The 48,441-nt window shown below is 68.8% G+C and carries 55 protein-coding genes; 23 read left to right on the top strand and 32 right to left on the bottom strand.

All coding sequences use genetic code 11. The features are described from left to right. Together VM681_11005 and VM681_11000 are read left to right on the top strand one after the other, a co-directional pair. Positions 1-501: hypothetical protein (locus VM681_11005; protein ID HVL88514.1), on the top strand; the 501-nt coding region annotated here is incomplete at its 5' end. A gap of 446 nt (positions 502-947) precedes the next feature. Then, positions 948-1,250 (top strand): hypothetical protein, encoded by a 303-nt coding sequence (locus VM681_11000; GenBank protein ID HVL88513.1) that lies wholly within the window; start codon positions 948-950, stop codon positions 1,248-1,250. Positions 1,251-1,255: 5 nt separating this feature from the next. Here the strand turns inward: VM681_11000 and VM681_10995 are convergent, their stop codons facing one another. From VM681_10995 to VM681_10985, 3 genes are all read right to left on the bottom strand, one after another. Further along, positions 1,256-1,423: a hypothetical protein gene (locus VM681_10995; protein HVL88512.1), complete on the bottom strand. Its 168-nt coding sequence runs from the start codon at positions 1,421-1,423 to the stop codon at positions 1,256-1,258. A 130-nt stretch (positions 1,424-1,553) separates the two neighbouring features. Beyond that, positions 1,554-2,387 carry a DNA adenine methylase gene (locus VM681_10990; GenBank protein ID HVL88511.1) on the bottom strand — a complete coding sequence of 278 codons (834 nt, stop codon included), beginning with the start codon at positions 2,385-2,387 and terminating at the stop codon, positions 1,554-1,556. A 201-nt stretch (positions 2,388-2,588) separates the two neighbouring features. Next, positions 2,589-2,870, bottom strand: coding sequence for a hypothetical protein (locus VM681_10985; GenBank protein HVL88510.1), 282 nt, complete (start codon positions 2,868-2,870; stop codon positions 2,589-2,591). A 172-nt stretch (positions 2,871-3,042) separates the two neighbouring features. Between VM681_10985 and VM681_10980 the strand changes: the two genes are divergently transcribed. After that, positions 3,043-3,636 (top strand): hypothetical protein, encoded by a 594-nt coding sequence (locus VM681_10980; protein HVL88509.1) that lies wholly within the window; start codon positions 3,043-3,045, stop codon positions 3,634-3,636. 9 nt (positions 3,637-3,645) lie between these two features. Here the strand turns inward: VM681_10980 and VM681_10975 are convergent, their stop codons facing one another. Continuing rightward, a complete protein-coding gene (locus VM681_10975) occupies positions 3,646-4,224 on the bottom strand; it encodes a hypothetical protein (protein ID HVL88508.1) in 579 nt (192 codons plus the stop codon). Positions 4,225-4,363: 139 nt separating this feature from the next. On the opposite strand from VM681_10975, the gene psmB reads away from it, so the two are divergent. Together psmB and VM681_10965 are read left to right on the top strand one after the other, a co-directional pair. Beyond that, on the top strand, positions 4,364-5,041 hold the full coding sequence (gene psmB, locus VM681_10970; protein HVL88507.1) for an archaeal proteasome endopeptidase complex subunit beta: 678 nt from the start codon (positions 4,364-4,366) through the stop codon (positions 5,039-5,041). Positions 5,042-5,142: 101 nt separating this feature from the next. Further along, complete coding sequence (locus VM681_10965; GenBank protein ID HVL88506.1) at positions 5,143-7,062, top strand: beta-CASP ribonuclease aCPSF1; 1,920 nt, start codon at positions 5,143-5,145, stop codon at positions 7,060-7,062. 27 nt (positions 7,063-7,089) lie between these two features. On the opposite strand, the gene VM681_10960 is transcribed toward VM681_10965, so the two are convergent. Then, positions 7,090-7,596 carry a hypothetical protein gene (locus VM681_10960; GenBank protein ID HVL88505.1) on the bottom strand — a complete coding sequence of 169 codons (507 nt, stop codon included), beginning with the start codon at positions 7,594-7,596 and terminating at the stop codon, positions 7,090-7,092. A gap of 116 nt (positions 7,597-7,712) precedes the next feature. On the opposite strand from VM681_10960, the gene VM681_10955 reads away from it, so the two are divergent. Further along, complete coding sequence (locus tag VM681_10955; GenBank protein ID HVL88504.1) at positions 7,713-7,964, top strand: hypothetical protein; 252 nt, start codon at positions 7,713-7,715, stop codon at positions 7,962-7,964. Between the two features lie 80 nt (positions 7,965-8,044). Further along, the gene (locus VM681_10950) at positions 8,045-8,440 is read left to right on the top strand and encodes a hypothetical protein (protein HVL88503.1); all 396 of its coding nucleotides are present in this window, start codon (positions 8,045-8,047) and stop codon (positions 8,438-8,440) included. Between the two features lie 6 nt (positions 8,441-8,446). Here the strand turns inward: VM681_10950 and VM681_10945 are convergent, their stop codons facing one another. Genes VM681_10945 through lipA form a run of 5 tightly spaced genes read right to left on the bottom strand, consistent with a single transcriptional unit; the run spans position 8,447 to position 13,189 of the window. Continuing rightward, positions 8,447-9,868: a dihydrolipoamide acetyltransferase family protein gene (locus tag VM681_10945; protein HVL88502.1), complete on the bottom strand. Its 1,422-nt coding sequence runs from the start codon at positions 9,866-9,868 to the stop codon at positions 8,447-8,449. A gap of 1 nt (position 9,869) precedes the next feature. Further along, the gene (locus tag VM681_10940) at positions 9,870-10,172 is read right to left on the bottom strand and encodes a hypothetical protein (protein ID HVL88501.1); all 303 of its coding nucleotides are present in this window, start codon (positions 10,170-10,172) and stop codon (positions 9,870-9,872) included. 4 nt (positions 10,173-10,176) lie between these two features. Beyond that, entirely contained in the window at positions 10,177-11,154 is a 978-nt protein-coding gene (locus VM681_10935; GenBank protein ID HVL88500.1) for an alpha-ketoacid dehydrogenase subunit beta, read from the bottom strand. Positions 11,155-11,156: 2 nt separating this feature from the next. Beyond that, on the bottom strand, positions 11,157-12,236 hold the full coding sequence (pdhA, locus tag VM681_10930) for a pyruvate dehydrogenase (acetyl-transferring) E1 component subunit alpha (protein HVL88499.1): 1,080 nt from the start codon (positions 12,234-12,236) through the stop codon (positions 11,157-11,159). After that, positions 12,233-13,189 (bottom strand): lipoyl synthase, encoded by a 957-nt coding sequence (lipA, locus tag VM681_10925; protein ID HVL88498.1) that lies wholly within the window; start codon positions 13,187-13,189, stop codon positions 12,233-12,235. The genes pdhA and lipA overlap by 4 nt, the downstream gene beginning before the upstream one ends. 99 nt (positions 13,190-13,288) lie before the next feature. Between lipA and VM681_10920 the strand changes: the two genes are divergently transcribed. The 3 genes from VM681_10920 to VM681_10910 all read left to right on the top strand — a co-directional run bounded on the left by VM681_10920 (position 13,289) and on the right by VM681_10910 (position 14,321). Continuing rightward, a complete protein-coding gene (locus VM681_10920; GenBank protein HVL88497.1) occupies positions 13,289-13,666 on the top strand; it encodes a hypothetical protein in 378 nt (125 codons plus the stop codon). Between the two features lie 51 nt (positions 13,667-13,717). Further along, the gene (locus VM681_10915; GenBank protein HVL88496.1) at positions 13,718-13,942 is read left to right on the top strand and encodes a hypothetical protein; all 225 of its coding nucleotides are present in this window, start codon (positions 13,718-13,720) and stop codon (positions 13,940-13,942) included. A 76-nt stretch (positions 13,943-14,018) separates the two neighbouring features. Next, positions 14,019-14,321 (top strand): hypothetical protein, encoded by a 303-nt coding sequence (locus VM681_10910; GenBank protein HVL88495.1) that lies wholly within the window; start codon positions 14,019-14,021, stop codon positions 14,319-14,321. Between the two features lie 7 nt (positions 14,322-14,328). Here VM681_10910 and VM681_10905 read toward each other — a convergent pair whose 3' ends face one another. The 3 genes from VM681_10905 to VM681_10895 all read right to left on the bottom strand — a co-directional run bounded on the left by VM681_10905 (position 14,329) and on the right by VM681_10895 (position 16,935). Continuing rightward, the gene (locus VM681_10905) at positions 14,329-15,528 is read right to left on the bottom strand and encodes a hypothetical protein (protein ID HVL88494.1); all 1,200 of its coding nucleotides are present in this window, start codon (positions 15,526-15,528) and stop codon (positions 14,329-14,331) included. Positions 15,529-15,600: 72 nt separating this feature from the next. Continuing rightward, complete coding sequence (locus tag VM681_10900; protein ID HVL88493.1) at positions 15,601-16,167, bottom strand: hypothetical protein; 567 nt, start codon at positions 16,165-16,167, stop codon at positions 15,601-15,603. Between the two features lie 261 nt (positions 16,168-16,428). Continuing rightward, on the bottom strand, positions 16,429-16,935 hold the full coding sequence (locus VM681_10895) for a PUA domain-containing protein (protein HVL88492.1): 507 nt from the start codon (positions 16,933-16,935) through the stop codon (positions 16,429-16,431). A gap of 62 nt (positions 16,936-16,997) precedes the next feature. Between VM681_10895 and VM681_10890 the strand changes: the two genes are divergently transcribed. Together VM681_10890 and VM681_10885 are read left to right on the top strand one after the other, a co-directional pair. Continuing rightward, the gene (locus tag VM681_10890) at positions 16,998-17,720 is read left to right on the top strand and encodes an A24 family peptidase C-terminal domain-containing protein (protein ID HVL88491.1); all 723 of its coding nucleotides are present in this window, start codon (positions 16,998-17,000) and stop codon (positions 17,718-17,720) included. An 81-nt stretch (positions 17,721-17,801) separates the two neighbouring features. Further along, positions 17,802-18,125 (top strand): DNA-directed RNA polymerase subunit K, encoded by a 324-nt coding sequence (locus tag VM681_10885; protein HVL88490.1) that lies wholly within the window; start codon positions 17,802-17,804, stop codon positions 18,123-18,125. Between the two features lie 6 nt (positions 18,126-18,131). On the opposite strand, the gene VM681_10880 is transcribed toward VM681_10885, so the two are convergent. Next, on the bottom strand, positions 18,132-20,000 hold the full coding sequence (locus VM681_10880; protein ID HVL88489.1) for a S16 family serine protease: 1,869 nt from the start codon (positions 19,998-20,000) through the stop codon (positions 18,132-18,134). Positions 20,001-20,229: 229 nt separating this feature from the next. Here VM681_10880 and VM681_10875 point away from each other — a divergent pair, with 229 nt between their 5' ends. The 5 genes from VM681_10875 (at position 20,230) to VM681_10855 (ending at position 24,482) form a co-directional block, all read left to right on the top strand. Beyond that, complete coding sequence (locus VM681_10875; GenBank protein ID HVL88488.1) at positions 20,230-21,717, top strand: MBL fold metallo-hydrolase; 1,488 nt, start codon at positions 20,230-20,232, stop codon at positions 21,715-21,717. Between the two features lie 70 nt (positions 21,718-21,787). Then, positions 21,788-23,254, top strand: a complete 1,467-nt coding sequence (gene ligD, locus VM681_10870) for a non-homologous end-joining DNA ligase (protein ID HVL88487.1) — start codon at positions 21,788-21,790, stop codon at positions 23,252-23,254. A 75-nt stretch (positions 23,255-23,329) separates the two neighbouring features. After that, positions 23,330-23,809 (top strand): SRPBCC family protein, encoded by a 480-nt coding sequence (locus tag VM681_10865; GenBank protein HVL88486.1) that lies wholly within the window; start codon positions 23,330-23,332, stop codon positions 23,807-23,809. Between the two features lie 53 nt (positions 23,810-23,862). After that, the gene (locus tag VM681_10860; protein ID HVL88485.1) at positions 23,863-24,147 is read left to right on the top strand and encodes a hypothetical protein; all 285 of its coding nucleotides are present in this window, start codon (positions 23,863-23,865) and stop codon (positions 24,145-24,147) included. A gap of 101 nt (positions 24,148-24,248) precedes the next feature. After that, complete coding sequence (locus VM681_10855; protein HVL88484.1) at positions 24,249-24,482, top strand: hypothetical protein; 234 nt, start codon at positions 24,249-24,251, stop codon at positions 24,480-24,482. A 6-nt stretch (positions 24,483-24,488) separates the two neighbouring features. Here VM681_10855 and VM681_10850 read toward each other — a convergent pair whose 3' ends face one another. Together VM681_10850 and VM681_10845 are read right to left on the bottom strand one after the other, a co-directional pair. Next, positions 24,489-24,656: a hypothetical protein gene (locus VM681_10850; GenBank protein HVL88483.1), complete on the bottom strand. Its 168-nt coding sequence runs from the start codon at positions 24,654-24,656 to the stop codon at positions 24,489-24,491. 24 nt (positions 24,657-24,680) lie between these two features. Continuing rightward, positions 24,681-25,400 carry an HRDC domain-containing protein gene (locus tag VM681_10845; protein ID HVL88482.1) on the bottom strand — a complete coding sequence of 240 codons (720 nt, stop codon included), beginning with the start codon at positions 25,398-25,400 and terminating at the stop codon, positions 24,681-24,683. A gap of 62 nt (positions 25,401-25,462) precedes the next feature. Here VM681_10845 and VM681_10840 point away from each other — a divergent pair, with 62 nt between their 5' ends. After that, positions 25,463-25,990: a gamma carbonic anhydrase family protein gene (locus tag VM681_10840; GenBank protein HVL88481.1), complete on the top strand. Its 528-nt coding sequence runs from the start codon at positions 25,463-25,465 to the stop codon at positions 25,988-25,990. Positions 25,991-26,346: 356 nt separating this feature from the next. On the opposite strand, the gene VM681_10835 is transcribed toward VM681_10840, so the two are convergent. The 3 genes from VM681_10835 to VM681_10825 are packed head-to-tail and all read right to left on the bottom strand — an operon-like array spanning position 26,347 to position 27,997. Next, positions 26,347-26,568: a hypothetical protein gene (locus VM681_10835; protein HVL88480.1), complete on the bottom strand. Its 222-nt coding sequence runs from the start codon at positions 26,566-26,568 to the stop codon at positions 26,347-26,349. Continuing rightward, complete coding sequence (locus tag VM681_10830) at positions 26,565-27,818, bottom strand: hypothetical protein (protein ID HVL88479.1); 1,254 nt, start codon at positions 27,816-27,818, stop codon at positions 26,565-26,567. The genes VM681_10835 and VM681_10830 overlap by 4 nt, the downstream gene beginning before the upstream one ends. After that, positions 27,815-27,997 (bottom strand): hypothetical protein, encoded by a 183-nt coding sequence (locus VM681_10825; GenBank protein ID HVL88478.1) that lies wholly within the window; start codon positions 27,995-27,997, stop codon positions 27,815-27,817. The genes VM681_10830 and VM681_10825 overlap by 4 nt, the downstream gene beginning before the upstream one ends. A 156-nt stretch (positions 27,998-28,153) precedes the next feature. Between VM681_10825 and VM681_10820 the strand changes: the two genes are divergently transcribed. The 4 genes from VM681_10820 (at position 28,154) to dnaJ (ending at position 33,885) form a co-directional block, all read left to right on the top strand. Then, on the top strand, positions 28,154-30,274 hold the full coding sequence (locus tag VM681_10820; GenBank protein HVL88477.1) for a M14 family zinc carboxypeptidase: 2,121 nt from the start codon (positions 28,154-28,156) through the stop codon (positions 30,272-30,274). Positions 30,275-30,342: 68 nt separating this feature from the next. Then, the gene (locus VM681_10815; GenBank protein ID HVL88476.1) at positions 30,343-30,888 is read left to right on the top strand and encodes a nucleotide exchange factor GrpE; all 546 of its coding nucleotides are present in this window, start codon (positions 30,343-30,345) and stop codon (positions 30,886-30,888) included. Then, entirely contained in the window at positions 30,878-32,764 is a 1,887-nt protein-coding gene (dnaK, locus tag VM681_10810; GenBank protein HVL88475.1) for a molecular chaperone DnaK, read from the top strand. Before VM681_10815 ends, dnaK begins: the two co-directional genes overlap by 11 nt. A gap of 14 nt (positions 32,765-32,778) precedes the next feature. After that, a complete protein-coding gene (dnaJ, locus tag VM681_10805; protein HVL88474.1) occupies positions 32,779-33,885 on the top strand; it encodes a molecular chaperone DnaJ in 1,107 nt (368 codons plus the stop codon). Between the two features lie 3 nt (positions 33,886-33,888). On the opposite strand, the gene VM681_10800 is transcribed toward dnaJ, so the two are convergent. The 12 genes from VM681_10800 to VM681_10745 all read right to left on the bottom strand — a co-directional run bounded on the left by VM681_10800 (position 33,889) and on the right by VM681_10745 (position 46,099). Beyond that, positions 33,889-34,914 (bottom strand): metallophosphoesterase, encoded by a 1,026-nt coding sequence (locus VM681_10800; GenBank protein ID HVL88473.1) that lies wholly within the window; start codon positions 34,912-34,914, stop codon positions 33,889-33,891. A gap of 36 nt (positions 34,915-34,950) precedes the next feature. After that, positions 34,951-36,252, bottom strand: coding sequence for a hypothetical protein (locus VM681_10795; protein HVL88472.1), 1,302 nt, complete (start codon positions 36,250-36,252; stop codon positions 34,951-34,953). Next, positions 36,249-37,550, bottom strand: a complete 1,302-nt coding sequence (locus tag VM681_10790) for a hypothetical protein (GenBank protein HVL88471.1) — start codon at positions 37,548-37,550, stop codon at positions 36,249-36,251. Before VM681_10790 ends, VM681_10795 begins: the two co-directional genes overlap by 4 nt. Before the next feature lie 146 nt (positions 37,551-37,696). Next, entirely contained in the window at positions 37,697-38,980 is a 1,284-nt protein-coding gene (locus tag VM681_10785) for a hypothetical protein (GenBank protein HVL88470.1), read from the bottom strand. 75 nt (positions 38,981-39,055) lie between these two features. Continuing rightward, positions 39,056-40,393 (bottom strand): 3-isopropylmalate dehydratase large subunit, encoded by a 1,338-nt coding sequence (locus VM681_10780; GenBank protein HVL88469.1) that lies wholly within the window; start codon positions 40,391-40,393, stop codon positions 39,056-39,058. 49 nt (positions 40,394-40,442) lie between these two features. Beyond that, positions 40,443-40,607, bottom strand: coding sequence for a hypothetical protein (locus VM681_10775; GenBank protein HVL88468.1), 165 nt, complete (start codon positions 40,605-40,607; stop codon positions 40,443-40,445). Positions 40,608-40,653: 46 nt separating this feature from the next. Further along, on the bottom strand, positions 40,654-41,229 hold the full coding sequence (locus VM681_10770) for a hypothetical protein (protein HVL88467.1): 576 nt from the start codon (positions 41,227-41,229) through the stop codon (positions 40,654-40,656). After that, positions 41,226-41,852, bottom strand: a complete 627-nt coding sequence (locus tag VM681_10765) for a thiamine diphosphokinase (GenBank protein HVL88466.1) — start codon at positions 41,850-41,852, stop codon at positions 41,226-41,228. The genes VM681_10770 and VM681_10765 overlap by 4 nt, the downstream gene beginning before the upstream one ends. Beyond that, positions 41,849-42,514 (bottom strand): ABC transporter ATP-binding protein, encoded by a 666-nt coding sequence (locus VM681_10760; protein ID HVL88465.1) that lies wholly within the window; start codon positions 42,512-42,514, stop codon positions 41,849-41,851. Before VM681_10760 ends, VM681_10765 begins: the two co-directional genes overlap by 4 nt. Further along, entirely contained in the window at positions 42,511-44,142 is a 1,632-nt protein-coding gene (locus tag VM681_10755) for an ABC transporter permease subunit (protein ID HVL88464.1), read from the bottom strand. The genes VM681_10760 and VM681_10755 overlap by 4 nt, the downstream gene beginning before the upstream one ends. Beyond that, entirely contained in the window at positions 44,139-45,290 is a 1,152-nt protein-coding gene (locus VM681_10750) for a thiamine ABC transporter substrate-binding protein (GenBank protein ID HVL88463.1), read from the bottom strand. The genes VM681_10755 and VM681_10750 overlap by 4 nt, the downstream gene beginning before the upstream one ends. After that, complete coding sequence (locus tag VM681_10745; protein HVL88462.1) at positions 45,287-46,099, bottom strand: thiamine-phosphate synthase family protein; 813 nt, start codon at positions 46,097-46,099, stop codon at positions 45,287-45,289. The genes VM681_10750 and VM681_10745 overlap by 4 nt, the downstream gene beginning before the upstream one ends. Before the next feature lie 95 nt (positions 46,100-46,194). On the opposite strand from VM681_10745, the gene VM681_10740 reads away from it, so the two are divergent. Then, positions 46,195-47,199 (top strand): hypothetical protein, encoded by a 1,005-nt coding sequence (locus VM681_10740; GenBank protein ID HVL88461.1) that lies wholly within the window; start codon positions 46,195-46,197, stop codon positions 47,197-47,199. Positions 47,200-47,272: 73 nt separating this feature from the next. Here the strand turns inward: VM681_10740 and VM681_10735 are convergent. Further along, on the bottom strand, positions 47,273-48,441 hold a 1,169-nt coding region (locus VM681_10735; protein ID HVL88460.1), incomplete at its 5' end, for a hypothetical protein.

Raw genomic sequence — 48,441 nt, 5'->3', positions numbered from 1 at the left:
GAAAAGCACTCGTTCTTCCTCAAGCTCATCGCGAAGTTTCCCAGCGTGCGGATCGTTCCGCAAGGTTTGACGCTCGACGAGATGCTGGAAGCCTTCGACCACTTGGCGCACGCGATCTACGACCGCGGCGATACGGTCTTGCTGATCGAGGAGGCGCACGTCGTTGCTCCGCAAGGTAAGACGCCGCGTTACGCGCAGATCCTTGTGACCGACGCGCGAACGCAGGCCAACGACCTGCTCATGGTCAGCCAGCGAGTGCAACTGCTCGACACGACGATGGCTTCGCAAGCCAACGTTCGAATCACGCTGAAGATGACCGACCCCAACGATCTCAAGCGCGTCAGCACGTTCTTCCGAAACCCGCTTCCCGGAAGGTTTCCAAGCGTGGGCGCCTACATTTCGCGAATGCTTCCGTTCCAAGCCCTGTACGTGAACGAGAAGAACGGACTGGAGCTCGTCCTGCATACGAGCAAGATCGGAAACTTCGCGCACTTCGGATAGGAGATGAAACCATGTTCGGAATCACCGGAAAGGAAACCAAGCTCAGCATTCGGAACGGAATCCTTCGCTTGCTGCGCATCGGAAGCAAGCACCCCTGCCTTTATTGCGGCGAGCCGTACGCAAGCCGAACGGGGCGATGGTTCCACGAGAGCGCCTGCAAATGGAATCCCGATCCCGCCTGCCGATGGTGCTTCCGGCGCTACCTTCCCCGCAACTTGGAACTTCATCAGCGTCGTTGTCGCCTGCGCGGAGTCGTCGTCGTGGAGCTTGGGACGCCCGCGCCGGAGTATCGCCTCCAGCGCTTGGTCCGTTCCTTGCCGCGACAGGCGGCTGCGATCCGGCAGCAGAAGCCTCGTCGCTCGCGAGTTTCGCGGGCGTAAGGGGATGCGCTGGGGGAGTCTCCTCCTCCAGCAAGTCTCAAGAGCCATGCGAAGCCTCCCGAGCGCATGAAGTCCTCGTACCCGGAAGAAAAATACGACGTCGCAGTCCGCGCGCTTGCTATCGGCACGGATTCAATCCAGCACCGTTTGCGGGAAGCCTACATTAGCATCATGCGGCTTCAGAAAATGGACCTCAAGGAAGAGAAACTCTGGCAAGAGCACGAATCGATCATTAACAGCTTGACCGGGACCAAGCAAGGTCCCGGCGACGATCCGTTGGATAGAACGCTTCGCCAAATGTCGGACAGCGATGCAAGCCGCATCGCCGACCGGATCGTGAGTTTCTCTTACGAGGTTCGACGCCGGTAGGCGGACTACAGCCTCCGTCGGCCATCAATGAACGGGCGCGCGACGTTCGGGTCGTCCAAGAGCACGAGAATCCGAACGGGACGTCCCCGGTATTTCTTGAGGTAGAGGCGTCCTTGCGAGCTCACGCGCGTCGTGATGACGGCAAGGATTCGTTCCGTTTCTTCGTAGACCATTTAGAGCGCCTCCAGGCGTTGCCGAAGTTCCGCTGCAAGGTTCCGTAGCGTGTCTTTTTGGGATTCCGTGAGGCATTCGAGGTTGTCGGGACTTTCGCCAAGTTGGATCAGTCGCAAGACCTGCTGGGTGCTAAGGTTCAGTTTGTAGATCATCGAGGTTCACCACCGTTTCCGCGAATCCCGGGCGAACCAGCGGGCAGACTTTCGCGGTGTCGTAGTTCGAGATGAGCAGCACGTCCGCGTAGCGTGGCTGCGCTTCGCGGTTGAAGCTGCGGTATTGGGTCGGAATCCGTTCCGTTGGGTATTCCGACCAGAGTTCCCGGAGGCGGGGCCAGTCCGGGTACGTCATCAGGAAGCGGCCCTTGATTCCGGCAACGACGCGCTTCAGGCGGTCGTGTTCGGGGTCGGACCATCCGTAGACGCCGCTTGTAAACTTGATCGGGGCATAGGGTGGGTCGAGGAAGAAGAACGTCTGCGGGCTATCGTACCGCCGGATCAATTCCTCGAAGTCCAATCGCTCGATCCAGACTCGCTGCAACCGCTGGCTTGCTTCCCGAAGGCGGTCCATGTCGACGCGGCTTGGCGGGCGCGTCTTGGTGGGTCGGTATTCCCGCAGGTTGCAGTTGAACGACTGGCTGACGAGAAGGTAGAACCGTAGGGCGCGTTCGACGGGATCGAGCGGTTCCCGGGGTTCATCCCGCGCCCGAAGGAAGTCGTCGCGGCTTGGCATCAGGAACTTGGCTTTCCGAAGGAACTCGTCTTGCTGATTCCGAAGAACGCGGAAGAAGTTGACGAGATCGGCGTGGATGTCGTTGTAGATCTCCGACTTGGACCGTTCCTTTCGGAACAGGACCCATGCCGCGCCGCCGAAAACTTCGACGTAGCATTCGTGCTTCGGAATGCGCCGAACGATCGTTTCGGCAAGGAGGCTCTTGCCGCCGAACCACTTGATCGGCGACCTCATGCCCCTTGCCTCCGCTGGCCCGCGCAAAAGAAGAAAAAAGAGGGGTGGCCCGCCGCTTGGCGGGCCTTGAGGAACCGGCTTCCCGGTAGGGCCCAAACGCTAGGGTCTACCTCCCCGTTTTCCCGGCGGGTTGACTTCAAATCCCGACAGGAGCACTACGTCCCGGCGCCCGCGCGCCGGCACCGTTTTTCATCGTGACCCTCAGGCGTCGAAGGCGATCCGCTCGTCGCCGCCGGCAAGCGCGCTCGTCAGCCCCGCGGCGACCATCTGCTCGGGCGTCAACGCGCCGGGCTGGCCGGCCAGGCGCTCGAAATACTCCTTGAGGGCCGTCTCGACCGTGGCCGAAATACCCTGCCCCCGAAGGATCTTCTGGGCGTGGAGGCGGATGCACGTCGGGTGCGAGAGCTTGACCTTGACCTCGCGGGGCGACTGGCGGACGCGGCGGGGCTGCAGTTCCATGCGCATCGGGTTCGGCGGTTCCATTGGCTTCCCTCGCCCGTGAGTGGACGCCCGCTTCCATAGCGCTTGGCAACGGGAAGGCCCGCCGGGCAAGCGCCCGCTTGCGACCGGGCGCCGCCGACGGCCGCCGTCTTCCACCGCGCCTTGTTCCCCAAACCGCAAGCCCACCCCAACGCCAAGGCGCGATGGTACCCCTATGATCGACATTCCCACGCGCGAGCGCGTGCTCGCCCTGCTCGACGAGTGGCCCCAGGGACCGGCCGACGCGGCGCGCGAGCTCCTCGACCGCTACGGCGAGCCGGAGGAGGCCGGCCCAAGCTTCCTCCTCTGGCGCTCGGTTGGACCCTGGAAACGGATCGTCGCGTACCGGGACATCGTGCACCACGATTTCCCCCTCCCGCACGGCGACTTCCTCGAATGCTTCGTGGACTATCGCACGCCCGTCGAGCGGTTCTCGGACCTCGCGCGCTTCCACGGAAGCGTCATCCCCGAGCGCACGAAGGGCGAGGTCTCCGCCCGCTGCGACAGCGAGGAGGCCGCAAGGCTCGCCTTGAACCTCGCCCACGAGATCGTCACGGGCAACCGCGGCGTGGACGACGCGCGCCGAGAGTACGCGGCCGCGCTTGTCGGCTGGAAGGCCGGACGATCGCACCCGTACCTCGAAACGCTGACCTTCGTGCAGCCGGGAACGCCCGCCGATCCCGACGAGGTCGTGACGGCGCAAGCGGTCTTCGACGTGCTGCGGGAGAAGGTCTCCGAGTTCCGCGCCGTGCCCGAGCGATTTGGCTAGCCCCGGATTTTATGACCCTAAAAGCCGCGCCGGATTTTCCGGCGCGGCCGGCACAAGCCCGATCGCGTGGCTTCGAGGGGTCTCGATGTACAACGACAGCACGACGAGGCCGATCGCCCACGTGGCAAAGCCCAGGACGAGCGGACCCGGGGCGCCGTCGAGCAGGCTCCACAGCACGTACGCGGCGAGAAACGCCCCGGCGAGGCTTCCGTATCGCAGCGCAAGGACGGCACGCCCGACGGGGAAGCGCCCCCGAGCGGCGCCCAGCCAGAGCACGGCGGCGGGCACGAAGGCAAAGAGCGTGAGCATGGAGCGGAGCGCGTTCTCGGCGTTGCCCTGCGCGCCCCACGCGGCGGTGGACACAAGCCGCGAGACGGCGACGATGGCGATTCCCGCGCCGGCCCGCAGGAGCGTGTCGGGACGCTCGGGCTGCCAGAGGGCCAACGCAAGCAGCGCAAACCCGAGCGCGCCAAGCGAGCTTGCGACTCCGTTCCCCACCGAGCCGACGGACCAGACGTAGCTCGACAGGATCGCAAGGCCAAGCGCACAGGTGCCAGCGCCCAAGGCCGCAAAGCGGATGGGTTCCACGCTCGGCCGCAACACGCTACTCGTTCAAGAGGCTGCCGTGGACCCGTACGGGACAGGACGGGGCGCTACCGAACGCTTATATAGCGGCGCCCCGAATGACCGTTTCAGTAGTTTTCTCGACTTTTCGAGGGAACCGTTCATGGACAAACTCCTCTCCAACGAAGCAAACCTCATGAAGACGGGCACGAGCACGCTCGGCTTTGTCTGCAAGAACGGGGTCGTCATGGGCACCGAGATGCGGGCCACCATGGGCCACATGATCGGACACAAGACGACCCAGAAGCTCTTCCGCATCAACGACCGGATCGGGTTTACCGTGGCCGGCCTCGTGGGCGACGCGCAGGTGCTCGCCCGCTGGCTTGCCGCCGAGGTCGAGCTCTACGAGGTCAAGCGCAACGCGCCCATCTCGATCAAGGCCGCCTCGACGCTTCTTGCCAACATCCTGAACGGCCGCAAGTTCGCCCCCTTCTACGTGCAGCTCCTCGTGGGCGGCGTGGACAAGGAGGGCGGCTGGGTCTACTCGCTCGACGCCGCCGGCGGGAGCATCCCCGACAAGTTCGTCGCCACGGGCTCCGGCTCGCCGTTCATGTACGGCGTGCTCGAGGACCACTGGAAGGACGACATGACGACGGACGAGGGCCTCGACCTTGGCATCCGCGCGCTCATGGCCGCCATGAAGCGCGATTCGGCCAGCGGCGACGGCATCGCCATCTGCGCCATCGACCCCAAGACCGGCTTCAAGCGCCTGGACAAGGCCGAGATCGACCGGCGCAAGAAGCGCATGGGCATCGTCACGCCGCAGCCCGGCGGCAACTAGGCGCGCAACGCGCCGTTCCTCGCCCCCGCGGGGGCCTCTCTCGCTCACGCGTTCCGTAACGACGACGCGGACAGCGGAGAGACTCGGAAAGGCGATTCCCCATGGGCGTTGAAGAGCTGTTGCGGGAGATCGGCGAAACCGTGCGCCAGGAGGTTCCTCCCGGCGTCGAGATCACCGACATCGAATTCGAAGCGGCCACCCTCGTGCTCTACACGAAGCACCCGGAGAAGTTCGCCGAGCAGGAAGACCTCGTCCGCCGCCTGGCCAAGCGCCTTCGCAAGCGCGTCGTCGTGCGGCCCGACCCCTCCGTCCTCGCCGACGTCGCGGAGGCCGAGGCGAAGATCCGCGAGCTCGTCCCGGCCGAGGCCGAGATCACCGAGATCTACTTCGAGCCCGACGTGGGCGAGGTCATGATCGAGGCGCGAAAGCCCGGTCTTGTGATCGGCCGCCACGGCGAGACCCTGAACAACGTCAAGAAGGAGATCGGCTGGGCCCTCAAGGTCGCGCGCACGCCGCCCATCCCGAGCAAGACTGTGAAGGAGATCCGCGAGTACCTGCGCGCGGAGGCCGACGAGCGCAAGGCGATTCTCAACAAGACCGGCCGCCGCATCTACCGCGGAACGGGCAACCAGGAACCCTGGGTCCGCTGGACGAGCCTCGGCGGCTACCGCGAGGTGGGCCGCAGCTGCCACCTCCTCCAGACGCAGGACAGCAAGGTCATGATCGATTGCGGCGTCAACATCAGCGCCGACGGAGACGCGTCCGGCTCGCCGTATTTGCACTTGCCGGAGATCTACCCGTACGACTCGCTCGACGCCGTCGTGCTCTCGCACGCCCACCTCGACCACTGCGGCTTCATCCCGCTTCTCTACAAGTACGGCTACACGGGGCCCGTGTACTGCACGGCGCCGACGCGCGACATCACGGCGCTCCTGTGCCTGGACTATCTCAAGGTGGCCGCGGCCGAAGGGCGCAAGCCGCCCTTCGACAGCGACCACATCCGCGAGTTCGTCAAGCACTGCGTGACGCTCAACTGGGGCGACACGACGGACATCTCGCCGGACATCAAGCTCACGCTGCAGAACAGCGGGCACATCCTCGGCTCGTCCATCGCCCACTTCCACGTGGGCGACGGCATGCACAACATCGCCATCACAAGCGACATGAAGTACGAGCGGACGTGGCTGTTCAACCCGGCCGTCAACCGTTTCCCGCGCCTGGAGACCCTCATCATCGAGTCGACCTACGGCGGGCGCGACGACTTCCAGCCCACGCGCATCAACGCGCTCGACCAGATGAAGGAGATCCTGGAGCGCACGCTGGGGCGCGGCGGCAAGGTCGTCTGCCCCGTCTTTGCCGTGGGCCGCTCGCAGGAGATCATGATCGTCATGGAGGAGCTCATGCGCCGGGGCCAGGTGCCGCGCGTGCCGGTCTATCTCGACGGGATGATCTGGGAAGCCACGGCCATCCACACGGCCTACCCCGAGTTCCTCAACAACCAGCTGCGCACGACCATCTTCCACGAGGGCGAGAACCCGCTCCTCTCGCCCATCTTCCAGCGCATCGACAGCCAGGAGAAGCGCCGCAACGTCCTCGACTCGCACGACCCCTGCGTCGTGCTGGCGACAAGCGGCATGCTGTCGGGCGGCCCCGTCATGGAGTACTTCAAAGCCTGGGCGCCCGACGAGCGCAACACGCTCGTCTTCGTGGGCTTCCAGGCCGAGGGCACGCTCGGGCGGCGCATCCAGAAGGGCTGGAACGAGATCACCGTGAGCGAGAAAGGCGGCCAAAGCCGGATCGTCAAGATGAACATGCAGGTCGAGACCTGCGACGGGTTCTCGGGCCACTCGGACCGCCGCCAGCTCATGAACTACATCAACAACCTGCAGCCCAAGCCCGACCGCGTCATCGTCATGCACGGCGAGGAGACAAAGTGCCTCGATCTCGCCTCGTCCATCCACAAGAAGTACCGCATGCAGACGCACGCGCCGTACAATCTGGAGACGATTCGGCTGCGGTAGGGCCGCCCGAGGGCCCGCAGGGACGGGCTAGCGCTTGCGCGCGATCGCGGCGACGATCGCAAGGCCGACGATCGCAAACGCGGTCTCGATTCCGGGTGTCTCGCTGTTGTGCAGCCGCGACCGCTCCTCGCCTTCGAGAGAGTCACCCGAATGGTCGGAGCCGTCGCCGCTTGCCCGAGCCGACTGCGACACGAACACCGAAGCGCCAGCGTATCCATTGTAGTCGTAGATCGAAACGCGTCCGTTGCGCACGTAGTCGCCTGTGTAGGCGTCGAACGTGAACGTCAGCGTCTGTGCCTCCGTGTCGGAGGTCGCGACCTCGCTCACGGGCACGTGCAGCCATTCCTCGGTTGTGGTGACGCCGTAGCTGCACCCGCCGGGTCCAAAGATCAGGACCGACCGGCTTCCGGCGTCCGGGCCAAGGGTGAAGGAATTGGGATTGGCGGAGGGGCCGGAGCATTCGGACCCTTGTCCTTGGGCGGCCGGGAGCAGCGCCACCGCGACGAGCGCGAGCGCAAGGACACGTCCGAACATCGAGCCGCGAGCGCAAGGCCGGCTCTTAGTGATTTCGTCCCCGTGCTCTCGAACCCGTCCGAATCCGTACAGGAACTTAGGATAAGAATCATTTTCATCTACGGTAACGGATGCTTGTGGCCGTCACCCGCCTGGAGGATTCCGAGGGCCGCCTCGCCGCCGTCCTCGTCGTCGTCCGGGATCGCCCCGGCATCGACCCGCCGACGCTTGCATGCGCGCTGGGATGGAGCGTCCAGCTCGCATGGCAAGCCGTCTATCATCTGCACGAACGGGGGATCGTCGAGATCCGCCTCGACGGCCTTGCCATGCGGCTCTACGCTGCGACGCCGGACGGGCCAAGCGGCTCCGACAGGGGCCCATCGTCATGATCGCGTAGGAGGCGCAGCCGATCTCGCGAAGGTTCCGGACGGGGGAAACCTTCATCGCCGGCCGGGCGCTTGGATAGACCATGCGACTCGTCGTGCTTGCGGCCGTCGGCACCCTCGCGTTGGCCGGATGCGCGGCTCCGCCGGGGGAGCCCGTGACGCTTGCCGAAGCCCGTACGCAGCTTTTCCTCGCGGGCTTCTCCTACGAGGACCAAGGCTGCCAGGACGAGGTTCCTTTCCGCATCACGGTGGAGAACGTTGGCTCCGCGCCTGCCGGCGACGTTTGGCTAAGCGCGCAGGGCGGCGCCTCGCCGCTCGACCTGCCCGTCGGGTCCATTCCCGTTGGCGGCAGCGCGCCCATCACGGCCGCGCTTCGTCTCGCCGACACGTGCGACGAGGTCGACACGCACGTGGTCGTCCTCTCCGCGTCGGCCCGCAACGCGCCGTCCTACGTGCTGCGCGTGCAGGTGCTGACGTAGGACTCGTCAAAGCCCTTCCAACAGCAGCAGATTCGGATGCTCCAAGTACCGGATCAGGGTGTGCGCAAACTCCGCGCCAATGGCTCCGTCCACGATCCGGTGGTCGAAGCTGAAGGAGAGGTTCATCATGTCCCGCACGACGATCGAGTGGCCGTCCTTTGCGACGACGGGGCGCTTCTCGATCTTGTGGACGCCCATGATGGCGACCTCCGGGTAGTTGATGACGGGGATCGCAAAGAGGCCGCCCATCTTGCCCAAGCTCGTCACGGTGAAGGTGCCGCCCTGGAGGTCCTCGAGCTTGCTCTTGCCGCTCTTGGCCGCCTCGGCCAGGCGCTCGACCTCGCGCGCGATGTCGAGGATGTGGAGGCGGTCGACGTTCTTCACGACGGGCACGATGAGGCCGTCGGGCGTCGCGGCGGCCACGCCGAGGTTGTAGTACTTCTTGAGGACGATCTCGCCCGTGGATTCGTCGAGGCTTGCGTTCACGAGCGGGTGCTTCTTCAGCGCGTGCGCCGCCGCCTTGAGGACGAACGGGAGGAACGTGAGCTTCACGCCCTTGTGCTCGGCGATCTCCTTGGCGTGATCCCGGAGCTTCACGAGGTCCGTCACGTCGACCTCCTCGACGTACGCGTAGTGCGCCGCGTGGCGCTTGCTCTCCGTCATCCGCTCGCTGATGCGCTTGCGCAAGCCCTTGAGCGGGATGCGCTCCTCCTGCCCGGGGCCCTTGGGGATCGAAGTGGGCGCGATCGTCACGGCGGGCGCGACGGCTCCCGCGCCCGGCGCGGTCGTCCGCGGCGCGGCGCGTGCGGCAGCCTCAACGTCGGCGCGCTCAACGCGCCCCGCCGGGCCGGTTCCGCGGACGGTCGCAAGGTCCACGCCAAGCTCGCGCGCCAATCGCCGCGTGGCGGGGGCGGCGAGCACGGGGCCGGCCGCGACGGAAACGGGCGTGGGCGCGGCGCCGCCGGCCTGCGTCTTGTTCCGCTGCGCGTGCGCAAGCCCGGCCTTGGGCTGGTAGGCGGCGGCGACGCCTTCGGGAAGCTCGAAGAGCGTTTTCTCCTTCTTCTCCTCCGCCTTGGGCGGGGCCGCCGTTGGCGCAGGCTCTGTGGCGCGTTGAGGCTGCGCGGTGGGCGCGCCGGCGGCCGACTCCCTGGCGGAACCTCCGGTTCCGCCGGGCCTCGCGGAGCCTTGCTCCGCTTCGGTGTCAATGACGACGATGACCTCGCCCACCTTCACCTGCTGGCCCTCCTTGGCGGCGAGCTTGGCGATGCGACCGGCGCGTGGACTTGTGATCTCGACGGTGGCCTTGTCGGTCATGACGTCGACGAGCGGCTGGTCGGCCTTCACGACGTCGCCTTCCTTGACCTTCCACGCGACGATCTCGCCCTCGTGGATGCCTTCGCCCACGTCGGGCAGCTTGAACTCGAACACGCTAGGCGCCTCCTTTGCGCTTTTCCATGGCGTCCTGGAGCCGCTTCAAGGCCTCGTGCCAGCGCGCTTCCAGCTCCTTGGTGCGGCGATCGAGCTCGGCCGCCGCTTCCTGGAGCGCCGCGGCGGCCTGCTTCTCCGCGTCGGCGCGTCGCGTGGAAGCTTCCTGCTTGGCGAGCTCCTGGATGTCCCGCAGGCGGCGCTCGATCTCGCGTTGGCTCTCCTGGGCGAACTGCACGGCGCGGCGGCGGATGTCCTCGAGCGCGCGTTCGGCTTCCTCGATCGCCTTTCGAACGTCGTTGGCCATGCGTTCACGTCCAGCTCATGACCTTCTCGATGGCGTGCAGCGTACGCGGCACGTCGGGAAGGTAGTAGTTCTCGAGCGTGTAGGGGAACGGCGTGTCGAACCCGGCGACGCGCGCGATGGGCGCGCGCAGGTGCTCGATGGCCTTCTCGGCGACGATCGCCGCGATCTCGCCGCCAAAGCCGCCCGTCTTCGGCGCCTCGTACACGGTGACGAGCCGCCCGGTCTTGCGCACCGAGTCGAGAAGGGTCTCCTCGTCCAGGGGCACAAGCGTGCGCATGTCGACGACCTCGCACGAGATCCCGCGCTCCTGCGCTTTCTCGGCGGCCTGCAGGCACACGTGGAGCATGGCGCCCCAGCCCACGAGCGTGACGTCGGCTCCCTCGCGCGCGACCTCGGCCTTTCCGATGGGCACGGTGTACGCTTCCTCGGGAACCTCGCCCTTGACCGCGCGGTAGATGCGCTTGGGCTCGAAGAACATGACGGGGTCGGGGTCGCGGATGGAGGCGATGAGGAGGCCCTTCGTGTCGTACGGGTTGCTCGGCACGACGACCTTGAGTCCCGGCGTGTGCGCGAAGTACGCCTCGCCCGACTGCGAATGGTAATGGCCACCCTTGATGCCGCCGCCGTACGGGGTGCGGATCGTGACGGGGCAGGGGTATTGGCCGCCGCTGCGGTAGCGGAACTTGGCAAGCTCGTTCACGATCTGGTCGAAGGCGGGGAAGATGAAGTCCTGGAACTGGATCTCCGGCACGGGCCTGAGCCCGTAGAGGGCCATGCCGATGGCCGCGCCCACGATGCCCGCCTCGGCAAGCGGCGTGTCGATCACGCGGTCCTCGCCAAACTCCTTCTGGAGCCCGTCCGTGGCGCGGAAGACGCCCCCGTTCACGCCCACGTCCTCGCCGAGCACGATGACGTTCTCGTCGAGCCGCATCTCCGTTCGAAGCGCCGACGTGACGGCCTGCACGATGGTCAATTCCGGCATTCCTAGGCCCCCTCCGGGTGCGCGTCCTGAAGCTCCTTGATCTGCTCGCCGTACTGCGGGATCCACTCCGCGTACGTGTCGTTGAAGATCTCCTCGAAGCGAGGCTTGCCCACCTTCTCGGCGTGCTGGAAAGCCTCCTCGAGGGCGTGTTTGGTCGCCTCGACGAACTCGCGTTCGCGCGCGTCGTCCCACAGGCCCTTTCGGCGAAGGTACGTTCCAAAGCGGACGATGGGATCTTTCTTCGCCCACCGGTCGAGCTCCTCCTTGGGGACGTAGCGGGCGGCGTCGTCGCTTGAGGAATGGCTGCTCATGCGGTAGGTGACGCATTCGATGAGCGTGGGTCCTTCGCCGCGCCGCGCGCGGTCGACGGCCTCCTTGGCCGCGCTGTAGACGGCGAGGATGTCGTTTCCGTCCACGCGGACGCCCGGCATGCCGTAGGCGAGAGCCTTCACGGCGATGGACTCGCTTGCCGTCTGCTTCTTGAGCGGCACCGAGATCGCCCACTGGTTGTTGTTGCACACGAAGACCGCGGGCGTCTTCCACACGGCCGCGAAGTTGAGGCCCACGTGGAAATCGCCCTCCGACGTCGAGCCGTCGCCGAAGGAGACCATGGCGACCTCCTTCTTGCCCAGGTACTTCATCGCGTACGCGGCGCCCGTGGCCTGCGGAATCTGCGTGGAAAGGGGGCTCGAGACGGAATTGTAGTTCTGCGCCCGGAAGGCGAAGTGGTTGGGCATTTGGCGGCCCTTGATGAGGTCCTCCGCGTTCCCGAACAGCTGGTTGAAGATGTCGCGAAAGGAGGCCCCCCGCAGGAGCGCGACGCCCACGTCGCGGTAGTGCGGAAAGTACCAGTCCGCGGGCTGGAGCGCGGCAGCGGCGCCCACGTGCACGGCCTCCTGGCCCTGCGCGCTGATGTAGAAACCGATGCGGCCTTGGCGCTGCAAAAGCATGCCGCGCTCGTCGAGGAGCCGCACTTGCACCATCGCCTTGTACATGGCGCGAAGCTCGTCGGCGCCCACCTTGGGCTCGCTTGCGGCCTCGTATTCTCCGTTCTCGCGCACGACTTGGCGCAATTGCATCATGCCTTGGCACCGGTCCGTTGCGAAAGGTAGCTCTTGAGGAAGTACTCGCCCGCGCGGTAGGAGCTCCGGACGAGGGGCCCGCTTGCGACGTACGCGAACCCGAGCGAGAGCCCGATCTCCTCGTACCGGCGGAACCGCTCGGGCGGAACGTAGCCGTCGACGGGCAAGTGCCACGCCGACGGGCGCAGGTATTGCCCGATCGTGAGCACGTCGACGCCCGCCTCGCGAAGGTCCCGCATGGCCGCGACGACTTCGTCGTCCGTCTCGCCCAGGCCCACCATGAGGCTCGACTTTGTCACCTGGCCGGGCCGGATCTCCTTCCCCATGCGCAGGACGGAAAGGCTCTGTCGATAGCCCGCGCGCGCGTCACGAACCGTGGGCGTCAGGCGCGCGACGGTCTCCACGTTGTGCGCAAGGACGTGGGGGCCCGCCTCGACGACCGTTTGCAGAAGGTCGCGGCGGCCCTGGAAATCCGGGATGAGCACTTCGACGAGGAGGCGAGGATCGCTCGCCCGAAGGCGGGCGATCGTCTCGGCCACGTGCGCGGCGCCCTGGTCGGGCAGGTCGTCGCGGTCCACGCTCGTGAGCACAACGTAGTCGAGGCCAAGGGCGGCGATCGAGGCCGCGACCTTGGACGGCTCGTCCGGGTCGAGCGGCGCCCCCACCTTGGCCGTCTTCACGGCGCAGAAGCGGCAGCCGCGCGTGCACGTGTCCCCCATGAGCATGAAGGTGGCCGTGCCCCCGCCCCAGCATTCGCCCACGTTCGGGCACTGGGCCTCCTCGCATACCGTGTGAAGGCCGTTCTCCCGCAGCAGCGACTTGATGCGAAGGTAGCTCTCGCCGCCGGGGGGCCGGACCCGAAGCCACGGGGGCTTGGGAGGGTGGTTGGAGCCGGCTAGCCGCGCGTTCGTGGCGATGAGGAATTCCCCCGGGGGCCTATTTAAGTCGGGCAATGGGGCGGCCGATGTTATAGGTTGCGGTGGACCGGAAGTCGGGAACTCGCTAGGAAGGAGTTGAAGGCCGCGCAAACCTCGTCGCGGCCCGGTGCAAACGTGCGACACGTCCTCGTGGGCCTTTCGAGCCTTGCCGCGATCGTCCTCCTCGCCTCGTCGGGCCACGCCGCGAACCTCTCGGCGCAGTCCCCTGTCCTCGACCCGCAACCGTGCCACTTCAGCGACCACTACGCGCTGTGCTTGCGCACGGACCACGACGGCCGCGGCGTCCAATGCGCCCAAGCCGTCGGTCAAGGCGCGGTCGTGGTATGCTCGGCCGGCAACGTCTTCGTCGCCGCGGGCGCCGGCCAGTACCCGGTCGGAACCCTCCTCGTCTGCCAGCAGTCGGTCGGCGGCGGCCCCACGGGCGCCGTGTGCCACCCCGGCCGGTGGCTGCGCGACCCGCCCGTTGGAATCGACCTTCGCCCCGTAGCCTAGACCGCTCCGGCGCCGGAACCTTTTCCTTCCCACGAGGCCTCACGGGGCCTCGTGGACCTTTTCATCTTCCGCTGCAAGGCCTGCGGCAAGGAAGCCCCCGAATACGAGTGGGGAAAGGCGCAAGGGGCGCAAGGCATGGGCCGCGGCGGCATCGTCGCCTTCCCCAAGCCCGTCTGCCCGCAGTGCCGCTCCACGAACGTCGACCTCAACTTCGACCTCCGCGACGCCCGCGCGGACGAAGAGGAGCGCGCGACGGGGTGGAGGAAGGCGACCTGAAGGAATCGCCCGCTTGAAATCCCGTAGGAAACCCGCTAAGTGCACGCGCGCCCGTGTCGCAAACGGTGGAAGAGAAATGCTTCGTGCGTGCGTGTGGTTGGGCTTTGTCGCGACGATCGGGCTTGTCGGAAACGCGAGCGCGCTCTACGGGTACGTCGACGTCGAAGAGCGTTCGCCCGCGGCCGATCACTTCGTCTGCTACGAGCAGGCGGGCACCGGCGGCGCCAAGGTCGACTGCTCCGTGGGCGCGGCCGGAAAGGGCTACAAGGTGGACGCGTTTGCAGGAAGCTCGGAATCGAAGCCGCCCGTCATGCGGTGCGGACAGGTCCGCGGCGGCGCCGTGATCGGCGGCGTGTTCTGCGCGCCGCCGCGGGTGTAAACCCGACTCAGCGAGACGGCAAGCACAGGGCGACGGCCGGAAGACAGATCGCGCTTTGGACGGCGGGCGCCGGCGCAGGAGCCGCGGTCGGCTCCCAAAGCGAGTAGTCGAACGGCGGCCAGCCGAAGAGCGCCGACGGGTCGATGTCGGCATGCCCCCACGTCGCAAACGCGAAGTCGATGAACGTCGCGCCGTGCGTGAGGCCGCTTGCCGTGCGTTCGAGGTGGAAAGACAGCGAGGATGCCTCCACCTCGCGCTCCTCCCAAAGGATGGCCGGCATGACCGAGTAACCGGCCACTTCGCCCGGCACCCAGTATAGCGATGGGGCGAACCCCTTTCGTTCCGCCCCATGGGGCGAAAACTCGTACGCGGCGTTCCACTCGGAGACGGCGGCAGGATCGATGACGATCCCGATCACGCTTGCCAGGCCGTCTTTCGCCGGCGCCGTCCCCGAGATGCGAAGCGTCGAACGAGGAACGAGCGGGTCCACGGAGGGAACGGTCTCCCTCGTTTCGGCCTCGATCGCGCCCGCGAGGTACTCGACAGCGTTTGATCCGTAGCTTCGGAAAAACGTCCCGGCGACGGCGTGGCTTCCTCGCGCGTCCGGCGCGACGGTCAGGCGCGGCCGCTCGGACACGCCTTCGACCGCCCCGTCGGGGATCCTGCCCTCACGGTCGATCTTCACGAGCCCCACGTCAAGCGTGGCCGGGACCGGCGCACCGAACATGAAAACGAATTCATAGGCCGGCGGCGACGAGGGGCAATCGCCGCTGCACCCGATCCAGATGTAAGTCAACATCGGATTGAATGGGTTGCTCGGCGACAGATCGATCGCGAAGAACGCGGCGTCCGGAGTGAAGCGGCTGTCCGGATTGTGCGTGGCGATAAGAAGTGCCCCTGAGGAGCCGGGCGGACCCGCCGCGCGAAGCCCGAAGCTTGCGATCGCACTGTTGTCGTGACCGGCACCACGCCAATCGACGTAGCTCCAGCGCTCCGGCGTCATCGCCAACCGAACCGCTTCCCACTCGTTCGGGCCGGGCGAGAGCTCGATGCGATGCTCGATTAGTTGCGATCGCAAGAGGCCCAGTTCGGAAAGAAGGGGAATCGCGGCGGCCGATTGGACCGCGTCTCCCTCGGGCTCCATGCTCGTGCAGCCGGCCAGCAAGGCGGCTGCCAGCACGGACGCGATTCTTGCCGGTTGCGTCATGGCCTCCCGCCGGGAAGCCGTTCTGCAAAGCCTTAACCTTTGGCCCAAAGGGGCCGAAAAGACGGCTCGGTTTCACCGCGCCAGCACGCCAAGGTCCACGAGCATGTCTCCGTTCCAGCCAAAGTCGCTTGCGCGCAGCTTGCGCGTGTCCATCCACGAAAGCTCGTGCCACCATCGCGGCGGCTTGGCGGGCGCATTTGCGTCGACGAGGTACACAAATGCGAGGTCCCAGTGCCTTTCGCCGGGGTACCACGTGCTTTGCGCCGACGCGCTCACGATCTCAAGCGCGGTCGCCTCGTACGAGCGCGCGCCCACCTGCGCACGCAGGACGCGCGCGAGCGCGTCGTCCGGATGCTCGTGTTCGCGAAGGTACGTGCACGGGACTTGCAGCGTCTCCGCGTACTCCTCGCGGTCCTCCTTCGCGTACGCTCGCACGTTGGGCAGCCACTCGCGCTCCCACCGCGGATGCGCAAGGTCGGGAAGCCCGGCGAGGAGGCGCGGTCCGCGGCGGGCCACCGCGAAGACCGAGATGCAGAAGCCTGCCGGCGGCGCGGAGAAGTACCGATCGGCGGGCCCGTACCGGGCGAATCGGGGGAAGTCCTTCGGGTACGCGGGCCGGGCCGCGCGTGCGCGAGGCATGCGGGAGGACCGCGGGGTGCAAGCTTGATTCCATCGGTCCGCGATCGCGCGGTTCGATGATGAGCGCCGATGTATACGTATGTATACAGACGTATACGTCTTCAGAGCTCGCCGTCTCGCATGTACGTGTAGAGGATCGGCGCGGCCACGCCAAGGGCGGCCATGACGAATCCTACGAACATGACGATGGGGGCCGTGTTGAAGCTGTCGAACATGTGACCGCGCGCGGAATCGCGAACGTGTACTTGAGATTTTCTTTCCCTAGCCTTCCCAGGACCAGATGCGGTCGCCCACCCAGTGGAACGTCCGCACGCGCTTGCCCGGTTGCTTCACGAGCTCGGGCCCCGGGAAAAGGGCTTCGCCCACGGCGAGCGGACGCCGGTTGCGCTCGTCGCGAATCCACACGAGGTCCCCCTTCCGGATCGCCAGGTCGGCTTCCACGATGCCGGGCCCCATGACGTCGGCCCCGTTTGTCACGAACTTCACGGCGCCCATGTCGACGGTGACGTAGGATCGCGTGGGCGTCTGGCGAAGCAGGAGGCGCAGGCTTGGCGCGATCGTCTCCGCCGCGCCCTCGGCTGCGGGCAGTACGAGGGCCACGATGTGCTGGCCCACCAGGAGGACGTCGTACTCGCTCGTCTCGGCGCGGTCGACGTGCTCGGTGGGCGACAGAAGCTGCGCCCCGAAACGGGTCTGGAGCGCCACCGCGAGCGTCTCGACGTCCTTGTCGCGCAGGCGGCGGCGGTTGCGCGGCTTGATCTCGGCCACGCGGGAGCAAGCGATGCGCTCTCGCAAAAAGCTTAGCACGGTTGAGGCATGCGGTTCTCGCCATGCTCGCGACCGACGCCGTCCGACTCTTTGCCGGCACGGCGATCCTGGCCTTTGCGACGTGGACGGATCTGCGTTGGCGCCGAGCGCCAAACGTGCTTTGGATCGTCATGGCAAGCGTGGGCGCGGTGCTGCTGACCGTGGATCTCGTGAGCGATCCCTCGCTCGTGTCGGCCGCTCCGTACCTCGCGTTTGCGCCGTTGTTTGCCGGCTTCATCCTCGTGTTGTACCGCCTGCATCTCATCGCCGGCGGCGCCGACGCGAAGGCGCTTGTCGCCGCGGCCGTGCTCGTTCCGTTTCCGCTTCACCTCTCGGGCTCGCTTCCGTTGCTGGAGAGCCCCACGCCCGCGTCCTTTGCGACGCTGGGGAACGCGTTGCTGGCCTTCCTTGCGCTTCCTCTCGTGTTCTTCGTTCGGAACCTCGCGCGGGGCGATCTTCGGTTCCCGCACGCGTTCCTTGGGTACCGGATGGAGGTGGACGCGGCCAAGCGCGCGCACGTGTGGCCCATGGAGGCCGTCGTCGACGGCAAGCTCGCGGCGGTGCGCATGCCCAGCCGGTTCGAGTGGGAGGACGAGGACTACGAGGCGCTGCGGCAGGCGGGCGTCGAACGGCCGTGGGTGACCCCGAAGGTGCCCTTCATGGTGCCGCTTCTGGCCGGCTTCGTGCTCGCGTTCTTCGTGGGCGACGTGCTCTTCTCGCTCCTGTTCCGCGCCTTGCGCGGATGAACGCAAGAGGCCGCTTCCCGACCGCAAAACTATATATCGGGGATCATGACTAGCCCCCCTCCGCGGGGTTGGATTCCTATCATGGCCGAAGCGATCCGGACGGGTTTTGACGCCTCGCAGTTCAATCGGTTCGAGCGCGCGCGCATCATCGGCGCGCGGTCGCTGCAGATCGCGCTTGGCGCGCCCGTGCTCCTGGACATGCCGCTTGTGGATCCGGTCCGCGTCGCCGACGCCGAGTTCGCGCGCGGCGTGATCCCCATCACGGTCGTCCGCGAGACGGCCACGCTCAAGGCGCCGCGCCGCCGCATCAAGGTCGCCCGCATCGGCGAGATCGGCGAGCCCGGCGAGATCACGCTTGGCGGCGCGCCTCCACCCGAGGGCGTCGACGACGAGGAAGAGACGTAGCGCGGGCTACCGTTTTCGCAGCACCACGAAGGGCAGCGCAAGCATCGTCGCCACGGCCGCGCCCATCGCAAACGCGCTCACGAGCTGCCGCACCGCCGCGCCGTCGGGGCCCGGCGGCACCGCGTGGCCCACGAAGTGCAGCTCCCGGGGGCCGCCCGCGTCGCGGACGACCGCGTGGTGCATCGCCGACGCCCGCGCGGTCGCGTAGAGGCCAAGCGCCGCCTGACGGCCCTCGTGCGTGGGCGGCTGGTCCCCCGCGAACTCGAAGAGCGAGAGCGCGAGCACCGGTTCGACGCCGCGCTCGCGCGCCTGCAGGATCGCAACGGCCGCGCGTTCGCGCGCGCGGGCGAGCTTGGCCTCCGGGACGTCCTCGAGGCCGGCGCGCTCGAGCGCAAGCCCCGCCTGCACGGCCGCATTCGAGGCCACGAAGATCGCCCCGGCCACGGCGCCCTCCTTGAGGTCGGCGCGCGCGCGGGCCAGAAGCTCGGCGGGCTCCGAGAGCGCGTCTCCGGGCCCGGGCTCGACGCGCAGGATCACGCGAGCGTACGCGAGCGTCTCGGTTGCCGTCGACAGGAGCTCCTCGGCGGCGCGGGAAAGCTCGTCGCGGGAGAGCGGCTGGCCGCCGCGAAGGTGCTGCGCAAGCTCGAGCCACCACAGCGCCGTGGACGTCCGCTCGACGGCCTGGGCCAGGAGGCGAAGCGCGTTGCCATGCTGGCCTTGCTCGCGGGCCGCCTGCGCGCGGCCGACAAGCGACCGCGCCTCGCTCGCGCGCTCCTGCGCGGCGCCCACGCCTCCCAGCTCCGAGAGCGTCGTGGGCTCGACGGCCCGCGCGCGATGGAAGGCCTCCTCGGCCTCGCGGCGGGCTGCCGTTTCGATGCGCGCAAGCGCTTCTTCGGGCGACGGATTGGAGGCGACCGCAACGAGGTGCTCGGCAAGTCGCGCCTCGATGGCGGCCTGGAAGGCGAGGCTTGCCGCCGTGTAGTAGCGATGGCCGCCGCTTGCGTTGCCCGCGCGGTCGAGGAGCCGCTCGGAGCGTCCGATCGCGTCCTGCGCCGCGGCGCGCTCGGGGGAGCCAAGCGAGGCGGCGGTGAGGTTCGCGCGGGCGCGCTCCAGGATGCCGCCGGCGCGCTCCAGGCGTCCTGCGGCCTCGGGCGCGAGCACCGAGACGAAGTCGCCAAAGCTCACGTTCTCGATGCGCCCGGGCCGCGAGAGCTCGTAGCCGGTGAAGTGGCGGAACGCGGTTTCCACCTCGCCCACGGGAATGCACGGGATGCCGATCTCCTGGCAGAAGTCGGCGGTGGCAAGGGTCCGGACCTCCTCGCCTGCGCTTCCCATGCGCAAGACCGTCACCGTGTCCTGGGCCTCCGGGTACAGGAACAGGCGCCCCCCGGCGTCGCGCGCGGCCTGGATCTTGGGCGCAAGCCCGCCGATGGGGCCCACGTCGCCCACGGGGCTTACGGTCCCCGTCATGAAGACGTCGTTGCGGACGGGCACGGACGCGAGCGAGGCCATGGCGGCGACGGCCAGGATCGCGCCGGCGGAGGGCCCGCCGACCATCGGGCTTGGGCTTCGAATGACGAGGAAGAAGTCCTTGTCGGCGACCGGGATGCCGGTGGCCGCGCCGGCCACGCGCACGGCCAGGCGGGCGGAGCCTTGCATGTCGATCTCGGCGAGGGGGTGGGTGGAGAGGAAGATCTCGCCGCTTCCGCGCCCGGTCGTCCGCGAGACGTCGACCGTCGCCACGCTTCCCACGAGGCCCTGCGGCGTCTCGGCGACGGCCACCGCGGCGACGCTCGTCGGAGGCGCAAGCTCGAGCGTGGCGGCGTGCGCCGGAAGCGCAAGCAGGAGCGGCAGCAGCAAGACGACCGGGCGCACGGTCGGCAATCCGGGCGATCCTTCTTGCGCCTTTCGGCGGGGGGCGCGAGTTCGTTCGATAAGGCATCGAACCATTCGAAGAAGCTTTCGTCGTGGCGCCCGCCCGTACCCTTATGGTGCAACCCATGCATGCGACCGGACGGGTGGAGGAGACCGCCACGTTGCGGCTTTGGCGATCCATGGAGCTTGTGGCCCGCACGGCGCCCGAGCTCAACGGAGGATTCGCGCTGTGAGCGCGCGGCTCACCTTCTACGGCGGCGTGGACGAGATCGGCGGGAACAAGATCCTGCTGGAGACCGGCCGCACCCGCGTGTTCCTCGACTTTGGGATGAGCTTTGGCGCTCGAAAGGACTTCTTCAGCGACTTTCTCCAGCCGCGGAAAGTGAACGGCCTTGGCGACCACTTCCGCTTGAACCTCCTGCCAAAGAATCTCCGGGGGGCCTACCGCGCCGATTACCTCCGGCACATGGGGGTTCAGGACGGCGAGCGGGCCTTGGATGGCGTGCTTGTCAGCCATGCCCACGTGGATCACATCGGCGATCTCCCCTTCCTGCGAGGCGACGTTCCCATCCTCGCGTCCAAGGGCAGCTTTGCCGTCATGGCCGCCCTGGAGGCGATCGGCGGAAACGAATACCTGCACTGGAAGGAGACGTTCCGCCTGGGGGCCAAACGCGACGGTGGCACAAAGAAGCTCAACGCCCAGGACATCGCTGCGCAGCCGCGCCCGACGATCGAATACGGCGCCAACGAGGCGCAGGTGGGCGACGTCAAGGCGCGGGGCGTCATCGAAGACCATTCGCTGCCCGGCGCGCGGGGCATCCTCGTCGAAGCCGCGAGCGCCCGGCTCGCCTATACGGGCGACTTCCGGTTCCACGGGCGGCACGGCGAGCGGTCGCGCGCGTTCGTCGAGCAGGCGAAGGCCTTTGAGCCCGACGTGCTCCTCATCGAAGGGACCCGGGCCGACGCGGAAGGCATCGATTCGGAGGCCGACGTGGCAGCGGCCCTTCGCGCCGAGATCGAGGCGACGCCGTCTCTTGTCGTGGCCGGATGGCCCGTGCGGGACACGGACCGCATGCTCAGCTTCTACGACGCCGCGCGCGCGGCCAATCGCAAGCTTTGCATCAGCACCAAGCAGGCCTACGTGTTGGAGAAGCTTCGAGCGGCAGGAGAGACGGAGCTGCCGTCGCTCCACGACGCCGGACTGCGCATCTACGTGCCGCGGCGCGGGTGGGGTCTCCTGGGGCGCGCGGGTGTCGATCGCGATCTTGGCCTTTCCGAGTACCGGGAATGGGAGCGTCCGTACGTCGAGCACTCGAATGCCATCTTCGCCCACGAGATCCACGACGAGCCCGATGCGTTCGTGGTGCGCGTGGACTTCTTCGAGCTCACGCAGCTCGTGGACCTCGACCCTCCGCCCGGCTCCCGCTACGTCCATTCCCTCACCGAGCCGTTTGACGACGAGGGCCGGTTGGACCACGCGCGCGTGGAGAACTGGCTTCGGCACTTTGGCCTCTTCCCGTACGTCCATGCGCACGCCTCCGGGCACGCGGCCGGACCCGAGCTTTGGGAGGCCATCCGCGAAATCGCCCCGCGGACGGTCGTGCCCGTCCACACGGAGCGCCACGATCTGTTCGAGAAGAACCTGGAACCCCTGGGCATCCGCGTGGCGCGGCCGCAAAACGCCATGCTTCCGGGCTCGCGGCCGCTGGAATTCTAGCCGCCCGCCCGTCGCGGTCCCGGCCCCTGTCCCACGACCCTCAACGTCCGCTGCGATCGAGGCGCTTGCCATGGCGGCGCCCGCTCGCGAACGCCAAGCCGACGATCCTCTGGGGCCGTACCGGGCGATGCGCGAGTTCCGCAAGACGCCCGAGCCCGCCGGCGCCCGGGCGAAGGGCAGGCGCGCGGACGGTCGGCCGGCGTTTGTGATCCAGGAGCATCACGCGCGAAGCCTCCACTGGGACCTCCGGCTCGAGCGCGATGGCGTCCTCGTGTCGTGGGCCGTGCCCAAGGGGATTCCCCTCGACAAGGAGCGGAACAACCTCGCCGTGCAGACCGAAGATCACCCGATGCAGTACCGCACGTTCGAGGGGACGATCCCCGAAGGCCAGTACGGCGCGGGGCCCGTCACCATCTGGGACGAGGGCACGTACGAGCCGGTCGCCTGGGAGAAGGACAAGGTGAAGTTCGTCCTGCACGGCCGACGCGTCTCCGGACGATACGTGCTCTTCCGGACGCGCGGCAAGAACTGGATGATCCACCGCATGGACCCGCCGGCAAAGCCGCGGGCCGATCCCATGCCCGAGCGCGTCGTTCCCATGATGGCCAAGCTCTCCGGCCTGCCCAAGGACGACCCCGCGTGGGGATACGAGATCAAATGGGACGGCGTGCGGGCCGTCGCGTTCGTGCAGGGCGGTCGCGTGCGACTCCAAAGCCGGAACCTGCTCGACGTGACCGCGCAGTATCCGGAGATCGCCGGTCTCGGGCCGGCGCTTGGCTCGCGGGAAGCCGTCCTGGACGGCGAGATCGTGGCCTTCGACGAAAAAGGGACTCCAAGCTTCCAGCGCCTGCAGCCTCGCATGGGCCTCCAGAGCGAGGCCGCCGTGCGGCGCATGCAGCGGGCGGTGCCCGTAACGTACGTCCTGTTCGACGTCCTCTACCTCGAAGGAGAAAGCCTCCTCGCGCGTCCGTACGACAAGCGGCGCCGCATCCTCGAAGCGCTGGGCCTCGAAGGCCCGCACTGGCAGACGCCCTCCTACCATCGCGGCGACGGCGCCGCGTTGCTAGCGGCCACGCGCGCGAAGGGACTCGAAGGCATCATGGCCAAACGACTGGACTCGCCCTACGAGCCGGGGCTTCGCAGCGGCGCCTGGCGCAAGATCAAGAACGCGATGCGCCAGGAGGTCGTGATCGGCGGCTTCACCCGCGGCGAAGGCGCCCGCCTTGGCCGAATCGGGGCGCTGCTCGTGGGCGTTTACGAGGAAGGTCCCGGCGGCGAGCCGAGGCTCCGGTACGCCGGAAAGGTCGGCACCGGCTTCACGGACGCCGAGCTCGATCGCCTGGACGGAAAGCTCGCCCCGCTTGTCCGCAGCACGAGCCCGTTCGTGGGCGGGCCCCCACGCGGGGCGTTCGTCGATCCGCGCCTGGTCGCCGAGGTCGCTTTCACGGAGTGGACGCGCGAGGGAACGCTCCGCCAGCCGTCCTACAAGGGCCTGCGTTTCGACAAGGATCCGACGCAGGTGGTGCGGGAGGGATGAGCCTCGGAAGCGGCCGCGCCGGAACCGTCCCTGAATCCCTTTCCCGTCGGGGGCCGTACCCCTGCCGGTGATCGCTTGCCGACGCAAACCGCCTCCACGATCGTGAACGCCTCTGTCGCGAGGGCTTGGGACATGTGGGCGCATTTCGAGGACTTCCCCCGGTTCCTGCGCCACGTGAAGGAGGTCCAGGAGCTCGGCGACGGGCGCAGCCGCTGGGTCGTGGACATGATGGGCCGCCAGGAATGGACGGCCGTCAACGAGGACTGGATCGAGCAGCGGCAGATCGGTTGGCGGACGACCGAGGGCGACGTGACGCACAGCGGCCGCGTGACCTTCGAGGCGCTTGGCCCCGGCCGGACGCGCATCCAGGTCCGAATCGACTACGACCCGCCCGGCGGCCTGCTGGGCGACCTCGGGGACTTCCTTGGCGCGGGCAAGGCGTTCGAGCGGGCTCTCCAGCAGGACCTCGACGACTTCGCGCGGATGGTCAACGAAGCGCGCCCGGAGGAGCTCGAGCACGCCGGGGAACGATACTTGTTCCACGCGCGCGGGTAGCACCGGCGAGCGTACCCAAACCCTGATTGGCCGCCGCCGGACGATCCCCGGTCATGTACGGCACCCGAATGGCGACGTGGGTACTGGGGCTTGTGCTCGTGATCTTGGCGATCGCCCTGCTGTTCTTTACGACGGGGCTCGACCGCTTCGTTCCGGTCTCGGTGGCGGCCGCCGCGCTGCTTCTCATCGTGGGCGTGGCGGTCATGGCCATGGCCGATCGAGTCGGCGCCTATCCGACCGACCGCACGTACGTCGACGAACGCTACGTCGAGCGGCCGACGTACATCGAGCGCCCGCCGCGGCGCTTCGAGGAGCGCCGCGTCCGCGAGGAGCCCTGAAGTCCTGCCGGACGGGCGTCTGTGGCCGCGGCCGGACGCCCGCCGCTCCACCGATTTCTGACCCCTAACGTTCTTCCGTCCGGGCGGCCCGAGCGCTACCCATGGACGGAGCAAGGCTGGTTGTTTACCTCGTGGGCTTGGGCTTGGTCATCCTGGCCGCATGGATGCTGTTCTTCATGACGGGCCTCGAACGGTGGATTCCGTACACGATCGCCATCGTGGCGCTCGTGCTCATCATCGGAGTGGCGATCATGAGCGCCGCCGGGCGCATCCCGCCCGACGACACGAGGGTCGTCGAGGAGCGGCGGTACGGGCCGCGCGAGCCGCGGCCCTAGGCGCCGTCAGCCGTGGTAACGTCGCGGGTTCCCAAGAAACGCATCCCGGCACGCCGCGCTGTCAAAGAAGTGGGCGTGCCCGGGGTGCTCCTCGACGAAGGCGCCAAGCGCGCGCGCCTCCTCGGGCGTGCCGAGGTCGCTTCGGCAAACGGGGCACCGCACGGGTTCCGGCACGGGCCCCCAAAGCGCCCTTCGGGCTCATGAGGACTTGGCCTCCCGAAGAAGCGCCGGGACGAGGTAGCAGGCCGCAAGCGAGCACACCGGGAAGGCTTGCCGCAGGTCCTCGGGGGTTGCGCCCGGATGGGCCTCCAGGTGCGCGGAAATCCACTCGATCTCCGCGGGCGCGCACAATCGCTGTGCCACGTCCGGGACGCCCCGCTCGACGAGGCGGGCGATGCGCGCGAGCAGGGATTCGATCGGGAGGCCGTGCGTCCGGGCGAGATCGTGGAGCGGCTTTTCCATTTCCCGCAGATCCACCACGAGCGCCTCCTCCTCGGTCGTGAGCCCTTCGGGCATGGGGCCTCGCGCAAGCGCGGGCCGCGTATCGGCCTTGCCGGCGTGCAGCTCGGCGAAGTACCGCGCGAGGACGAAGCCGTAGTCCCGGTCCTTGGCCGGTCCGATGCCGGGGACCGTGCGCAACGCCTCCCTGCGCTCCGGCTGGGCGCCGGCCAGGCATGCAAGCGTCCGGTTGGGGATCACCATGAACGGGTCGGTTCGCTGGATGCGGGCCTGGCGCGAGCGCCAGGTGCGGAGCGTCTCGGCGACGACCTTGGCGTTGTCGGGCGCCTGCGGGTGGATCTCGAGGAGCACGACCTCCCCGTTGCAGGCAGGGCAGGCCTTGGGCTGCGGCGAGACCGAAAGGCAGGCGACGCACCACGGTTGGGCTTCGGCGGGGCGCTCGGGCGCGGCGGCGGTCATGCCCGAAAGCCAGCCGCGCGTGGAGGATAAAGGCTTTCCCGAGGTCGCGGCATGGCGGCAGCATGATCTGGTTGGCACCGTCGGCCGTCGTCACGGGCGACGTCACCATCGGCGACGAAACCTCCGTCTGGCACCACGCGACCCTGCGGGGCGACACGGAGGCCATCGTGATCGGTCGTCAGACGAACATCCAGGACAACGTCGTCGTCCACGTGGACGAGGGCGCGCCCTGCCGCATCGGCAACCGCGTAGTGGTGGGCCACGGAGCCATCGTGCACGGGTGCACGGTGGACGACGAGGTGACCATCGGCATGGGCGCGATCATCACAACGGGCGCGCACATCGGCGAGCAGTCGTTCATCGGCGCCGGCGCGGTCGTCTCGGAGGGGACGAAGATCCCGCCGCGCAGCATCGCCTTGGGCGTGCCGGCGAAGGTGCACCATCTCCTGCAGCCGCACCACCTCGAGCGCATCCGCCACGGCTGGCGGAATTACCTCGAGCTCGCGGAAGCGCAGTTGCCGAAGTTTCCTCCCCTGCAGGGGGATGCGGCAAAGCGCGTGCGCACGAGCGCGCAGCGGGCGCCCCGTTGAGTCAGCGACCGCTGGCGGCGGCGGCTTCCCGCTCGAGCTCCCGCACGATGGGAACAAGCGATGGATCGATGTCGTCGGCGCGCCGAAGCGTTTCGAGCTTGGAGACGCCGTGAGGCTGCGAAGCTCGCGCGAAACCGCCTTGGCCACCGAGTCCGGGTCGTCTCCCTGCACGAGGACGAGGAACTCGCAGTTGCGGAACTTCGGCTGGAGCTTGCGGCGGGCGACGACGGACGGAAGCTTGGGAAGCGACTCCCACACGTCGTCCTCCCGTCCCGGGAGCGCGTCGACGAGAACGGGCACGCGCAAGGGCATGGGGCGGCCGACCGGCGGGGGGAGAGAAAAAGGTTCCGATGCGTTCAGGTCCCAACCGCGGCGCCTGCGCTTGCGGCATCGGTGAACAGGACGAGCGAGACGCTGCCGGAAGCGAGCACGTGGAAGCCGTTCACATAGAGCATGACGCTTGCCATGCGGTTCAAGCGCCGCTGCGGGGCCGTGAAGTAGAGGATGGCGGCCGAGGCCACAAACAAGGCGGCGCCCAAGAGTCCCGGGATCGCCCACGGGTTCCACAAGAGGCTCACGCCACCGCCTTCTCATGCGTTGCGCCCGATCGGGCTTCCTCCACCTCGTGGCGGAGCGTGAGCGCCCGGTGCGCGTCGATGCCAAGCTCGCGCGCGAGCATCGCAAGGGAAAGCTCCTCCTCGCGCGTGATCCCGCCTCGCAGCGCAAGGCGCACCGCGCGACGGTAGGCCTCCTCGCGCGAGGGCCGCGGATCGGCGGCTCCGATCGGCACGGCCGCCTGCGCGACCCGATCCGCAAATTGCATGAGCGGCGCGATCGCGAAGACGAGGAGCCCCGCCGCCAGGATGCCGAAGTATTCGTTGCCCTCCTCGCGAAAGAGAACCTGCGCGGCCTCGCTCACGAGGAAAAAGACGGTGATGAAGATGGCCGCCGCTGTGGTCTTGCCAAGCCCCCAACGAAGCGTGACGTCGATGCCAAGGAGCTGATGGCGCAGGATGGCGTAGGCCAGAAGCGCCACCGTTGCCATTCGCGCGACGCCGGCCGCGCCCACGAGATTGAAGGAGGCCGAGACAAGTCCGAGAAGCGCCACGACGAGAAGAAACCAAGCGACGTTTCGGGCCGCCGCCGGCCGGGCGGCAACGGCTGCATTCCAAAGCCACATGCCCGCAAGCAGCAAGAGGATGCCAAATCCCGCAGCTGCGAGCATCGGGTCCGTGGGCGCAGTCTCGACCGTCGTGATCTGCCGCAGGGAGGAACCAAGCGCAAAGGCCGGCAGGATACCGATCCCGGCGCTTGCCAGGGCGAACTGACTTGCGATTCGCGGATCCGACGCGTACCGCGGGAAGCGGAGCCCGAGGAACAGCAGGAACGCAAGCCCGGCGCCGTGGCTGATCCCAAGCGCGACGATGCCCAGGACAAACGGAAGACCGTGCAGGGCGGGGTCCAGCGAAGGAAGCGCAACAAGGGGCACGCGCACGGCCGCGGCGGCGCCCACGGCGGCGGCTGGGACAGCAAGTTTCCACTCGCCGACGGCCAACGGCACGGGGAACAAGCGGCCCAGGAACGCAAGCGCAACCGCTGCCGCGGTGAACAGCAGCGCGGCGAGCATGGCTGCATGGGCCATCACCGGATCGTCGGGCGTGAACAGGTTGACCGGCACGAACCCGCCGCCAAAGGCCATGGCAAAGGCCGCGAAGGCCACGTTCTCCCGACGGCGCGGCCGGACCCGGAGGACCGCAAGGCCCAGCCCGACCATGAGAAGGGCCCCCGCGACGCTTGCAAGCGCGCCCGCGCCAAGGTTGAGGCTCACGGCGTCGCCTCCGGCGCCCCAGGCTCGTCACGCTTCACCTCGCGGCGCATCTCCATGTTCCGGCGGGCGCCGGTGCCAAGCCGCTTGGCACGCCCCGTGAGCGCAAGATGCGAGGCCGCGAGGAGGCCGCTTGCCACGTTGAGCGTCTCGGGCGACAAGACGTCGAAGACGGGCAGCACGCCGCGCCACGCGCGCACGTCGGCTTAAACCTGCTCCGAGGCATGCACGGACGGGCCCGGTGCGTCTTGGGGGCGGCCGCGCAAGCGTTGGGCGAGGCGCTCTTGACCAACAGGCCCACCACAAACCTGAAATAGCATCGTCCAGAGTCGGCGGACTTGAGGCTTCTCATGAGGCGCGTCCTTGCCCTCGCCGTATCGGCCGCGATCGCCCTGTCGATGGTGCCGCTCTCCCAGGCGGGGCCGCTTCCAAGCGCAAGCGCAAGCTCGCGCGTCTTCCCGGAGCCGCTTGAGACGACCGACTTCGTGGGCATCCGCGAGTTCTACGCCGGAATCGACAAGCTTGCCAAGGCCCACCCCGACGTTCTGGTCGTCAGGGAGGTCGGCAGCAGCTTTGGCATCCCGACGGCCACGGGTGGTCGCGCGCAATATCCCATCGTCGCGGTCGAGGTTACAAACGACAAGAGCGCGACGCCGCGCGACGAGAAGCCCGTCCTCATCTTCCAGCTCTCGATCCACGGCAACGAGAAGGGCGGACGCGAGGGCGGCATGCGCGTGATCGAGGATCTCGCGGCCGGCCACTACTACGACGAGGCCTTCCGCGCGGCGATCCTCGATCAGTTCCTGCTCGTCTTCACGTTCCCGAACGTGGACGGGTGGGCGCACGAGGAGCTCGAGCACCGCCTGGGCGACCCCGTCAACACGGGCTACACGCGCGGCAACGGCAACGGCCGCGACTTGAACCGCGACTTCCCCTCGATGGGGTGGTACCAATCGGGAGGCGGCCGCGGCCCGGCCCTCTCCGAGCCGGAGATCGCAGGCCTTGCGCCCTACTACCTCCAGTTCAAGGGCCGCGCGATGTACGCGACGGACATCCACGGCATGCTGCACCCGGCCGACAGCGGGATCCTGTTCGCCGGGTACGGAAAGCCCATCCAATGCCTGCCGCGCACGTCGCCGTTCTTGGGCGGCACGTGCCTTCGCGAGGGCCACTTCGTCCTCTCGCTTATCCCCTCGGCGCAGGAGACGCCCACGGGCCACCTCCGCAACGTCCGCCTTGCCGAGAACGTGAAGGAACGGCTAAACGCGATGGCAAGCGAGCGCTACCCGTGGTTCTCGTCGCTTCCCAACGTGGGCCTGGCCGGCGGCAACTTCAACGAGTACGGCACGACCTGGGACACGATCGGCTACACGGACTCGGGAACGACGGGCGAGTTCTTCGCGCAGTTCGTCGAGGCCGAGGGCTTCGACTTCGAGCTTGCGTACAACCACATCACGTTCGACGACAACTACGTCGCCATCCTGAACGACATGCACGTACACACGGTGCGCGAGATCGTGCGCTCCTACGTGGAGACGGCGCAGCAGAAAATCTTCGCGCTCGTGCAGGCAAACGGGCACAAGCTCGCCTACCTCGTCGACCCGCTTGCCACGGACGTGGGCGCGGCCCCCGAGGGGCTCGCGGACTCGGCCGCCGTCTTCGAACGCAAGGTCCGCGCGGATCTCAACGAGTTCTGGGCCGACATGGCAAACGTGGTCGACGGCCCGGTCGCGGGTCTCTCGGCAACCGACGTCGCCGCCGGCCGCCTATCGGACTTCGACCGCTTTGCCGTCGGCGGCCGCGCCGCAGAATCGCTCCTTTCCAACGCCGCCGCCGTCTCTGCGATGAAGGCGTGGGTCGAGGCCGGCGGGCGCCTTGTCGTGACGGACGGCGCGCTCGCGCTTGCGCACGCGTTGGGTGCCGTCGCCGCCGACGAGGTCAAGGAAACCACAGGCTACCTCGGCTATGCGAACATCGTTGGCGACCACGCTCTTGCAAAGGGCGTGCGCGGGCTGGCCCGCGAGCTCTACAGCGGCATCACAATCGGCTACGACCTTCGCGGCTCGGCGCCCATCTGGACGATCGCCGCCACGGCCGTCGAATCGGCCGGCGGCGCCGTGGCCGGAACCTCGGGCTCCACAAGCGCCGCGAGCCTCGGAACGCTTCCTCTTGGCAAGGGCGAGATCGTCTTCCTCGGCGCCCTCTTGGCTCCGCCTACGACAGAGCACGATCCACCCTACGGCCTTGCAAGCTACGCCGTAACCGCCACGGGCTACCAGGTGCTCTACAACGCGCTTGGCTTCACGCTTGTCGAAAGCCAGGAGCCGCGCGGGCTCCTCGACGGCGTGCTCAACCCGACCGGAGGCGAGGAGCCGGCCAGCGTGCCGGGGTTGGAGCCGGTAATCCTGCTTGCCGCAGTTGGCGCCTTGGCGGTTGCGGCGCGCCGGCGTCGCACCTAGGGCTTCCGAGCGGGCCCGACAAAAGGTTCATATGGAACCGCTTTTTTTGTCGGCCTTCGGGGAGCCCTTTGTCGAGCGAGACGCCGCCGGTTGCGACGGAGCGATCGTCCGCCCCTTCGGAGGAGGCCGACCGTCTCCAAGCCGAGCTTGCCAAAGCGCAGCAGCTCGCGCAGGACCGGCTCTCGCAGCTTCGGTATCTCCAGGCCGACCTTGAGAACCTTCGCAAGAGCTTCGCCCGCGAGCGCGCCGAGGTCGAGCGTCGCGCGGTCGAGTCGTTTGCGCGCGACCTCCTTCCCGTCCTCGACGACTTCGACCGCGCGCTCGCGACGCTCCCCGACGGTGACGAGCGTCGCGGGCTTTCCCTCCTGCACGGCAACCTCCTCTCCGTTCTGCAGGCGCGGGGGCTTCGGGCGCTCGATCCCGTCGGCAAGCCCTTCGACCCGTTCCTGCACGAGGCCGTGGCGCGCGAGAGCTCCGACAAGCCCGAAGGCACGGTCCTCTCCGAGATCGTGAAGGGCTACGCGGTGGGCGACCGCGTGATCCGTCCTTCGCAGGTCCGGATCGCCGCTTCTCCCCCGACTGCCACTCCAGAAGGTGATTCCCATGACGCGTGAGAAGATCCTCGGCATCGACCTTGGAACGTCCAACAGCCAAGCCGCCGTCATGATGGGCGGCAAGCCCACCATCGTCCCGTCGGCCGAAGGCGCCACGGTGGCCGGCAAGATGTTCCCCTCCGTCGTGGCCTTCACCCGGGACGGGCAGCTGCTCGTCGGCGAGCCGGCCCGCCGCCAGACCGTCTCGAACCCCGAGGGCACGGTGCTTGCCGCCAAGCGCAAGATGGGAACGAGCCACGCCTTCCGCCTGCACGGCAAGGAGTACACGCCCCAGCAGATCTCAGCCTTTCTCCTGCAAAAGATCAAGCGCGACGCCGAGGCGTTCCTCGGCGAGCCCGTGACAAAGGCCGTCATCACGGTTCCCGCATACTTCAACGACAACCAGCGCACGGCGACCAAGGACGCCGGACGCATCGCGGGCCTCGAGGTCGTGCGCCTCGTGAACGAACCCACGGCCGCCGCAATGGCCTACGGCCTCGACAAGGAGGGCGACCACAAGATTCTCGTGTTCGACCTTGGCGGCGGCACGCTCGACGTGACGATCATGGAAATGGGCGAGGGCACGTTCAACGTGCTGTCCACCTCCGGCGACACGCAGCTTGGCGGCACGGACATGGACGCTGCCCTTGTCGACTGGATCGTCTCCGAGTTCCGCCGCGAGCAGGGGGTGGACCTTCGCAAGGACGCCATGGCCATGCAGCGGGTGCGCGAGGCCGCCGAGAAGGCCAAGATCGAGCTCTCCACGGTGCTCGAGACCGACATCAACCTCCCCTACGTGACGGCGGACGCCTCCGGGCCCAAGCACCTGCAGCTCCGCCTCACGCGCGCGAAGCTCGAGCAGATCGTGGCGCCCATCGTCGCGCGCTGCATCCACCCCGTCGAGCAGGCGCTCGCCGACGCCAAGCTAACGAGGGGCGACATCGACCGCATCGTGCTCGTGGGCGGCCCCACGCGCATGCCCGTCGTGCACAAGTTCCTCGAAGAGCGCGTCGGCACGAAGGTCGCGCGCGGGGTGGACCCGATGGAATGCGTGGCGCTGGGCGCTGCGATCCAAGGCGGCATCCTGGCCGGAGACGTAAAGGATCTCGTGCTGCTCGACGTGACGCCGCTTACACTGGGCATCGAAACCCTCGGCAAGGTCCTCACACCCCTCATCGAGAGGAACACCACCATCCCCACGAAGAAGAGCCAGATCTTCTCCACCGCCTCCGACCTCCAGACGGCCGTGACCGTGCACGTGCTCCAGGGCGAGCGGCCCATGGCCAAGGACAACGTGAGCCTGGGCCAGTTCAACCTCGTCGGCATCCCGCCGGCGCCGCGCGGCGTCCCGCAGATCGAGGTCACCTTCGACATCGACGCCTCGGGTATCCTCCACGTCTCCGCAAAGGACCTCGGCACGGGCAAGGAGCAGAAGATGACCGTGACGGCCTCGACCAAGCTCGCTGACGCCGACGTCCAGCGCATGGTGCGCGAGGCAAAGGAGCACGAGGAGGAGGACAAGCGCCGGCGGCAGGAGATCGAGCTTCGCAACGAGGCGGACGCGCTCGTCTACGCCGCCGAGAAGGCGATCGCCGAGCACGCAAGCAAGGTACCCAAGGAGGTGCTCACCGCCGTCGAATCGGCAGCCCAAGACGTGAAGTCCGCCCTTGCAAGCCAAGACGTCGCCAAGGTTCGCGCTGCCAAGGATCGGCTCGAGAAGGCGCTTGCCGGCGTGGGGCAGGCGGTGTACGGCAGCGCCGCAAGCGCGGCCGCGCAGGCCACCGGCGGGCCGGACGCCCGAGCGGACGGCTCCGGTGAGGGCCACCGCGTTCACGTGCGAGATGCGAACGAGAAGCCGGAAAACGTCGTTGACACGGACGCCAAGCGGGAGCCGTAGGAATCGGCGGGGCCATGGCGGACAAGCGCGACTACTACGAGGTCCTCGGCCTTGACCGCGACGCCACGCCGGATGCGATCAAGAAAGCCTTCCGCCAGCTTGCCCGCAAGTGGCACCCCGACGTGAACCCCGGCAACCCGGAAGCCGAGGCGCGCTTCAAGGAGATCAACGAGGCGTTCCAGGTCCTTTCCGACCCGCAGCGGCGCGCCCAGTACGACCGTCACGGGCACGGCGCGTTTGCGCCCGAGGACGTCGCCGGCTTCCGCGGCTTTGACATCAACCTCAACGACCTCTTCCGCGACTTTGGGCTGGGGGATCTCTTCGAAGCCTTCGGCCGGCGGGGCCCGCGCCAGGGCCTGGATCTGCGCGCCGAGGTCGAGATCGACCTCGAGGAGTCGTTCCAGGGGACGGAGAAGCCTGTCCTCGTGGTCCACGCCCGCGGCTGCGCGACCTGCGAGGGCACGGGCGCCACGCCCGGCAGCATCGAGACCTGCCGCGCCTGCGGCGGCGCGGGGCAGGTCCGCCAGGCTCAGCGCACGGCGTTTGGGCAGTTCGTGTCCATCCAGCCGTGCGCCGAATGCGGGGGGCGCGGCCGATTCTCGCGCCAAGCCTGCCGCGACTGTCGCGGTCAGGGCCGCGTGCGAGCGGAGGAATCGCTGCGCGTCCGCATCCCGCCTGGCATCGAGGACGGCCACCATCTCCGCGTCGCGGGCGCCGGTGAGGAGGGCGAGCCCGGCGCGCCTCCCGGCGATCTCTTCGTTCTCGTGGGCGTCCGCCCGCATGCCGTCTTTGAGCGCGAGGGCGCAAACCTCTTCTGCGTCACGCGGATCGACCTCGCGACGGCCATCCTCGGGGGAACGATCGAGGTGCCAACGCTGGAGGGGGAGGAGAAGCTTCCCATCCCGCCGGGCACGCAGAGCCACACTCTCTTCCGGTTGCCGGGCCACGGCATGCCCGAGGTGCGCGGCGGCCGCCGCGGGGACCAGATCGTCCGCGTGGAGGTGGAGATCCCGCGCAAGCTCTCGGCCAAAGAGCGGGAAGCCGTGCGCGAGCTTTCGGGCCAAACCGGGAAGCCCACGACGGGCCGCGGCTTCTTCGACAAGATGCGCGGCTACCTTTGACGGCTACGCCGCGCGCTCGATCGTCCCCTCGTGCAGGAGGTTCGCGTCCCCGTCGTAGAATCGCAGCGCAAGCGTCTCGCCCTCCACGCTTGCCCAGACGAACCCGAGCGTGTCGCCCTTCTGGAAGTACGCCTCGTTGCGGGAGGGATCGGCAAGCGGGCGCGTCTTGGCGCCTCCGCCGCTGATGACAAAGTGCGTCGCGCCGCAGGAGGGGACGGGGGCGAGCCACTGCAGATCGTGCTCGTGGCCGGCGAAGAAGACGTCCACCTTGTCGCAGATGGTCGCCTCGAACCACGCGCGAAGCTCCGGGGCGGCGTTGCCGTGCTGGCCGTTGCTGATGTACGGATAATGCGCGTGGGCGAACGTCCACGTGGCTCCGCGTGCGGGAAGCTCACGCGCAAGCCACGCAGCCTGCGCGGCGCCCTCGGGGTCCTTGCCCAAGGCGGCTCTCTGTCCGAAGATGAGGTAGGTGTCGAGCGCGAAGAACGCAAGCGCGCCGTGCTCGTGCTTGTAGTGTCGCGCCGGCATTTGCCACTTCTCGCTGGGTCGGTCGGTCCGCTGCGCGTAGGCGACTTGGAAGTCGCCAAGCGCCCAGGCCTCGCGCTGCAGCCCGTTGTCGTGGTTGCCAAGCGTCATGTAGAAGGGGATGTCGAAGGCCGCGTAGGGGGCTTCGAACTTCTCGAGAAACTGTGGGTCGTAGTGGCTCGTCACGCCGACCTCGTAGATGTTGTCGCCCGTTCCGACGACGAAGTCGCAGCCGAGTTCTTCGCACACCGATAGCATGGCCGCCGCGACGCGGTGCTGCGCGGGCGTGCCCGTGCCTTGATCGCCCAGGACGAGGAAGCGAACGACCTCTCCGGCCTGCGGATCCGGTGCTGGCGGCGGAGGCGGGTCGCGCTGCGTGCGTGGATCGTCCGGGGGAGGTCGCGCGGTTTCGGAAGGGCCCAGGCACCCAGAGGCAGCAACGATCGAGACAAGGAACAGAACCACAAGCGAGGCGTGGCGCACGAACGGCATTGCGCGCTCCATGGCTTAACGCTTATCGGCGGGTCCTGAAACGGCGTCTCAAGCCAGAGGCGCGCGCGAGTCCGTCCGCTCAGTTTCCTCGCGGATCTCAAACGCCCGGTGCGCGTCGATGCCAAGGTCGCGCGCAAGCCGCGCCAACGTCCGCTCCTCGTCGCGTGAGATGCCGCCGCGAAGCGCCATGCGCACGGCCGCGCGGTAGGTTTCCTCGCGGTCGGAGGGCGGAACGGCAGAACCGCTGGCGGGCACGGCCGCCTGCGCGAGCCGGTCCGCCGCGCGCTGCAAGGGCGCGATCGCGAACACGAGCAGGCCCGCGGCCGCGATCCCGACGTACGGGTTCTCTTCCCCGCCGAAGACGACCTGCGCCGCTTCGCTCACGACGAAGAAGACCGCGATGAAGGCGGCGGCGATCGTCCCGCGGCTGATGGTCCAGCGCACCTTCACGTCGATGCCAAGGAGCTGGTGGCGAACGATGGCGTAGGCGAGGAGCAGGACGCTCGCGAAGCGGGCAAGGCCGTGCAAGGAGCGGGGCTCCACCAGGATCTGCGCCATCGCGGCCAGGGCCACGGCAAGCGGCAGCCATGCGACCGTCCGCGCGGCGGCGGGGCGGGGGGAGATCCGCACGTTGCGAAGCCACAAGGCCGACAACGCAAGCGTCGGTGGCAAGAACCCCACGAACACCGCCGGCGTGAAGAAAGGAAGTGGGCCCGTGTGGCGCCAGGCGCGAAGGATCTCGACCCCGACGACGTATGCGATCAGGAGAATGAGGGCTGCGCTGAGGAGGTAATACTCCTGCCGCGGCTCGCGGTGGTACCGAAGCGCGAAGAGAAACGTGCAGTACCAGAAAGCGGCCAAGGCCACGCCTGCTGCTTGGCCGCCCAGGAACAAGGCTGCAGCGAGCGTGGGCGCGGCCGTCCAGACCGAGACGAGCTGACCGTCCACGTACAGGCCGCTTGCGATCTCCCAGTGGAGATAGGCCGGAAGGTTTGGCACGAGGACGACCCACAAGGCTGGAAGGACAGCTAGGAGGGCAAGCCGTCGTTCGGAGGAGCTCAACGGCCTTGGGAACAATGCCGCCAGCCCGACGATTCCAACGGCCGACAGGACAAACAACGGAGCGCCGGCAGCCAGGAGCACGACGGCCAAGGGGCTCGTCAGGAGGGTGAGGTCCCGCACGACGAGGCTGTTGCAGGCGAGGGCCAGACCAAGGCCGATCGCAAAGAGCGCGAACCGCCGGTTCACGAGCGTCCGCGGACGGATCGAGCCCACGAAGACCCCCACGGCTGCCAGCAGGAGGGCGCCTGCGACGTTGAACAGGGCGGCCTGCGAAAGATCCGGCGTCAAGACCGACTCCTCCCGGCCGTCGGCCGCTTGGCGGCAAGGTCCGCCTCCACTTCGTTTCGCAGCTCAAGCGCCCGACGGTGCGAGAGCCCAAGCTCGTCGGACAAGTGCGCAAGCGCAAGCTCCTCCTCGGTCGAGAGACGATGGTCACGAAGCGCGAACCGGGCTGCGGTGCGGAACGCGTCCTCCTTCCCCGCGGCCCTCCGCAAATCGTCGCCTGGAACCGCCGCCTGTGCGAGCCGGTCCGCCGCGCGCTGCAAGGGCGCGATCGCGAACACGAGCAGGCCCGCGGCCGCGATCCCGACGTACGGGTTCTCTTCCCCGCCGAAGACGACCTGCGCCGCTTCGCTTGCGACGAAGAAGACCGCGATGAAGGCGGCCGCGATCGTCCCGCGGCTGATGCCCCAGCGGACCTTCACGTCGATGCCAAGCAGCTGCATCCGCAAGATCGCGTAGGCGAAGACGAGAACGCCAAGGGTCCGCAGGAAGCCGCGCGGGCCGGTCGGCCCGTCCAGCCGTGCCCACAGCAATCCGGCAAGGGCCGCGCCCAGCGCGAGAAGCGCGAGGTTCCTGCACGCCGCCGCCTCGGGACCCTCGTTCGCGTTGCGGAGCCAAAGTGCGGCCAGAACCGTGACGATCGCGATCGAAACGGCGGCCGTCGCGACCAGCTCCGGCGGTCCAACGAACGTGGGCGAGCCGTCGGTCGTGCCGGCTCCCGCGACAAAGCCCACGTACGGAACGAGCGCGGCGGACATCAGCAAGAACTGTCGGCGGGCGACGGGGTCGCTCTCGCGACGGTAACGGAGTGCCGACATCACGAGCAGGAAGGTGAGCGCGCCGGTGACCGCGACGTACGCCAACACGGCCGCGGCGTAATGGGCGACCGAGCCGACGATCGGGTTCCGCGGGGCAAGAGCCGTCACGGCCGGAACGGCAAGAAACGAGGCGACCGCCACGTAGAGCACCCCGATGGCCAAGGCCAACGCAAGCGCCGGCCGGTCCCCCGGGGCAAGGGGATGGGGAAAACGGGTGGCGACCCGCGCCGCAAACCCCGCGCTTGCGACGATGGACCCCAAGCTCACCCACGCCACAAGCGTTCCCGCTGCGGTCCCTTGGAGGATCTCTTGCAAGAAGACGTTCAAAAGCAGCACGCCGGTCCCGAAGGTCACCGCAAACGCCGCAAAGGCGACGTTGCCGGAAGCGCGCGGCTTGACGGATGCGACGAAGACGCCCAAGGCAACAAGAAGCGCGCCGCTTGCCGCGTTGAGGATGCTCCCCGCGTCGGTGGCGATCTCGACCAACGAGCGGAACTGACGACGCGTGAAGGCTTAAAGCGCGCGTCCGCCGGATCGGCGGGGCGAGCGGGTCTTGCTGCGCAACGCCGCTCACCTCGTCGAACGTCGTCGAAGCGTACCAGGCCACGCGTCGAGCGCCGTCGCGATCACGATCACGCCCAACGCGCCTCCGTCGACGCTTGCGACGCTTCCTTTTCGACGGTCTCGCGGAGGGACAGCGCCGTCGACGCGTCGATGCCAAGCTCGGCCGCAAGATCGGCCAAGTGGCGCTCCTCGGCCCTCGTCACCCTCCCCTCGCGGATCGCATACCGCACCGCCGCGCGATAGACGTCCTGCCGACGGGACGCGGGAGTTCCAGCCGGCGTGGCCGTTGTCGGCGAGCCGACCGGAACCGCCGCGTGCGCCACCCGGTCGGCAAACTGCATGAGCGGCGCAATCGCAAAGACGAGAAGGGCCGCCGCGGCGATGCCGAAGTACTCGTTGTCCTCGGTCGAAAAAACCACTTGCGCCGCTTCGCTGATGACGAAGAACACCGTGATGAAGATCGCGGCGACGGTCGTCTTGCTGATGCCCCAACGGACTTTCACGTCGATGCCCAGGAGCTGGTGCCGGACGACCGCGTACGACAGGACGGCAACCGTGAGCAGGCGCGCGATGCCGTTGAGGCCGATCCCGCTGCCGAACTCCGCCCCCGCAAGCGCGCCTTCCAGAAGCCCCGCCACGGCGATTCCAAGCCCAAGCCACGCGAGGTTTCTCCCGACTCTCGGTCTGCCCGCGCGATGCCACGACCAAAGCCACGCGAGCGCGACCACGACTGCAAACACGACGAAAAGCTCCGACGCCCCACGGATCACCGGATCCGTGGAGAAGGCTCGGCCGGTGCTGCTGAACGGATAGAACGTGAGCGCGGCGGCAAGCAGCGGCGTTCGTTCGAGGATCGCCGGAGCCGCCGCGCGGCGGGCGACGCGCGCCGCCATCACAAGCAGCAACCCATACCACAGGCCCAGGCTGATCCATGCGAAGAAAAGGTAGAACGGTACGCCCGGGCCAAGCGCTGCGATGGTGGGTGACTCGTCCGTCAAAACGCCACGGCCCGCCCAGGCCATTGCCGCAACGGTAACGACGGGAATCAAGAGAAGCACGCGCTCGCCGGGCGCAAGCCGGGCCGGGACGACCCTCAGCACGAAGGCCGTTGCTGCAATCTGCGCAACCGAGAATCCCGCGGCAGCCCACGACAATGCCAGGACAAGCGGCGACGCGGGGCCCGCGACGACGGCCAAGTTGATGCAGGAAACGGCGGCACCAAAAGCAAACAGGAATGCTGCGACGGCCGTCGCCTGCTCCGTCCGGGGCCGCACGGAAGCCACGAACAGGCCAAAGGCGATCACCGCGACGCCGCCGGCTACGTTGAACGCGGTCGTGAGCTCCCAGTCCACGAACCGCCCAAGCGGTAGGGAATCTTAAGACCTACTTGGGCTCGAGTTCAAGCAAGCGGATGACTGCCGAAGGGCTCACGCCGTCATCGGCCGCTCGATGTCGCGCCGCATCTCCTTGCCCACGAACTCGCGCGGGTCCACGAGCCGGCCCTCGATCGCCGTGACCGCCGCCGTGGCGGGCGAGACGAGGTACGAGAGCGATTTGGGGTGGCCCATGCGCCCGACGTAGTTGCGGTTGCTCGTGGAGACGCAGATTTCCTGCGAGGCGAGCACGCCGCCCATTCCGCCAAAGCACGCGCCGCACGAAGCAGCGTTGAAGATGCCGCCGGCCTCGGTGACGATCTCGACGATGCCTTCCTTGAGGCACTGCTTGTAGATCGACGTGGAGGCGGGGAAGACGACAAGGCGCGTTCCGCGGGCCACCTTCTGTCCCTTGATGATCCGGGCAAGCGTGCGCATGTCCTCGAGCCGCGCGTTCGTGCACGAGCCCACGAAGACTTGGTCGACGCGCGGCACGTCCACCTCGCGCACGGGCCGCACGTTGTCGGGCGAGTGCGGCATGGCGACGACGGGCTCGAGCGCCGAGGCGTCGATCTCGATCGACTTGGCAAAACGCGCGTTCGCGTCGCTGCGCAGGCCCGCGTACCGCTCGACCTCGCCGCGCCGCCCGTTCTTGACGTCGACGTTGCGGAGGTATTCGAGCGTCTTTGCGTCGGCGGGAATGATGCCGGTCTTCGCCCCCATCTCGGTCGTCATGTTGGTGAGCGTGAAGCGCTCGTACATGGGCATCTTCTCGATGGCCGAGCCGTCGAACTCGACGGCCATGTAGCGGCCGCCGTCGTCGCCGATTCTCCCGATGATCGAGAGCACGAGGTCCTTGCTCTGCACGGGGAACGACAGCTCGCCCGTGATGCGCATGCGGAAGGTCTCGGGAACGCGAAGCCAGATCTCGCCCGTGGCCATGACGGCGGCCATCTCCGTGGGGCCGATTCCGGATGCAAACGCGCCCATCGCGCCGGCCATGTTGCTGTGGCTGTCCGTGCCGACCATGAGGTCGCCGGGCAGCACGAAGCCCTCCTCGACCATGATCTGATGGCAGATGCCCTGGTTCCCGATGTCGTAGAAGTGGCGAATGCCCCACTTCTGCACGAACTCGCGGATCGTCGCGTGGAGCTTGGCCGACGCCTCGGTCGACGCGGGAACCCAGTGGTCGATCGGCACGACCACGCGGTCGGGGTCCCAAAGCTTCGTCGCGCCCATCTCGTCGAGCGGCTTTACGACCTGCGCGCACGCCTCGTGCGCCATGGCGACGTCCACCTTCGCGTCCACGATCTCGCCGGGCGACACCTCGCGCTTGCCCGCCTTGAGAGCGAGGATCTTCTCCGCAAGCGTGTGGGGCGAACCCGAAGCCATGCGTACGGTTACACGCGCGGGTGAGATAAGCGTACCGCCGACGCGGCGGCTACAGCCGCGCGGACGCGCCAAGCTGCGCGCCCGCCTTGCCCTCTGCGGCGTCGAGCGCGCGGGCGACGACGTCAGCGAGCGACTCGCGCGGGTGCGCGCGGTGGCGGGCGAGGCGGTCGCGGAGCGCGACGGGGATGCGGATCGTCGTCTGCTTCTTTGCCATGGGAACCGCGGCGTATACACACGTATACGTATGTATACATACCGGCTCAGGGCGCGCTCGGGCGGGACGCGATCCGTCGGAAGCTTCCAAGCGTGACGACGGCGGGCACGGCGCGCAGGTCCTCCGGACGGTGCCGTTCCGCCCACCGGATCGTGCCCGCGGCCGTTGCGCGAAGCGCGAGGTCGACGCCCCAGCCCGTCCACTGTTTGCTTCCCCAACGCGGCGCGCCCTCGCCGCCGTGTCGCACGGTCTGCGGCGGCTCGCGGATCGGTACGGAGAGGACCATGTCCGCCTCGCGCAGCGGGCCGTCCTCCGAGCGAAGCCGGCCGGCGACGGTGCGGCCCGCGTCGCGCTCGTCGATGCGAAGCGCCCGCTCGGGCACGCGCCAGGCTCGCGCTTCGGGGAAGCGCTCGTGGAGGAAGTCGCTGCCGTCGTCCGAGTTGACGAAGACGTCGGGCGCGGCGTTTGCGTCGGCGGGGAGAAGCACGAAGGCGTCGAAGGTGCCGTGCGTGCGCGTGCGGAGGCGGATCCACTCGAAGCGGCCCGGCACGTGTGCGTATGGCGCGTAGAACTCGTAGGCGACGTCGCCGTCGTCGGGCGGCGCAAGGAACCTCGCGGTCACGGTCCCTCCGCGACGAGGAGCACGACGCCTTCGTGTACGGACAGCAGCGCGCCGTCGCGCTCGACGCGGTTTGAGAGCCCGCGCGAGGATCCCCACGCAAGCGGCTGTCTCTCGATGTCGTAGGCGGTGCCTTGGAGCGTGACCGTGGCGCCGCCGGCTTCGGGCAGGAGGTGGAAGCGCGCGCCGCGCGGGGGAAGCGGAAGCCTTCCGGGCGCGGGGACGAAGCGGAGCGTCTCGCCGGCGCCGACCATGAGCGTCTCGACGCCGGAGGCTTGTGCGCGGCGCAGGAGCGCGACGTTCGCGAGGAAGTGGGCCGTGGAGCCGCCGTGCGCGCCCGCGATAAGGAGGCGCCGCGGCGAGAGTTCGAGGGCCTTCTTGAGGGCGGCCTCGCCGTCGGTGAAGTCCTTGCGGCGGGGAAGCTCGACGAGGTTGGCGCCGCGGCACTTCTCCAGCACGGCCGGGTCGATGGAGTCGAAGTCGCCGACGATCCAGTCGGGGATGCGGCCGGCGGCGACGAGGCCGTTGGCGCCGCCGTCGGCGCACACGAGGACGTCGCAGGCGTCGAGGAGCCGAAGCTCCCGTTCGCCGGGGGCGTCGCCGTGGAGCACGAGGCCGACGATCATGCGCGCGCCTCCGGAAGCCCTTCGACGCAGCGGCCGTCCACGAGCGTCCAGAGGCGGTCGGCGAGGCGGCGGGCCTCGTCGCGGTCGTGCGTGACCCACAGCGCGGCGACCTTGCGTTCGGCAAGGAGCGCTTTCACGCGCGGAGCAAGCTCGTCGCGCAGGTCGCGGTCGAGCGCGCTCATGGGCTCGTCGAGGAGCACGGCGCGCGGCCGGGCGGCAAGCGTGCGCGCAAGCGCGACGCGTTGCCGCTCGCCGCCGGAGAGCTCGTCGGGCCGCGCGTCGGCCTTGCCCGCAAGCTCGACGAGGGCCAGCCACGACTGGGCTTCCGCGCGCTCGCGGTCGCGGGGGATTCCCTGGTACCGCATGCCAAAGGCCACGTTCTCGCGCACGGAGAGGTGGGGGAAGAGCGCGGGCTCCTGGAAGAGCATTCCGACGCGGCGCGCGTGGGGCGCCAGCGGGTCGAGGGGGTCGTCGTTCCAGCGGATCGTGCCGCGGTAGTCCCGTTCGAGGCCGGCGACGCAGCGGAGGAGCGTGCTTTTGCCGCTTCCGGAGGGGCCAAGGAGGAAGCCCGACTCGCCCGCCGGGACGGCGAGGCTTGCGCCGCGCAGCGTGGGCGGCCAGCCGGGGTACGTGAACTCGAGGTTCTCGATGCGGAGCGTCAAGCCTCGGCCACTCCCCGGGGGCGCGCGCGCTCGACCACGAGGTAGGCCATGGCGGCAAGCAGCATGAGGATGGCGGCAAGCGCGGTGGCCTGGGCCTTGCGAAGCGGGTCGAAGGGCGCGTCCATGCGGGCGATCCAGACCGCAAGGGTGGCCGTGTCGTCGCGGGCGAGCAGAAGGCTTGCGCCAAAGTCGCCCAGGCTGACCGCCGCGGCAAGCCCGGCGGCCAGCAGAAGCGGCCCGCGCAGCTGTGGCAGGTGCACCCGACGGACGACGTCCAACGGTCGCGCGCCAAGCGTCGCGGCCGCCTCGTCGAGGCGCCGGTCGCGGAGGTCGAGCGCGGGCAGCACGAGGCGCGCGGCAAACGGGAACGCGAGCAGCGCGTGGGCGATCACGACAAGCGCGGCGCTCTCGCGAAGGTCGAAGGCGCTTCCCGCGCCAAAGGACAGCAGGAGCCCGAGGCCGACAAGGAGGCTCGAGACGCCAAGCGGGAGGGCCGCCGCGCCCTCGAGGACCTGGCGCGCGCGGCGCGGGAACGCGCGCGACCCGTAGGCAAGCAAGAGCGTGAACGAGAGCGCAAGCGCGACGGTGGCCGCTGCGTAGGCGAGGCTGCGGGCGACGACGGCGGGAAGGTCGAAGCCGGCGAGGTGGCGCGGGTGGCTTGCGTCCCACACCGCGCGCCAGGCTTCGAGGCTCCACTCGTTTCCCACGCGGAAGGCGCCTGCGAAGACGGCAAGCGGGGGAACGAGGGCCACCGCAAGGAACGCCGCCGCAAGGGCAAGGTCGCGCCGGCGCGCGGGCGCCCGGCGCGCGGCGGCGCCAAGGGGAACGGAGAGGTCGCGGCGGCGAAGGCCGAAGTACGCCGCGAAGAGGCCCACGTTCACGACAAGCTGCAGGAGGCCCAGCGCAGCGGCCCGATCCTCGCGCGGGAACGCGCCGCCGAGGTTCTGGTAGAGCATGGTCTCGAGCGTGGAGACTTGTCCCTGGCCCAGGAACAACACGACGCCAAAGCTCGCGAAGGTGAGCAGGAACACGAGGACGGCGACGGCCGCAAACGCGGGCCACAGCGCCGGCAGCGTGACGCGAAGGAACGCCGAGGTGGGCGGCGCCCCCAGCGTGCGCGCGGCCTCCTCCAGCGCAACCGGCCGCCGCTCGAGGGTGCCGTGGAGCACGCGCGCGGCAAATCCGTAGTTGTAGTACGCGTGCGCGATCACGACGGCGCCCAGCGGACCCACGGCGGCCAAGGCGTCGACGCCAAGAAGGGTTGCCGAAAGCCCGCGGGGACCCAGCGCGTGCTGCACGCCGTACACGACGACGAAGACGGGAAGCACGAACGGCGCGGCGTGCACGGCAAGCTGCGCGCGCGTCCACGGCACGCGGCGGCGGTGGAGGAACCACGCGAGCGGGGCCGCGACCAAGAGCGTGAGCGCGACCGACAGCGCGGCCTGCAAGACCGCGCCCCCGACGCGCCCTCGGACGTAGTCCGACCCCATCCACTCCCACGCGGCGCTTCCCGGGGGCGCTGCGGCCAGGACGACGGCAAGCGGGCCAAAGAAGAACGTCGCGAGGAAGGCGACCGGCGCGGCCAGAAGAAGGAGCGCCGTCCGCCGGGCGACGGGAGCAAGCGTCACGCGCAGTTCGCCGCCTCGCAGAGGTCGACCCACTGCCGGACCCACGTCTCGAGCCGCTGCGCGAGATCCCGGTACTCGAAGCGGGCGGGAACGAACGTGTCGGGGGCGGGGTCGAGGTCGGCAAAGGTGCCGTTCACGCGAACGCCCGGCACCGCGGGGTAGACCGCGCGCAGCGGCGCGGCCATGTCCTGGAACTCGTCCGTGAGCGTCCACTCGATCCAGGCTTTGGCTGCAAGCAGGTTTCGCGTTCCCTTCAGGATGGCCATGGTCTGGATCTGCTGGAAGGTCGCGTTGTCGGCCACGAGCGCCGACGCGGCGTCCTCCCGCGGCCGCCCATAGAAATGCTCGTACGCGGGGCTCGTGCTGTAGCTCGTGACGATCGGCTTGTCGCCAAGCCCGCCCGCGTCCACGCCGTAGCCGCCGCTGAAACGCTGCTCGTACGCCTCGGTCCAGCCCGCCGTCACGACGACGCCGCCGGAAAAGAGGTCGCGCCAGTACGCCTTCCAGTCGTACGGCGCGCCCTCCGGGAACGTGGCGATCGTCGCGAGGAGAAAGCCCAGGCCCGGCGTGCTCGTTCGCGGGTCCTGCGTGACGAACAGGCGCGCGTGGTCACGGACGTCGAGCAGGCTCTCGAGGTGGGCTTCGCGAAGGTCCGGGTGGCGGGGGTCCCAGTTGATCGCGATGTACCCGTGGTCGACGGGCGTGGCCGGCCACGCGCCCGAGTCCGGGAAGAACCGGTAGCGCGCGTCCACGCGGTCGGCAAGGAACGGCTTGTACGCGTGGAGGATGCCCTCGGCCTCCGCGCGAGCGAGAAGGACGTTGTCGAGGCCGTAGATCACGTCGAAGCTGGGCGCGCCCTTCTCCCGGATGGCCCGCGCAAGCGCGGCTCCCGTGTCGTCGGCCTGCACCTGCAGCACGCGCGCGCCGGTGAGGTTCTCGAACCGCTGCTTGGCCTCCTCGAAGCCCCACGGGGCGCCGTGGTCGAGGATCGTGAGCGTCACGCCGGAGAGGCGCGGCCACGACGTCCCGTCGTAGCCCTTGACGTCGTCCGGGCCGGGGTCCGGGGACCGCGGCGGGGGCGCGGCGCACCCGGCGAGAAGGAGGGCGATCGCAAGCGCGGCGGGGACGAGCAGTCGGCGGGGGCTCATGGTCTCACGAGGTTCCGTTCGATCGCGACGATCCGGCGCGCCACGTCGCGCGCCGACGGGCCGGCGACGTAAAGGCACGGCTCGATCCCGAAGGCGCCCGGATCGTGCACCGCGAGGATGGGCGGCCGCGCGGCGCGGACGGCCGCGGCAAAGTCCGCGTCCGGGTCGCCTCGCGCCTCGCGCCTCCGCGAGACGTCCACGGGAGCGAGCCCCTCCCGCGCGGCGGCGCGGCGCGCGTCGTCGCCCCCGCGCACGCTTCCCATCGCCTGCACTGCGGGATCGCGCGCGCGGGCGCGCAGCAGGCAGCGCGCGAGGTGGTCGCTTGCGCCAAAGGCCGGCGGCGCGGGCGCGACGAGACGGCCTGCGGCCTCCACGATGCGGCCGGGGAACGCGGCCACCCGCGAGGGATCGGTCGCGTCCTGCGCCGCGCGCGCGAGGTTGATGCCGATCTGGGGGACAAGCGCAAGCGGCGCGGCGGCCGCAAGCGCGCGCTCGGCTTCCAGAAGGTCGTGGAGCGCGTCGTCGGCGCCCGACCGCGCCGTTTCGAGGACGAGGGCGGCCCACGCGTCCGGCCGGGCCGACGGTGGGTCCTGAAGCTCGCGGCAGAGCTCCTCGGCCAGGCGCGCGGCGAGCGCATCGGCGGGCGGCGGCTTCGCGGCGAGGTAGCGGCTCACCATGCTCTGCGTGACGCCAAGCGCCTGCGCGATGCGATCCTGGCTCCATCCCTCGCGGGCAAGCTCCCGCGAGGCAAGCGCCCGGACGAGGGGCGCCAGCGCCTCGGTCGTGGCGAGGAAGGCGGCAAGGCCCATGCGCGCGGCATGCGGGCGGACGTATAACTAGATGATGGCCCGTCATGAACGATTCATACGGAAAGGTTTTCGGGGGCCGCGGCGCTGGCGGCGACGTGACGGAGCTTGACGCGTGGCTTGCCGCCGAGGGCGCGCGCATGCGCCCGTTCGAGGGCCAGCCGGGGCCGGAGCGCTTCGGCAGCCCTTGGGCCGAGCACGAAGCCCTCACCGCCCGCGTGGCCATCCTCGACGCTCGCCGCCACGCGCGCTGGCTGCTGGCAGGACCCGATCGCGAGCGCCTCCTCCACGGCGTCCTTTCAAACGAGATCCGCGGGATGAAGCCCGGCGAGGCGCGCGAGAGCCTGCTCCTGGACCCCAAGGGTCGCCTCGTCGCGCGGCTTGCGCTCCTCGAGACCGACGCCGCCTACCTCGTCCTCGCGGAAGCCGGCTGCGCCGCCGCCGCCAAGACCACGCTCGAGCGCTACCTGCGCTTCTCGAAAAGCCGCATGGGCGAGGCGGACCTCGACGAGATCCGCCTCGTGGGCCCGCTTGCCCCGCGGCTCTTCGAGCAGGTGACCGACGGCGAAGCGCCCAAGGACGGCACGTTCGTGCAGGCCGGAAACGCCTACGCGCGGGCGTTTGCGTTCGGCGAGCTTCCGGGCGTCCAGTTCCTCGTCCAGCGCGACGAGACGCTCGAGATGTGGAAGCTCCTTCGGCAGGCCGGCGCGCAGCCCGCGGGGTTCGCGGCGGAGGAGACCGCGCGCGTGTGGGCCGGAGAGCCGCGCTTTGGCGCCGAGCTTTCGCCCGACGTCTTCCCGCAAGAGGTTGGACTCGATCCGCTCGTGAGCTTCGCGAAGGGCTGCTTTGTGGGCCAGGAGACGATGGCGCGCATCAAGAATCTCGGCAAGGTGAACCGCCGGCTCGTGCGCGTGCGCTTCGACGCGAAGGAGCCGCCCGCGCCCGGCGCAACGCTCTCGCGCGACGGCAAGGACGTGGGCACGGTCACCTCGTCCGTGAAGCCCGGCCACGAATCGCCGGTGGGCCTCGCGTTGGTGCGCGTGGAAGCCGCTGAGCCAGGGATGCGCCTTTCGGCAAGCGGCGTTGCGGCGACCGTTTTATGACCCTAAAAGGTAAGACGAGAAAAGAAAAGGGTGGGGAGGCGCCGAGGGTTTGCGCCTCCCGGGTTTCATCGTTCTAGAGGTCGCGCCGTCCGCGCAGCGTAAGGCACGCGGCCGCGGCGATGGCGGCGCCGCCGACGGCGACGCCGATCCACGCGGGGCTGCCCACGATCGAGGCCGACGCGACGGACTGGATCGTGATCTCGTGCACGCTGAAGTGGGGCACCCACACGAGCACCTCCACGTGGTTGGCCGCGATCACGACCACGAACTTCGATTCGGGGCCGCCGCGCTGGAGGTCCTCGAAGCTCGCCGCCATGCGCGCGTCGCCGCCGTCGAAGAGCACCGAGACCTCCTCGGGCGCCATCACGGAGAGGATCGCGCGGGGCAGGCGGAAGGTCACGATCTTGCCCTCGTGCTGCGGGCTGTCCACGGTGAGGATCGCGCGGCCGGACACGGCCTCGCGAAGACGGACCTCGACGCCCGTGTAGTCCACGGTGCGAAGCTGCGCGTCGGCGGTGATCTCCGCCTCGGCGCCAAGGCGCCGCTCGGCGATCGCGCGGGCCTTCGCGGAAACGAGGGGCTCGGGCTCGTCGCGGAACTGCGCGGGGCGGCCGTGGAACAGGAGCGCGTGGTGCGGCTCCTGGCCGCCGTTTGGCTCGCAGCGGACGTTCGAGGCGGCGATCTTGGCGAGGACCTCGCGGCCGTTGTCGGACACCGACAGGCGCACGGCGCCCTTGCCCGTGAAGACGCCGTGGAAGGCGCCGCCAAGGTACACTTCGCCGTCGCCCTGCTTGGCAAAGACGCCGTCGGCGAGCTTGAAGACCACGCCGGCCTCCTGCGCGCCGCAGGCCGCCACGGCGATGCCGCCGCCCGGGCCGTCGTGGAAGCCGTACGCCGCCACGCGGCCGCGGGCGAAGAGCCATCCGTGGTTCTGGACGTCGAGGATCGGGTTGCCGCCGCGCACGGACATGCCGTAGAAGACGCTCGTGCCCTCCACGGTGTAGCGCGTGACGTCGCCGGTCCGCTCGTCGAGGTGGAACTTCACGTGCTGGCCCATCGCGACCCCGTCGGCGTAGCGGAAGCCGCACCGCCGCTCGGGGCGCGTCTCCTCGCGCATGGCGCCGCTTTGGTCGTACGCGCGCGCGGTGGGCGTGCCGTACACGGGGCAGGGGTGGGGCTCGGGCGGGGGCCGCACGTGCTGCGGCGCGAGGTACGCGCCGGCGCGGGCCTCCAGGGAGCGGT

This window comes from Candidatus Thermoplasmatota archaeon, from assembly GCA_035541015.1.
GTDB lineage: Archaea > Thermoplasmatota > SW-10-69-26 > JACQPN01 > JAIVGT01 > DATLFM01.
Note: the sequence above shows the minus strand (reverse complement) of the source record. Positions and strands in the feature narration are given on the sequence as shown.

What these genes read in the sequence shown, in the direction of transcription:
- VM681_11000 (HVL88513.1), top strand. Translation starts at nt 948, where the DNA reads ATGAAGTCCTCGTACCCGGAAGAAAAATACGACGTCGCAGTCCGCGCG.
- VM681_10995 (HVL88512.1), bottom strand. Translation starts at nt 1,423, where the DNA reads ATGGTCTACGAAGAAACGGAACGAATCCTTGCCGTCATCACGACGCGC.
- VM681_10990 (HVL88511.1), bottom strand. Translation starts at nt 2,387, where the DNA reads ATGAGGTCGCCGATCAAGTGGTTCGGCGGCAAGAGCCTCCTTGCCGAA.
- VM681_10985 (HVL88510.1), bottom strand. Translation starts at nt 2,870, where the DNA reads ATGGAACCGCCGAACCCGATGCGCATGGAACTGCAGCCCCGCCGCGTC.
- VM681_10980 (HVL88509.1), top strand. Translation starts at nt 3,043, where the DNA reads ATGATCGACATTCCCACGCGCGAGCGCGTGCTCGCCCTGCTCGACGAG.
- psmB (HVL88507.1), top strand. Translation starts at nt 4,364, where the DNA reads ATGGACAAACTCCTCTCCAACGAAGCAAACCTCATGAAGACGGGCACG.
- VM681_10965 (HVL88506.1), top strand. Translation starts at nt 5,143, where the DNA reads ATGGGCGTTGAAGAGCTGTTGCGGGAGATCGGCGAAACCGTGCGCCAG.
- VM681_10960 (HVL88505.1), bottom strand. Translation starts at nt 7,596, where the DNA reads ATGTTCGGACGTGTCCTTGCGCTCGCGCTCGTCGCGGTGGCGCTGCTC.
- VM681_10950 (HVL88503.1), top strand. Translation starts at nt 8,045, where the DNA reads ATGCGACTCGTCGTGCTTGCGGCCGTCGGCACCCTCGCGTTGGCCGGA.
- VM681_10940 (HVL88501.1), bottom strand. Translation starts at nt 10,172, where the DNA reads ATGGCCAACGACGTTCGAAAGGCGATCGAGGAAGCCGAACGCGCGCTC.
- VM681_10935 (HVL88500.1), bottom strand. Translation starts at nt 11,154, where the DNA reads ATGCCGGAATTGACCATCGTGCAGGCCGTCACGTCGGCGCTTCGAACG.
- pdhA (HVL88499.1), bottom strand. Translation starts at nt 12,236, where the DNA reads ATGATGCAATTGCGCCAAGTCGTGCGCGAGAACGGAGAATACGAGGCC.
- VM681_10910 (HVL88495.1), top strand. Translation starts at nt 14,019, where the DNA reads ATGCTTCGTGCGTGCGTGTGGTTGGGCTTTGTCGCGACGATCGGGCTT.
- VM681_10905 (HVL88494.1), bottom strand. Translation starts at nt 15,528, where the DNA reads ATGACGCAACCGGCAAGAATCGCGTCCGTGCTGGCAGCCGCCTTGCTG.
- VM681_10900 (HVL88493.1), bottom strand. Translation starts at nt 16,167, where the DNA reads ATGCCTCGCGCACGCGCGGCCCGGCCCGCGTACCCGAAGGACTTCCCC.
- VM681_10890 (HVL88491.1), top strand. Translation starts at nt 16,998, where the DNA reads ATGCTCGCGACCGACGCCGTCCGACTCTTTGCCGGCACGGCGATCCTG.
- VM681_10885 (HVL88490.1), top strand. Translation starts at nt 17,802, where the DNA reads ATGGCCGAAGCGATCCGGACGGGTTTTGACGCCTCGCAGTTCAATCGG.
- ligD (HVL88487.1), top strand. Translation starts at nt 21,788, where the DNA reads ATGGCGGCGCCCGCTCGCGAACGCCAAGCCGACGATCCTCTGGGGCCG.
- VM681_10860 (HVL88485.1), top strand. Translation starts at nt 23,863, where the DNA reads ATGTACGGCACCCGAATGGCGACGTGGGTACTGGGGCTTGTGCTCGTG.
- VM681_10855 (HVL88484.1), top strand. Translation starts at nt 24,249, where the DNA reads ATGGACGGAGCAAGGCTGGTTGTTTACCTCGTGGGCTTGGGCTTGGTC.
- VM681_10845 (HVL88482.1), bottom strand. Translation starts at nt 25,400, where the DNA reads ATGACCGCCGCCGCGCCCGAGCGCCCCGCCGAAGCCCAACCGTGGTGC.
- VM681_10840 (HVL88481.1), top strand. Translation starts at nt 25,463, where the DNA reads ATGATCTGGTTGGCACCGTCGGCCGTCGTCACGGGCGACGTCACCATC.
- dnaK (HVL88475.1), top strand. Translation starts at nt 30,878, where the DNA reads ATGACGCGTGAGAAGATCCTCGGCATCGACCTTGGAACGTCCAACAGC.
- dnaJ (HVL88474.1), top strand. Translation starts at nt 32,779, where the DNA reads ATGGCGGACAAGCGCGACTACTACGAGGTCCTCGGCCTTGACCGCGAC.
- VM681_10800 (HVL88473.1), bottom strand. Translation starts at nt 34,914, where the DNA reads ATGGAGCGCGCAATGCCGTTCGTGCGCCACGCCTCGCTTGTGGTTCTG.
- VM681_10780 (HVL88469.1), bottom strand. Translation starts at nt 40,393, where the DNA reads ATGGCTTCGGGTTCGCCCCACACGCTTGCGGAGAAGATCCTCGCTCTC.
- VM681_10775 (HVL88468.1), bottom strand. Translation starts at nt 40,607, where the DNA reads ATGGCAAAGAAGCAGACGACGATCCGCATCCCCGTCGCGCTCCGCGAC.
- VM681_10765 (HVL88466.1), bottom strand. Translation starts at nt 41,852, where the DNA reads ATGATCGTCGGCCTCGTGCTCCACGGCGACGCCCCCGGCGAACGGGAG.
- VM681_10750 (HVL88463.1), bottom strand. Translation starts at nt 45,290, where the DNA reads ATGAGCCCCCGCCGACTGCTCGTCCCCGCCGCGCTTGCGATCGCCCTC.
- VM681_10745 (HVL88462.1), bottom strand. Translation starts at nt 46,099, where the DNA reads ATGGGCCTTGCCGCCTTCCTCGCCACGACCGAGGCGCTGGCGCCCCTC.